Source organism: Pseudomonas sp. GP01-A4 (genome assembly GCF_058780865.1).
In genome coordinates this window covers 1-57,671 of the sequence record NZ_JBYSWF010000007.1, presented here as the reverse complement: position 1 = coordinate 57,671, position 57,671 = coordinate 1, and the positions used below count along the sequence as shown (strand labels likewise).

At 57.1% G+C, this 57,671-nt stretch carries 51 protein-coding genes and 1 pseudogene (1 of these 52 running past the window's edge); 37 read left to right on the top strand and 15 right to left on the bottom strand.

Annotated features, from left to right (window positions below):
• Positions 1-425: the 5' portion of a peptidoglycan-binding protein gene (locus tag AC3WKX_RS06980; protein ID WP_102604437.1), read on the bottom strand. 364 nt of this gene lie to the left of the window's left edge; the window shows 425 of its 789 coding nt (coding positions 1-425); it begins with the start codon at positions 423-425; its stop codon lies beyond the left edge, outside the window.
• 150 nt (positions 426-575) lie between these two features.
• Here AC3WKX_RS06980 and def point away from each other — a divergent pair, with 150 nt between their 5' ends.
• The 5 genes from def to AC3WKX_RS06955 are packed head-to-tail and all read left to right on the top strand — an operon-like array spanning position 576 to position 5,132.
• A complete protein-coding gene (gene def, locus AC3WKX_RS06975) occupies positions 576-1,082 on the top strand; it encodes a peptide deformylase (RefSeq protein WP_003213617.1) in 507 nt (168 codons plus the stop codon).
• A 57-nt stretch (positions 1,083-1,139) separates the two neighbouring features.
• Positions 1,140-2,099, top strand: a complete 960-nt coding sequence (gene fmt, locus AC3WKX_RS06970; protein WP_003213615.1) for a methionyl-tRNA formyltransferase — start codon at positions 1,140-1,142, stop codon at positions 2,097-2,099.
• Complete coding sequence (gene rsmB, locus AC3WKX_RS06965) at positions 2,096-3,406, top strand: 16S rRNA (cytosine(967)-C(5))-methyltransferase RsmB (protein WP_102604438.1); 1,311 nt, start codon at positions 2,096-2,098, stop codon at positions 3,404-3,406. The genes fmt and rsmB overlap by 4 nt, the downstream gene beginning before the upstream one ends.
• Positions 3,407-3,428: 22 nt before the next feature.
• Complete coding sequence (trkA, locus tag AC3WKX_RS06960; protein ID WP_003213611.1) at positions 3,429-4,802, top strand: Trk system potassium transporter TrkA; 1,374 nt, start codon at positions 3,429-3,431, stop codon at positions 4,800-4,802.
• Positions 4,803-4,820: 18 nt separating this feature from the next.
• Positions 4,821-5,132, top strand: a complete 312-nt coding sequence (locus AC3WKX_RS06955) for a tetratricopeptide repeat protein (RefSeq protein ID WP_003213608.1) — start codon at positions 4,821-4,823, stop codon at positions 5,130-5,132.
• Positions 5,133-5,266: 134 nt separating this feature from the next.
• On the opposite strand, the gene AC3WKX_RS06950 is transcribed toward AC3WKX_RS06955, so the two are convergent.
• Both AC3WKX_RS06950 and AC3WKX_RS06945 read right to left on the bottom strand, forming a co-directional pair.
• Positions 5,267-6,154, bottom strand: coding sequence for a lysophospholipid acyltransferase (locus AC3WKX_RS06950; RefSeq protein WP_003213605.1), 888 nt, complete (start codon positions 6,152-6,154; stop codon positions 5,267-5,269).
• A gap of 40 nt (positions 6,155-6,194) precedes the next feature.
• Entirely contained in the window at positions 6,195-6,752 is a 558-nt protein-coding gene (locus AC3WKX_RS06945) for a DNA-3-methyladenine glycosylase I (RefSeq protein WP_102604439.1), read from the bottom strand.
• Between the two features lie 81 nt (positions 6,753-6,833).
• Here AC3WKX_RS06945 and glyQ point away from each other — a divergent pair, with 81 nt between their 5' ends.
• From glyQ to AC3WKX_RS06925, 4 genes are all read left to right on the top strand, one after another.
• Positions 6,834-7,787: a glycine--tRNA ligase subunit alpha gene (glyQ, locus tag AC3WKX_RS06940; protein WP_003213601.1), complete on the top strand. Its 954-nt coding sequence runs from the start codon at positions 6,834-6,836 to the stop codon at positions 7,785-7,787.
• Complete coding sequence (gene glyS, locus AC3WKX_RS06935; RefSeq protein WP_003213599.1) at positions 7,784-9,838, top strand: glycine--tRNA ligase subunit beta; 2,055 nt, start codon at positions 7,784-7,786, stop codon at positions 9,836-9,838. The genes glyQ and glyS overlap by 4 nt, the downstream gene beginning before the upstream one ends.
• A gap of 2 nt (positions 9,839-9,840) precedes the next feature.
• The gene (gmhB, locus tag AC3WKX_RS06930) at positions 9,841-10,377 is read left to right on the top strand and encodes a D-glycero-beta-D-manno-heptose 1,7-bisphosphate 7-phosphatase (protein ID WP_166742131.1); all 537 of its coding nucleotides are present in this window, start codon (positions 9,841-9,843) and stop codon (positions 10,375-10,377) included.
• A gap of 84 nt (positions 10,378-10,461) precedes the next feature.
• On the top strand, positions 10,462-11,232 hold the full coding sequence (locus AC3WKX_RS06925; RefSeq protein WP_003213596.1) for a lysophospholipid acyltransferase family protein: 771 nt from the start codon (positions 10,462-10,464) through the stop codon (positions 11,230-11,232).
• Positions 11,233-11,411: 179 nt separating this feature from the next.
• On the opposite strand, the gene AC3WKX_RS06920 is transcribed toward AC3WKX_RS06925, so the two are convergent.
• From AC3WKX_RS06920 to AC3WKX_RS06910, 3 genes are all read right to left on the bottom strand, one after another.
• Positions 11,412-13,703, bottom strand: a complete 2,292-nt coding sequence (locus AC3WKX_RS06920) for a CHASE2 domain-containing protein (RefSeq protein ID WP_102604440.1) — start codon at positions 13,701-13,703, stop codon at positions 11,412-11,414.
• A gap of 18 nt (positions 13,704-13,721) precedes the next feature.
• Positions 13,722-14,717: a FecR family protein gene (locus AC3WKX_RS06915; RefSeq protein WP_023659285.1), complete on the bottom strand. Its 996-nt coding sequence runs from the start codon at positions 14,715-14,717 to the stop codon at positions 13,722-13,724.
• Between the two features lie 269 nt (positions 14,718-14,986).
• Entirely contained in the window at positions 14,987-15,238 is a 252-nt protein-coding gene (locus AC3WKX_RS06910; RefSeq protein ID WP_003213590.1) for a hypothetical protein, read from the bottom strand.
• A 173-nt stretch (positions 15,239-15,411) separates the two neighbouring features.
• On the opposite strand from AC3WKX_RS06910, the gene AC3WKX_RS06905 reads away from it, so the two are divergent.
• Entirely contained in the window at positions 15,412-16,134 is a 723-nt protein-coding gene (locus AC3WKX_RS06905) for a response regulator transcription factor (protein WP_003213588.1), read from the top strand.
• A 98-nt stretch (positions 16,135-16,232) separates the two neighbouring features.
• Here the strand turns inward: AC3WKX_RS06905 and gyrB are convergent, their stop codons facing one another.
• From gyrB to dnaA, 4 genes are read right to left on the bottom strand one after another with little or no spacing between them, the layout of a single operon-like run.
• Positions 16,233-18,656, bottom strand: a complete 2,424-nt coding sequence (gene gyrB / locus AC3WKX_RS06900) for a DNA topoisomerase (ATP-hydrolyzing) subunit B (RefSeq protein ID WP_003213587.1) — start codon at positions 18,654-18,656, stop codon at positions 16,233-16,235.
• Between the two features lie 4 nt (positions 18,657-18,660).
• A complete protein-coding gene (recF, locus tag AC3WKX_RS06895) occupies positions 18,661-19,764 on the bottom strand; it encodes a DNA replication/repair protein RecF (RefSeq protein ID WP_003213585.1) in 1,104 nt (367 codons plus the stop codon).
• Between the two features lie 20 nt (positions 19,765-19,784).
• Positions 19,785-20,888 (bottom strand): DNA polymerase III subunit beta, encoded by a 1,104-nt coding sequence (dnaN, locus tag AC3WKX_RS06890; protein WP_003213582.1) that lies wholly within the window; start codon positions 20,886-20,888, stop codon positions 19,785-19,787.
• Positions 20,889-20,927: 39 nt separating this feature from the next.
• Positions 20,928-22,448 (bottom strand): chromosomal replication initiator protein DnaA, encoded by a 1,521-nt coding sequence (gene dnaA / locus AC3WKX_RS06885; protein ID WP_032868695.1) that lies wholly within the window; start codon positions 22,446-22,448, stop codon positions 20,928-20,930.
• Between the two features lie 585 nt (positions 22,449-23,033).
• On the opposite strand from dnaA, the gene rpmH reads away from it, so the two are divergent.
• The 5 genes from rpmH to mnmE all read left to right on the top strand — a co-directional run bounded on the left by rpmH (position 23,034) and on the right by mnmE (position 26,963).
• Complete coding sequence (gene rpmH, locus AC3WKX_RS06880; protein ID WP_003213577.1) at positions 23,034-23,168, top strand: 50S ribosomal protein L34; 135 nt, start codon at positions 23,034-23,036, stop codon at positions 23,166-23,168.
• A gap of 16 nt (positions 23,169-23,184) precedes the next feature.
• On the top strand, positions 23,185-23,589 hold the full coding sequence (gene rnpA, locus AC3WKX_RS06875) for a ribonuclease P protein component (protein ID WP_010168490.1): 405 nt from the start codon (positions 23,185-23,187) through the stop codon (positions 23,587-23,589).
• A complete protein-coding gene (yidD, locus tag AC3WKX_RS06870) occupies positions 23,582-23,827 on the top strand; it encodes a membrane protein insertion efficiency factor YidD (protein ID WP_003213574.1) in 246 nt (81 codons plus the stop codon). Before rnpA ends, yidD begins: the two co-directional genes overlap by 8 nt.
• Before the next feature lie 2 nt (positions 23,828-23,829).
• The gene (gene yidC, locus AC3WKX_RS06865; protein ID WP_003213572.1) at positions 23,830-25,512 is read left to right on the top strand and encodes a membrane protein insertase YidC; all 1,683 of its coding nucleotides are present in this window, start codon (positions 23,830-23,832) and stop codon (positions 25,510-25,512) included.
• A gap of 80 nt (positions 25,513-25,592) precedes the next feature.
• Positions 25,593-26,963 (top strand): tRNA uridine-5-carboxymethylaminomethyl(34) synthesis GTPase MnmE, encoded by a 1,371-nt coding sequence (mnmE, locus tag AC3WKX_RS06860; RefSeq protein ID WP_008439550.1) that lies wholly within the window; start codon positions 25,593-25,595, stop codon positions 26,961-26,963.
• A gap of 22 nt (positions 26,964-26,985) precedes the next feature.
• Here the strand turns inward: mnmE and AC3WKX_RS06855 are convergent, their stop codons facing one another.
• From AC3WKX_RS06855 to AC3WKX_RS06845, 3 genes are all read right to left on the bottom strand, one after another.
• On the bottom strand, positions 26,986-29,427 hold the full coding sequence (locus AC3WKX_RS06855) for a TonB-dependent siderophore receptor (protein ID WP_102370204.1): 2,442 nt from the start codon (positions 29,425-29,427) through the stop codon (positions 26,986-26,988).
• Positions 29,428-29,520: 93 nt separating this feature from the next.
• Positions 29,521-30,465, bottom strand: coding sequence for a FecR domain-containing protein (locus tag AC3WKX_RS06850; protein WP_102604441.1), 945 nt, complete (start codon positions 30,463-30,465; stop codon positions 29,521-29,523).
• Entirely contained in the window at positions 30,465-30,971 is a 507-nt protein-coding gene (locus tag AC3WKX_RS06845) for a sigma-70 family RNA polymerase sigma factor (RefSeq protein WP_008439546.1), read from the bottom strand. Before AC3WKX_RS06845 ends, AC3WKX_RS06850 begins: the two co-directional genes overlap by 1 nt.
• Positions 30,972-31,557: 586 nt before the next feature.
• Here AC3WKX_RS06845 and mnmG point away from each other — a divergent pair.
• The 22 genes and pseudogenes from mnmG (at position 31,558) to AC3WKX_RS06735 (ending at position 55,830) form a co-directional block, all read left to right on the top strand.
• Positions 31,558-33,450, top strand: a complete 1,893-nt coding sequence (gene mnmG / locus AC3WKX_RS06840) for a tRNA uridine-5-carboxymethylaminomethyl(34) synthesis enzyme MnmG (RefSeq protein ID WP_087694608.1) — start codon at positions 31,558-31,560, stop codon at positions 33,448-33,450.
• Positions 33,447-34,091 carry a 16S rRNA (guanine(527)-N(7))-methyltransferase RsmG gene (gene rsmG / locus AC3WKX_RS06835; protein WP_003213561.1) on the top strand — a complete coding sequence of 215 codons (645 nt, stop codon included), beginning with the start codon at positions 33,447-33,449 and terminating at the stop codon, positions 34,089-34,091. Before mnmG ends, rsmG begins: the two co-directional genes overlap by 4 nt.
• 18 nt (positions 34,092-34,109) lie before the next feature.
• Positions 34,110-34,907 (top strand): ParA family protein, encoded by a 798-nt coding sequence (locus tag AC3WKX_RS06830; protein WP_003213559.1) that lies wholly within the window; start codon positions 34,110-34,112, stop codon positions 34,905-34,907.
• A 9-nt stretch (positions 34,908-34,916) separates the two neighbouring features.
• A complete protein-coding gene (locus AC3WKX_RS06825; RefSeq protein WP_003213558.1) occupies positions 34,917-35,789 on the top strand; it encodes a ParB/RepB/Spo0J family partition protein in 873 nt (290 codons plus the stop codon).
• Between the two features lie 148 nt (positions 35,790-35,937).
• Positions 35,938-36,345: a F0F1 ATP synthase subunit I gene (locus AC3WKX_RS06820; RefSeq protein ID WP_003213556.1), complete on the top strand. Its 408-nt coding sequence runs from the start codon at positions 35,938-35,940 to the stop codon at positions 36,343-36,345.
• 16 nt (positions 36,346-36,361) lie between these two features.
• Entirely contained in the window at positions 36,362-37,231 is an 870-nt protein-coding gene (gene atpB, locus AC3WKX_RS06815) for a F0F1 ATP synthase subunit A (protein ID WP_003213554.1), read from the top strand.
• A gap of 133 nt (positions 37,232-37,364) precedes the next feature.
• The gene (atpE, locus tag AC3WKX_RS06810; RefSeq protein ID WP_002555987.1) at positions 37,365-37,622 is read left to right on the top strand and encodes a F0F1 ATP synthase subunit C; all 258 of its coding nucleotides are present in this window, start codon (positions 37,365-37,367) and stop codon (positions 37,620-37,622) included.
• Between the two features lie 56 nt (positions 37,623-37,678).
• Positions 37,679-38,149 carry a F0F1 ATP synthase subunit B gene (locus AC3WKX_RS06805; protein WP_008439543.1) on the top strand — a complete coding sequence of 157 codons (471 nt, stop codon included), beginning with the start codon at positions 37,679-37,681 and terminating at the stop codon, positions 38,147-38,149.
• 12 nt (positions 38,150-38,161) lie between these two features.
• A complete protein-coding gene (locus AC3WKX_RS06800; protein WP_003213551.1) occupies positions 38,162-38,698 on the top strand; it encodes a F0F1 ATP synthase subunit delta in 537 nt (178 codons plus the stop codon).
• Positions 38,699-38,719: 21 nt separating this feature from the next.
• A complete protein-coding gene (gene atpA / locus AC3WKX_RS06795; protein WP_003213549.1) occupies positions 38,720-40,264 on the top strand; it encodes a F0F1 ATP synthase subunit alpha in 1,545 nt (514 codons plus the stop codon).
• Positions 40,265-40,314: 50 nt separating this feature from the next.
• The gene (atpG, locus tag AC3WKX_RS06790; RefSeq protein ID WP_003213547.1) at positions 40,315-41,175 is read left to right on the top strand and encodes a F0F1 ATP synthase subunit gamma; all 861 of its coding nucleotides are present in this window, start codon (positions 40,315-40,317) and stop codon (positions 41,173-41,175) included.
• Between the two features lie 27 nt (positions 41,176-41,202).
• Positions 41,203-42,582: a F0F1 ATP synthase subunit beta gene (gene atpD / locus AC3WKX_RS06785; RefSeq protein WP_003213545.1), complete on the top strand. Its 1,380-nt coding sequence runs from the start codon at positions 41,203-41,205 to the stop codon at positions 42,580-42,582.
• A gap of 44 nt (positions 42,583-42,626) precedes the next feature.
• Positions 42,627-43,052 carry a F0F1 ATP synthase subunit epsilon gene (locus AC3WKX_RS06780; RefSeq protein WP_008439541.1) on the top strand — a complete coding sequence of 142 codons (426 nt, stop codon included), beginning with the start codon at positions 42,627-42,629 and terminating at the stop codon, positions 43,050-43,052.
• A 115-nt stretch (positions 43,053-43,167) separates the two neighbouring features.
• The gene (gene glmU / locus AC3WKX_RS06775; RefSeq protein ID WP_003213541.1) at positions 43,168-44,535 is read left to right on the top strand and encodes a bifunctional UDP-N-acetylglucosamine diphosphorylase/glucosamine-1-phosphate N-acetyltransferase GlmU; all 1,368 of its coding nucleotides are present in this window, start codon (positions 43,168-43,170) and stop codon (positions 44,533-44,535) included.
• 228 nt (positions 44,536-44,763) lie between these two features.
• Positions 44,764-45,531: a DeoR/GlpR family DNA-binding transcription regulator gene (locus AC3WKX_RS06770; RefSeq protein ID WP_003213539.1), complete on the top strand. Its 768-nt coding sequence runs from the start codon at positions 44,764-44,766 to the stop codon at positions 45,529-45,531.
• Positions 45,532-45,541: 10 nt separating this feature from the next.
• Positions 45,542-47,374 (top strand): glutamine--fructose-6-phosphate transaminase (isomerizing), encoded by a 1,833-nt coding sequence (gene glmS, locus AC3WKX_RS06765; RefSeq protein WP_008439539.1) that lies wholly within the window; start codon positions 45,542-45,544, stop codon positions 47,372-47,374.
• Between the two features lie 280 nt (positions 47,375-47,654).
• Positions 47,655-48,512 carry a TnsA endonuclease N-terminal domain-containing protein gene (locus AC3WKX_RS06760; protein ID WP_061433812.1) on the top strand — a complete coding sequence of 286 codons (858 nt, stop codon included), beginning with the start codon at positions 47,655-47,657 and terminating at the stop codon, positions 48,510-48,512.
• Positions 48,509-50,677 carry a TnsB C-terminal domain-containing protein gene (locus AC3WKX_RS06755; protein WP_038444699.1) on the top strand — a complete coding sequence of 723 codons (2,169 nt, stop codon included), beginning with the start codon at positions 48,509-48,511 and terminating at the stop codon, positions 50,675-50,677. The genes AC3WKX_RS06760 and AC3WKX_RS06755 overlap by 4 nt, the downstream gene beginning before the upstream one ends.
• The gene (locus AC3WKX_RS06750; RefSeq protein ID WP_019334869.1) at positions 50,674-52,143 is read left to right on the top strand and encodes an ATP-binding protein; all 1,470 of its coding nucleotides are present in this window, start codon (positions 50,674-50,676) and stop codon (positions 52,141-52,143) included. The genes AC3WKX_RS06755 and AC3WKX_RS06750 overlap by 4 nt, the downstream gene beginning before the upstream one ends.
• A gap of 15 nt (positions 52,144-52,158) precedes the next feature.
• Positions 52,159-52,632, top strand: a pseudogene (locus AC3WKX_RS06745) (TniQ family protein); the annotation flags it as partial.
• Between the two features lie 54 nt (positions 52,633-52,686).
• Entirely contained in the window at positions 52,687-53,838 is a 1,152-nt protein-coding gene (locus tag AC3WKX_RS06740; protein WP_227496890.1) for a TnsD family Tn7-like transposition protein, read from the top strand.
• A 318-nt stretch (positions 53,839-54,156) separates the two neighbouring features.
• Complete coding sequence (locus tag AC3WKX_RS06735; protein WP_102606399.1) at positions 54,157-55,830, top strand: TniQ family protein; 1,674 nt, start codon at positions 54,157-54,159, stop codon at positions 55,828-55,830.
• A 386-nt stretch (positions 55,831-56,216) separates the two neighbouring features.
• Here the strand turns inward: AC3WKX_RS06735 and AC3WKX_RS06730 are convergent, their stop codons facing one another.
• Complete coding sequence (locus AC3WKX_RS06730) at positions 56,217-56,774, bottom strand: arsinothricin resistance N-acetyltransferase ArsN1 family A (RefSeq protein WP_019334872.1); 558 nt, start codon at positions 56,772-56,774, stop codon at positions 56,217-56,219.
• Positions 56,775-56,827: 53 nt separating this feature from the next.
• The gene (locus AC3WKX_RS06725) at positions 56,828-57,325 is read right to left on the bottom strand and encodes a MarR family winged helix-turn-helix transcriptional regulator (protein WP_025992770.1); all 498 of its coding nucleotides are present in this window, start codon (positions 57,323-57,325) and stop codon (positions 56,828-56,830) included.
• Positions 57,326-57,671 lie beyond the last annotated feature (346 nt).

The window sequence follows — 57,671 nt, the reverse complement described above, 5'->3', positions numbered from 1 at the left end:
CGGTCGCCGGGCCGCACTTCCTGGGTGACGCGCTGCACACCCAACGTGCTGACATCGCCCGCCGTCACAAAACGTGCGGTGCCAATGTCGTCGACGTTGATACCCAGCAATTCCTGGCTTTGCGGGTCGGTATAGGCCTTGCCGCGACGGAAGATCCCGTAGCTTTCGGCGGTAGGGTTCAGGGCACCTCGCGCATAAATACGCTCGCCATCGGCGCCCAATACTCGTCCGGCATCTGCTGCAACAATATAGGGAGCGTGCTCCAGTTCCTGGGGGGTATCGAGAATGCGGTTGTGCAGTAAAAAGCGCTGGATGGCCTGCTGCGTATGAAGCGGCAACGGTTGGCCGGGCTGTGGATAGCTCTCGGGAACCTGGGCAATAACGGCCTGGGCCCACAGCAGCAAGACGAGTAGCGATTTCCTCATGGGGTGAATCTCCTTTATTATGTGCATTCGCGTGAAACGCCTTGGCCTTCGCGGCTTTCGGACGTTTTCCCACGGCACTTATCCCGGCACATCAAGGGTCCATCCCCGGCGCCGACTTGCCTTTACCTCACATGTGCAGCAATTACGCTTATGGCTATTTTGAACATCCTCGAATTTCCGGACTCACGCCTGCGCACCATCGCCAAGCCAGTGGCCGTAGTGGACGCCAAGGTTCGTCAGTTGGTCGATGACATGTTTGAAACAATGTATGAAGCCCCGGGTATCGGCCTCGCCGCGACCCAGGTCGACGTGCATCAGCGCGTCGTGGTCATGGACCTGTCCGAAGACCGCAGCGAGCCCCTGGTGTTTATCAACCCTGAGTTCGAAACCCTGACCGACGAGATGGGCCAGTACCAGGAAGGCTGCCTGTCGGTGCCCGACTTCTACGAGAACGTCGACCGTCCCCAGCGCGTCAAGATCAAGGCCCTGGACCGTGACGGCAAGCCGTTCGAGATGATTGCCGAAGGCCTGCTGGCGGTTTGCATCCAACACGAGTGCGACCACCTCAACGGCAAGCTGTTTGTCGATTACCTGTCCACGCTTAAACGCGACCGGATCAAGAAGAAGCTGGAAAAGAAGCATCGCCAGCAAGCTTGATTCCCTTCTTTCAAAGGCTTGCTCCGGCAAGCCTTTTTCTTTTGTGAGACGTTTCCCATGACCGAGCCACTGCGCATCGTTTTTGCCGGCACCCCCGAATTCGCCGCCGAACACCTCAAGGCCCTGCTCGCCAGCCCTTATGAAATCGTGGCGGTCTACACCCAGCCCGATCGCCCGGCCGGTCGTGGGCAAAAACTGATGCCCAGTCCGGTCAAGCAGCTGGCACTGGAAAACAACATTGTGGTGCTGCAGCCGCCGACCCTGCGCAACGCCGATGCCCAGGCCGAACTGGCTGCGCTGAAGCCAGACCTGCTGGTGGTGGTGGCCTACGGCTTGATCCTGCCCCAGGCTGTGCTGGATATCCCGCGCCTGGGCTGCATCAACAGCCACGCCTCGCTGCTGCCTCGCTGGCGTGGCGCGGCACCGATCCAGCGTGCCGTCGAAGCCGGTGATGCGCAAAGCGGGGTGACCGTGATGCGCATGGAAGCAGGCCTGGACACCGGGCCGATGCTGCTGAAAGTCACCACCCCGATCACCGGGCAAGACACCGGCGGCAGCCTGCATGATCGCCTCGCCGAAATGGGCCCGCCGGCTGTCGTCCAGGCCATCGCAGGCCTGGCTGCCGGCACTCTGCAAGGTGAAGTGCAGGACGACAGCCTCGCCACCTACGCCCACAAATTGAACAAGGATGAAGCCCGCATCGACTGGAGCCGCCCGGCCGTTGAGCTGGAGCGTCTGGTGCGTGCCTTCAACCCGTGGCCGATCTGCCACAGCACGCTCAATGGCGAGGCCTTGAAAGTACTGGCCGCCACCCTGGCCGAAGGCAAGGGCGCCCCCGGCGAGATCATCGGCGCCAGCAAGGACGGCCTGTTGGTAGCGTGCGGTGAACAGGCGCTGTGTCTGACCCGTCTGCAATTGCCCGGCGGCAAGGCGCTGAACTTCAGCGATTTGTTCAACAGCCGCCGTGAGAAATTTGCCGTTGGCATCGTCCTCGGCCAAGCGGTGGACGCGCAATGAACCCACGTCTGGCCGCCGCCAAGGCCCTGGCCGCCGTGCTCAACGGCAAGGCTTCCCTCAATAGTTCGTTGCCGACCCAACTGGATAAAGTCGAAGACCGCGATCGCGGCTTTACCCAGGACCTGGCCTTCGGTACCGCCCGCTGGCAGCCACGTTTATCGGCGCTGGCGGCCAAGCTGCTGCAAAAGCCGTTCAAGGCGGCGGACGCCGATGTCGAGGCGCTGCTGCTGGTGGGCCTCTATCAACTGCTCTACACCCGCGTGCCGGCCCACGCGGCCATCGGCGAAACCGTCGGTTGCGCCGACAAGCTGAAAAAGCCTTGGGCCAAGGCCCTGCTCAACGCCGTGCTGCGCCGCGCCCAGCGCGAAAGCGAAGCGCTGCTGGCCGAGCTGGAACATGACCCGGTGGTGCGCACCGCCCACCCGCGCTGGCTGCAAAAATCCCTGAAGGCGTTCTGGCCCGAGCAGTGGGAAGCCATCTGCGCGGCCAACAACGCGCACCCGCCGATGATCCTGCGGGTCAATCGCCGTCATCACACCCGCGACGCTTATCTCACGTTGCTTGGCGAAGCCGGTGTAGCGGCCACGGCCTGCGTCTACAGCCAGGACGGCATCGTTCTTACAGAACCGGGCGATGTACGTAACCTGCCCGGGTTCGCCGAAGGCTGGATCAGCGTGCAGGACGAAGCCGCTCAACTGGCCGCCGACCTGCTGGACCTGGCCCCGGGCCAACGCGTACTGGACGCCTGTTGCGCCCCCGGCGGCAAGACCTGCCACATCATGGAAGTGCAAGCGGACCTGGCCGGTGTCGTCGCCGTCGACCTGGAAGCCAAGCGCCTGGTGCGTGTGCGGGAAAACCTCGCCCGTCTGGGCCTCAGCGCCGAGCTGATCGCCGCCGACGGCCGCGACACCGCCACCTGGTGGGACGGCAAGCCGTTCCAGCGCATCCTGCTGGACGCACCGTGCTCCGCCACCGGCGTGATCCGCCGCCACCCGGACATAAAGCTGACCCGCCAACCCGACGACATCGCCGCCCTGGCCGTGCTGCAAGGCGAGTTGCTGGACGCGTTGTGGCCGACCCTCGAAGTAGGCGGCATCCTGCTGTACGCCACCTGCTCGACGCTGCCTACCGAAAACACTGAAGTCATCGAAGCCTTCCTGGCTCGCACCAGCGGCGCACGGGAACTGGACCTCGACATCCAGGCCGGGATCAAGCAGCCTCATGGCCGGCAGTTGCTGGCCCAGGAAGGCGGCCACGACGGGTTCTATTACGCCAAGCTGATCAAGATTGCCGCCGCTCGCGGCTGAATGGTTTTAAGGGAGTGACCGGATGAAAATCATCATCCTCGGCGCAGGGCAGGTTGGCGGTACGCTGGCCGAGCATTTGGCCAGCGAAGCCAACGATATCACCGTGGTCGACACCGACGCGGAGCGCCTGCGGGATTTGGGCGACCGTTTGGACATCCGTACTGTACAAGGCCGCGCCTCGTTTCCTACAGTGCTGCGCCAGGCCGGTGCCGACGATGCCGACATGCTGGTGGCAGTCACCAACAGTGACGAAACCAACATGGTTGCCTGCCAGGTCGCCCACACCCTGTTTCACACTCCGACCAAGATCGCCCGAGTGCGTGAGGCCGCGTACCTGACCCGCGCCGGACTGTTCGACAACGACGCGATCCCGGTCGATGTGCTGATCAGCCCGGAACAGGTGGTGACCCATTACATCAAGCGCCTGATCGAACACCCGGGCGCCTTGCAGGTGATCGACTTCGCCGAAGGCAAGGCACAGCTGGTGGCGGTCAAGGCCTACTACGGCGGGCCGTTGGTGGGCCAGCAACTGCGCCAACTGCGCGAGCACATGCCCAACGTCGAGACGCGGGTGGCGGCGATCTTCCGTCGCGACCGGCCGATCCTGCCCCAGGGCGATACGGTGATCGAGGCTGACGACGAGGTGTTTTTCATCGCCGCCAAAGCGAACATTCGCGCGGTGATGAGCGAAATGCGCCGTCTGGATGAGACCTATAAACGCATCGTCATCGCCGGCGGCGGGCAGATCGGTGAGCGCTTGGCCGAGGCCATCGAAAGCCGCTACCAGGTGAAGATCATCGAGATGAATCCGGCACGCTGCCGGTATTTGTCCGACACCCTCGACAGCACCGTGGTCCTGCAGGGCAGCGCCTCGGATCGTGATCTGCTGCTGGAAGAAAACATCGCCGACGCCGACATCTTCCTGGCCCTGACCAACGATGACGAAGCCAACATCATGTCGTCGTTGCTGGCCAAGCGGCTGGGGGCGAAGAAGGTGATGACCATCATCAACAACCCGGCCTACGTCGACCTGATCCAGGGCGGCGATATCGACATCGCCATCAGCCCGCAACTGGCGACCATCGGCACCTTGCTGGCCCACGTGCGCCGCGGCGATATCGTCAGTGTGCACTCGTTGCGCCGGGGTGCGGCGGAAGCCATCGAGGCGATTGCCCACGGTGATTCAAAATCGAGCAAGGTGATTGGCAAGGCGATCCGCGATATCGGCCTGCCGCCGGGCACCACCATTGGTGCAATCATTCGCGATGAAGAAGTGATCATCGCCCACGACGACACGGTGATCGCCACGGGCGACCACGTGATTCTGTTCCTTGTGGATAAAAAACATATCCGCGATGTGGAGAAGCTGTTCCACGTGGGCCTGAGCTTTTTCTGATCAAACGGAGTGACCGACATGCTCGAATCCCTGGAAAAAATGCTCGCCAAGGGTGTGGATAACTCACTGCTGCGGTTTGGTTTGGGCAAGGGTTATCTTGATCTGAAGGACAACGCCAAGGCGGCCGAGCATTTGCAGAAATGCGTCGAGTTCGACCCGAAGTATTCGGCGGCGTGGAAGCTGTTGGGCAAGGCGCAGCTGGGGCAGGGTGATAACGCTGCAGCGCGGTTAGCTTGGGAGAAGGGTATTGAAGCGGCCCTGGCACATGGCGACAAGCAGGCCGAAAAGGAAATGACCGTATTCCTGAAGAAACTCGACCGCCAAGCTTAAGCAGAACCCAATGTGGGAGCGGGCTTGCTCGCGAAGGCGTCGTGTCAGTCACCGAATTTGTGTCTGATACACCGCCTTCGCGAGCAAGCCCGCTCCCACATTTTGTTTTGTGCCAACCTTGAGTCAGCCGTACATCAATACCACCGCGCCTCACCCGGCGGGCGTTTCTTGAAGCGTTTCATGCTCCACATGTACTGGCTCGGGTAAGCCCCCACATAGCGCTCCACCACCTTGCTCATCGCCGCACACGAAGTGGCGGTGTCGGTGCTGTACATGTCTTCCGGCGCCGCTTCCAGGATCACTTTGTAGCCCGAGCCATCCGGCAGCCGCAGGGCATGCAGGAACACCCCGACCGCCTTGTGCCCCGCCAGCATGTTCGGCACGAACTTGCTGGTCAGCGCCTGGGTGGCGAAGAACGGCACGAAGATCCCGGCCGATTCCGCCGGCTCCGGATCCGCAGGAATCCCCACCTGGCCGCCTTTGCGCACTTCCTTGATGACACTGAGGATGCCTTCCTTGGTGGACGCCGCCACGCGGTTACCCAGTTGCACCCGCTGTTTGCGCAGCAAGTCATCCACCGCCTTGAGCTTCGGCGGGCGGTAGAAAATGATCGGTTTGCACTGGCTGCAATAGAAGTGGTTCAACACTTCCCAGTTGCCCAGGTGGCTGGTGATACCGACCACGCCTTTGCCCGAGGCCAGGGCTTCGTGCAGCACTTCCAGGCCTTCGACCTCGCGCACCAGGTCGATGGAACGCTGGGCCGGCCAGATCCAGGCGCAGGCGCTTTCGGTCAGGGACTTGCCGATGTCCATCAGGCTGCGTCCAACGAGACGCTCGCGCTCGGCCGGATCCATGTCCGGGAAGCATTTGGACAGGTTGATCCGCACCGTCTCGCGGGAACGGTTGGGGGTTTTCCACATGATCCAGCCAATTGCCGAACCGACCGCTTGCACCGCGCGCCAGGGCAGCAGGGCAAACAACCGAAGAGCGCCTACCAGCAAGGCGCCTTTAAACTTTTCCACAGGTCACTCCTGATCGTGTGTGGTGCGCAAAGCCGCCATTCTAACCGGCGTTGGCGAGGTCCGCGTAACGGTCGCAGTCCTGAGTGTGGTCCATGACCATGCCCGAGGCCTGCATGAACGCGTAGCAGATGGTCGGCCCGACGAACGTGAAGCCGGCTTTTTTCAAGGCTTTGCTCATGGCCTCAGCCTCCGGCGTAATGGCCGGGACCTGGCTGCGGTCCTTGAAATGATTGACCTTGGGCACGCCGCCCACAAACGACCACAGAAACTCCACGGGGTCCTGCAGCGCCAACCAGGCGGCGGCATTGCGCCGGGTGGCATTGAGTTTCAGGCGGTTACGCACGATGCCCGGATCGAGCATCAGCGCTTCGATCTCGGCATCGCTCAGTTGGGCCAGACGCTGCGTATCAAAGCCGAACAAGACCTTTCGATAATGCTCGCGTTTGCGTAAAACGGTGATCCAGGACAGGCCCGCCTGGAACCCTTCGAGCAAAAGCAACTCGAACAGTCCCTGCGCATCGCGCAGCGGCGTTCCCCACTCCTGATCGTGATAAGCCATGTACAGCGGATCTTCAGAACACCAAAAGCAGCGTGGCATAAGGCTCCAGGGGATGGTGGCGCGGCCGAATCGGGTATACTCCCGCTCTTTAAATCGCAGCCCAAGTAACAGGTGAATTTCGTGAGCCAGCCTACGCCAGCCGTGCGTACCTTCCAAGACTTGATCCTCGCCCTCCAGCAATACTGGGCCGAGCAAGGTTGTGTGGTACTTCAGCCCTACGATATGGAAGTAGGCGCCGGCACTTTCCACACCGCTACCTTCCTGCGGGCCATCGGCCCGGAAACCTGGAACGCCGCTTATGTGCAGCCCAGTCGTCGCCCGACTGACGGCCGCTACGGCGAAAACCCGAACCGCCTGCAGCACTACTACCAGTTCCAGGTGGTTCTGAAGCCAAACCCGGACAACTTCCAGGAGCTGTACCTGGGCTCGTTGAAACATGTCGGCCTGGACCCGCTGGTCCACGACATCCGTTTCGTCGAAGACAACTGGGAATCGCCAACCCTGGGCGCCTGGGGCCTGGGCTGGGAAGTCTGGCTCAACGGCATGGAAGTGACGCAGTTCACTTACTTCCAGCAAGCCGGCGGCATCGAGTGCTACCCGGTGACCGGCGAGATCACCTACGGTCTCGAGCGCCTGGCCATGTACCTGCAAGGCGTGGACTCGGTCTACGATCTGGTGTGGGCTGACGGCCCGTTCGGCAAGGTGACCTACGGCGACGTGTTCCACCAGAACGAAGTGGAGCAGTCGACCTACAACTTCGAACACGCGAACGTCGAGAAGCTGTTCGAACTGTTCGACTTCTATGAAAGCGAAGCCAAGCGCCTGATCGAACTGGATCAGCCGTTGCCGTTGCCAAGCTATGAAATGGTTCTGAAGGCATCCCACACCTTCAACCTGCTGGACGCCCGTCGTGCCATCTCGGTAACTGCGCGCCAGCAATACATCCTGCGTGTACGCACCCTGGCGCGTTCCGTCGCCCAAGCCTACCTGTTGGCTCGCGCCAAGCTGGGCTTCCCGATGGCCACCCCGGACCTGCGTGATGAAGTGTTGGCTAAGCTGGAGGCTGCACAATGAGTGCTCAAGATTTCCTGGTTGAACTGGGCACCGAAGAGCTGCCACCCAAGGCACTGAATACCCTGGCCGACGCATTCCTGGCCGGTATCGAAAAAGGCCTGCAAACCGCTGGCCTGAAGTTCGCCGCAAAAAAGGTCTACGCCGCGCCGCGCCGACTGGCTGTGTTGCTCACCGCACTGGAAACCCAGCAGCCGGACCGCAGCATCAACCTCGACGGCCCGCCACGCCAGGCCGCCTTCGATGCTGAAGGCAACCCGACTCAAGCCGCCCTTGGTTTTGCCAAGAAGTGTGGCGTCGAGCTGAGCGAGATCGACCAGAGCGGCCCGAAGCTGCGTTTCAGCCAGGTCATCACCGGCAAGCCGACCGCCAGCCTGTTGCCGACCATCGTTGAAGACTCGCTGAACGACCTGCCGATTCCCAAGCGCATGCGCTGGGGTGCCCGCAAGGAAGAGTTCGTGCGCCCGACCCAATGGCTGGTGATGCTGCTCGGTGACCAGGTCATCGACTGCACCATCCTCGCCCAGAAGGCCGGCCGTGATTCACGTGGCCACCGCTTCCACCATCCGGAAGCCGTGCGCATCACCGCGCCCGCCAACTACCTCAATGACCTGCGTGCAGCCTATGTGCTGGCGGATGCCAATGAGCGCCGCGAGCTGATCAGCAAGCGTACCGAAGAGCTGGCCCGCCTGCAGGAAGGCACCGCCATCGTGCCGCCAAGCCTGCTGGACGAAGTGACCGCTTTGGTTGAATGGCCAGTGCCGCTGGTGTGCTCGTTCGAGGAGCGTTTCCTCGACGTGCCGCAGGAAGCGCTGATCACCACCATGCAGGACAACCAGAAGTATTTCTGCCTGCTGGACGTCGACGGCAAGCTGCTGCCGCGCTTCATCACCGTGGCCAACATCGAAAGCAAGGACCCGCAGCAGATCATCGCCGGTAACGAAAAAGTCGTTCGCCCGCGCCTGACTGACGCCGAGTTCTTCTTCAAGCAAGACAAGAAGCAGAAGCTCGAAGACTTCAACCTGCGCCTGCAGAACGTGGTGTTCCAGGAAAAACTCGGCAGCGTATACGACAAGGCCGTACGGGTTTCCAAGCTGGCGGCCTACATCGCGCCACGCATTGGTGGCGATGCTGCCTGGGCTGCGCGTGCCGGCCTGCTGTCCAAGTGCGACCTGGCCACCGAGATGGTCGGCGAGTTCCCGGAGATGCAAGGTGTTGCCGGTTACTACTACGCCCTGAATGATGGCGAGCCGCAGGACGTCGCCCTCGCGCTGAACGAGCAGTACATGCCGCGCGGTGCCGGCGCCGAGCTGCCGACCACCCTCACCGGTGCGGCCGTGGCCATCGCTGACAAGCTGGATACCCTCGTCGGTATCTTCGGTATCGGCATGTTGCCTACCGGCAGCAAAGACCCGTATGCGCTGCGCCGTGCGGCCCTGGGCGTGCTGCGCATCCTGATCGACAAGAAGCTCGACCTCGACCTGACCCAGGCCGTGGTGTTTGCGGTTGGCCAGTTCGGTGCCAAGGTCAAGCAAGCGGGCCTGGCCGAGCAAGTGCTGGAGTTCGTGTTCGACCGTCTGCGTGCGCGTTACGAAGACGAAGGTGTGGACGTTTCGGTGTACCTGTCGGTACGTGCCCTGCAACCAGGTTCGGCGCTGGACTTCGACCAGCGTGTGCAGGCCGTACAGGCCTTCCGCAAGCTGCCGGAAGCCGGTGCCCTGGCCGCCGTGAACAAGCGTGTGTCGAACCTGCTGAGCAAGGCCGACAACCTCGGCAATGCCGAAGTCGACCCGGGCCTGTTTGCCGATGCCAAGGAGTTCTCGCTGAACTCGGCCATCGCCAAGGCGGAAAACGCAGTGAAGCCGCTGATCGCCGAACGCAACTACGCCGAAGCCTTGGCGCGCCTGGCCACCTTGCGTGAGCCGGTGGATGCGTTCTTCGAAGCGGTGATGATCAATGCCGAAGACGCGGGCGTGCGGAAAAACCGCTACGCCATGCTGGCGCGCCTGCGCGGCCTGTTCATCAATATCGCTGACATTTCCGTACTGAGCTGACCATGTTGAAACTGCTGATTCTCGATCGGGACGGAGTGATCAATTACGACTCCGACGCTTACATCAAATCGGTGGCGGAATGGATTCCACTGCCCGGCTCGATCGAGGCCATCGCGCAGTTGAGCAAAGCGGGCTGGACAGTGGCCATCGCCACCAACCAGTCCGGCATCGCCCGCGGCTACTACGACATCGCCACCCTCGACGCCATGCACGCGCGCCTGCGCACGCTGGTGGCCGAGCAGGGCGGTGAAGTAGGGCTGGTGGTGTATTGCCCGCACGGCCCGGATGAAGGCTGCGATTGCCGCAAGCCCAAACCGGGTATGCTTAAAACTATTGCTGAACATTACAACGTGCCGTTGGCTGGGCTATGGTTTGTCGGGGACAGCCTCGGTGACCTGGAAGCCGCCAAAGCCGTCGACTCTCAGCCAGTTTTGGTAAAAACCGGGAAAGGCGAAAAGACCCAGGCTAAAACCCTGCCGGTAGGTACCTTGATTTTTGACGATCTGGCGGCGGTTGCCGCAGAACTTATCAACAACTAGCAGCCCTTCTGACTTCCTGACCAAGGACTGTTCGGGAGCGCGCTTTTAACAGGCGGGCGTTGTCCCGCAACGGTAAATGCCGCCATGTCGATTTTGCAGGCCATCAGAACCTTCTTCTTTTACCTGCTGTTGGGCACCAGCTCTTTTCTCTGGTGCACCCTGAGCTTTTTTATCGCGCCTTTCCTGCCGTTCAAGGCGCGCTATCGTTTCATCAACGTCTTTTGGTGCAACTGCGCGCTGTGGTTGACCAAGGTGTTCCTGAATATTCGTTTCGAGATCAAGGGCGCCGAAAACGTCCCGGACCAGCCTTGTGTGATTCTGTCGAACCACCAGAGCACCTGGGAAACCTTTTTCCTGTCTGCGTATTTCTCGCCCCTGAGCCAAGTGCTCAAGCGTGAGCTGCTGTACGTGCCATTCTTCGGCTGGGCCATGGCCATGCTGCGACCGATCGCCATCGACCGCGACAACCCCAAGGCCGCACTCAAGCATGTGGCCAAGAAGGGCGATGAGCTGTTGAAGGATGGGGTTTGGGTGCTGATCTTCCCTGAAGGCACACGCGTGCCCTACGGCACTGTGGGCAAGTTCTCACGTGGCGGTACGGCCCTGGCGGTGAACGCCGGGCTGCCGGTGCTGCCGATTGCCCACAACGCCGGCAAGTTCTGGCCAAAGACCGGCTGGGCCAAGCGTGAAGGCACCATCACTGTAATCATTGGCGAGCCCATGTATGCCGAGGGCGAAGGCCCACGTGCCATTGCAGCGCTGAACGACCGTGCCCAGGCATGGAATGAAGCGCAACAAAGAGCCATGGGTTCGTTGCCGCCGGAGCCGGTTGTGGTCGACACGCCGGTGATTTGAGTTTCTGTGGATAACCTGTGTACGGTTTGTTGGCGAATTGCGCTTTTTAGCTTATAGGCTGCTGATTTACTTACATATTTCCCAAGCTCATAAAACGGCGGAAAAGGTGCATAAGTTTTTCCGCATTAAAAAACCGGTCCTTGAGACCGGTTTTTTATGCACAGGTGAAAAGCCGCGATTCAGTCTCGCCACAATGGCAGTTGAAGGATGAAGGTCGTACCTTTATCCACCTCGCTCTCGCAGCGAATTCTCCCACCGTGACGATCCACGACGGCCTTGACCATGGTCAGCCCCAACCCCAATCCTTCACTGCCCTGAGCCGAGGCGAAGCGCCGGTATTGAGCGAAGAGTTCGGGCAAATCCTGCGGGGAGATTCCTCGCCCCTGGTCGCTGATACGGCACTGCAAAGCGTCTTCATGGCTGGTCAGGCTTAACGTAACGGTGGTGCCCGATGGGCTGTATTTCACCGCATTTTCCAACAGGTTGAACAAGGCTCGGGTCAGCAGCGATTGGTCTGCCCACACCGTTTCTTCGCCGTCTTCATCCAGGTGATGGACCAGGCGAATGCCTTTCAACTGGGCGTGCACTGCGACTTGATCAAATGCGTCGAGCACCAACATGGCGAACAGGCTGGGCTGGAATTGGTAGCCATCGGATTCGGCTTTCGCCAGCTGCACGAATGATTCGGTCAGGTTCAGGGCACGGCGGACTTGTTGTTCGATCTGCGCAAATATCGGCGCGGCGGTGTCCTGAACATCCAACAGGGCCAGGATCGCCGAATGCGGCGCACGCAAGTCATGGGACAGAAAGCGCAGCAGGGTCTCCCGTTGCTGCTGGGCATCACGCTCAATGCTCAGGTCTGTGAGGCTCAGCAGCCAGCCCAGGGCCACGTCACCGTCTGCGGGCAGCAGCGGCGCCAGGTCGAGGCGCAGGCTGCGGTCAAGGGTGTCGCGGAACTCGACAATCTCCAGCGTCGACAGGGCAGGGCGAACACCGTCCTGCAGTGGTGGATAACCTAATGTGGCGAGCTGATCCAAGAGGTTTTCGGCCACCAGTTCATTGCCGAACACATCGCGGGCAATTCGATTGGCCAGCAGGACGTTGCCCTTGGGATCGGTAATCAAGGTTGCTACAGGCAAACATTCCAGCCCATCGGCCATGAAGCGACGAGTGTCCCGGGTACGGCTGACCGCTTGTTCGAGGGCGAAGATTCGTCCCTGCAATACATCACCCTGGCTGGCGGGCGCTCGACGGCGCTCCGGGAGCACTTTGGGTTCGTTGTCCAGGCGTGCCAGTTCCCAGCCGAAGTAGGCCAGGATCACGCTCAGGCGCCGCCAGTTCCAGATCAGATAGCTGAGCAACATGCCAACCAGACTTGCTGCCGGCGACCACCAATGGCCCAGGCGCAACAGGCCCCAAGAACCCAGAAGCGCAGCCCCCATGCAACCGAGGGTCAGCCACAGTGCATAACGCGGTCGAAACAGCAGAAGGCCCAACAGCACCGCGACCATCGCGGTGGCCAGTAGCGTCGCCATCCACACGGGCAGATCGACAATACTGCGCCCTTGCAGCAAGCCATTGAGAATATTTGCCTGGATCTCCACGCCCGGGGTGGTGCCGACACTGGCCGAAAGCGGCGTGACATAACGGTCGCCCATGCCCGGTGCCGTAGCGCCAATAAGGATCAAGCGGTCGCGCAGCAACTCGGATGGCACCTCCCCGCGCAAGACACTGATATACGGCACGCTGGGAAAGCCGGCATGACTGGCAATAAAAGGAATTCGAATGGCATTTTCCCGCTGCCAGCTGGAGCTTTCCGACGGACCAGGTGCGCCCGGCATTCCGGATCGCTGGCCGCTCAGTTCAAACGCCAGCCAGGCTAACTGCGGTGTCAAATTACCGGGTGGACCTTCACGCAAATACAGGCTTCGAACGATGCCGTCGCTGTCCGCTTCCACGTTGATATGGCCGACGCTACGGGCGCAATCACGCAAGGGCAACACAGGCAGGATTTGCGCCACAGGCTGGCCGTAGCGTGGCGAACCTTCACGAATCAAAGGCAACAGGACGTTGCCAGCGCTGCACATAGCCTCGGCCAGGCGCAGGTCATTGGCTGGCTCCCGGGCGGGCTCGCTGAAGATCACATCAAACAGGATGCCGGCAGGCTTGGCGGCGCTCAGCCGATCAAGCAGGTCGGCATGCACACGTCGGGACCACGGCCATTGGCCGAGCTCCTTCAGGCTTCGGTCGTCGATCGTTACCAGCAGGATGCGTGGATCCACCGATAAAGGCGCCAGCCGGCGGAGGCTGTCATACAGCGGGTTATTGAGGGCCAGGCCAGGGCTCAGGGACAGGAAGGCCGTGATGGGTAATAGCAACAGGCTGACCCACAGCCATTCGCGCACCAGGCCATTGAACAGCCGCTGAGCCTGAGTCGGTTGGCGCTTTTCAGCCCTGTGCAACAGCCTCACCGGCTCGCGTCCAGGGCACTACTGCACGCGGTTCGCGGGTGGGTAATAGAAAATGTCATAAACCCCGGTTTCTCCCTCAAGCCCGTGTTCATCATATGCCGACAAGCGAACGTGATAGAACGATGCTTTCAGCCCAGTGAAGCGCATTTGCGGCTTGTCGGAGAAGTTTTCCTGCTTGATGTTCAGAAACTCCTTATCGGTCGCGACCTGGGCCCGGTAGCGCTGGGCCCCGGCCAATGGCCGCAGGAACAGGGTCCAGACAGGCGCATCGCCCTTTTGGCCGTCCTGGCCGACCAACCGTGGCGCATCAAGCAGTTCCACGGGTTTGAGTTCGCCTTGTTTCTTGAAGGCCAGGCCCTGCCGCGCACCAACCTTTACTTCACCAGAGACTGGACCGGTAATGGGCTTCTTCTTGATAGGGCGCGGGCTCGGTGGAGCGTCATCACGATTGACCGCCACTTGCCCGTTGAGTACTTCCACCAGCGATTGTTCGCCATCGTTACGTACACGGAAATGCGTGCCGCGTACCCCCAGAACGCCCACCGGGGTCATGATCTGGAAACGGTCATAGTCGCTGGCACGCTTGATCACGTAAGCCTCGACCTGACCTTCTTCAAGAATCACCTGGGGAATGGATTGCTCCTCGACCAGATGCAATCGGACCTGGGAGCTGGAGGGCAAGACAATCCGCGAGCCGTCCCCCAGCAACAGGCTGACAAATGCGCCCGATGAGGTTTTTACGCTTTCTTGTTCATCAATGAACATGCCTTCTTCCAGGGCCGTGGACACACCCTTGGCATCCAGTTTCCAGGCTTCACCCGTGAGGTGCTGCACCACTGCCGGAAGCGGTTGCGCGCGGCACATCCGGTTGTCGTCGATATAGGGTGCACGGGGAGGGGAAGGGCGTGCCAAGGCCGGAAGACTCACTACGCCAAGCGTAACGATCAGGCCCGAACTCAACAGCGTAGAAGCGGCAGAGCGGAATCGGCAAGGGAAAAAGGTCATGGCGCTCATCAAGATTCTAGTTCTAATGGGTCATCAGAAAGCACTTTCAGGCAGCGTCTTGCAGCGGGAAGACCTTGAGTACCGTCTACGATACTCGATGAGGTATCCAGTCGATAGCCGAAATATCTGGGAGCGTGAGATCCATTGCAGAAGATGACACGTCCCTGTGTCGGAGCACTTCCGTCGCTCCAATCCGTGCGTCATCCAGCGAGAGCGAATTTACCTACAACATAGGTGCATCGGACCGATTCGCAACATTTGTTCAGATTTGCGGGTACTTAAAATACCCAACGTTGGGTCTGCTGCTGTTCGCTGAGTTGCTGAAACGGTGAACGGGCGAAGCCCATGCCATTGCCGGGCTCACTCAAAGTCTGCCGTTCCTCGAACGGCATAGGTATCGCCGGCTTATTGGCCCCGACCGTTTCCGTGCCCAGCGTAGCAACCATCACCACCAATACCAGTCTTCCCCATACATCAACCTTCCCCAGAACGGCCATACGTCTCGAAACAGCATAAAACCAGATTGCCATTGATCCTTTTCCTGAAGGTCTCGAGCCGGTATCTTCCCAGCTTGGGTGTTGACGATTTCCAATGGCTTGCGGCCATTTGATATCAGCGTACCGAGAGATTCAGAGGGCCTGAGAATCTGGCCATAATTGTTCAGATTCGATGCCCGCATTCTTCAATAAGAAAGGACCCTGCCATGCGTGTCGCAATATTGGATGACGAACCTGCTGAACTGCGGCGGGTGGAACAGACACTGCGACAAATCCCCAGCGCTGCGGATCAGCCATGGACCCTGCACTGCTTCGAGCGTGGAGAAGACCTGCTGCGACAACTGCGCCGCGAGACCTTCGACTTGCTGATCCTTGACTGGCAACTGCCCGACCTCAGTGGCCTGGCATTGCTGCGCTGGACCCGCGAGCACATGGAAGCGCCGCCAGCCGCCATCATGCTTACCAGCCGCGATGCCGAGAGCGATATCGTCCAGGCGCTGAACAGTGGTGCAGATGATTACGTCAGCAAGCCGTTTCGTCCCAATGAGCTTAAGGCTCGGGTGAATGCCGTTCTGCGTCGCCACGGGTTGCAGAAGTCTGCAGCCAGTGAGGTGCATACCTTCAATGACCTGACCTTTGATGATGCTGAACTCACGGTGAGCAGGGCGGGAAAACCCATCAGCCTGACGGAGCGCGAATACCGCCTGGCGCGGTGCCTGTTTGAGAACCTGGCGCGGCCGCTGTCTCGAGAGTACCTGTATGAACGGTTCTGGACCCATGAGGAGATGGTGTCGTCGCGGCCGCTGGATACGCATATTTATCGGCTGCGGAATAAGCTCGGGCTGACGGCGGATCGGGGTTGGCAGTTGCTGACGATCTATGGGTACGGATATCGGTTGGAGAGTGTGACGGCGGCTTCCGAGGACTGAGATGTTCCACGTGGAGCATTTATAAAATGCTCATATCCAGCCCATAAAAAAGGCCAACGCTAAGCGTTGGCCTTTTTTGTTTTTGCGCTGCAACCTGATCAGAAGTCCAGGTTGGAAACCGCCAGGGCATTGCTCTCGATGAAGTCACGACGAGGCTCGACCGCATCACCCATCAGGGTGTTGAAGATCTGGTCCGCGCCAATGGCGTCTTCGATGGTCACGCGCAGCATGCGACGCTGGGCTGGGTCCATGGTGGTTTCCCACAGCTGATCCGGGTTCATTTCGCCCAGACCTTTGTATCGCTGAATGGTATGGCGCTTGGTGCTTTCCGCCATCAACCAGTCCAGGGCTTCCTTGAACTCTTTGACCGCTTTCTTGCGCTCGCCACGCTGAATGTAAGCACCGTCGTCCAGCAGGGTGCTCAGTTGCGCGCCGAGGGTAACAACCGTCTTGTAGTCGTTGCTGCCGAAGAAGTCGCGGTTGAAGGTGACGTAGTTCGACAGGCCGTGGGAGATCAGTTCGACCTCTGGCAGCCAGACGTTACGTTCACGGTCTTCACGCAGGCTGGCTTTGTAGACCAGGCCGGATTTTTCAACGGTACGCAGGCGGACTTCGTACTGGGCCAACCAAGCCTGCATGTGGGCATGATCACCCAACTGCTCCAGGCTGACGGATGGCAGGTAGATGAAGTGCTCGGTCAGCTCCTGGGGGTACAGGCGCGACAAACGCTTGAGGGTCTTCATCACCATGCGGAAGTCGTTTACCAGGCGCTCCAACGCTTCACCGGAGATGCCCGGGGCTTCGTCGTTCAAGTGCAGGCTCGCATCTTCCAGGGCCGACTGCGTCATGTACTCTTCCATGGCGTCGTCGTCTTTGATGTATTGCTCTTGCTTGCCTTTTTTCACTTTGTACAACGGCGGCTGGGCGATGTAGATGTAGCCACGCTCGATCAACTCCGGCAACTGACGGAAGAAGAACGTCAGCAGCAGGGTGCGGATGTGCGAACCGTCAACGTCAGCATCGGTCATGATGATGATGTTGTGGTAGCGCAGCTTGTCGATGTTGTACTCATCGCGGCCGATGCCACAGCCCAGGGCGGTGATCAAGGTGCCGACTTCCTGCGAGGAAATCATCTTGTCGAAACGCGCCTTCTCGACGTTGAGGATCTTACCCTTCAACGGCAGGATGGCCTGGGTGCGACGGTTGCGACCCTGCTTGGCGGAACCGCCAGCAGAGTCACCTTCCACCAGGTACAGTTCGGAGAGGGCAGGGTCTTTCTCCTGGCAGTCAGCCAGTTTGCCCGGCAGGCCGGCGATATCCAGCGCACCTTTACGACGCGTCATCTCACGGGCTTTACGCGCCGCTTCACGAGCCCGTGCTGCGTCGATCATCTTGCCGACAACCAGCTTGGCTTCGTTCGGGTTTTCCAGCAGGAAGTCGGAGAAGTACTTGCCCATTTCCTGTTCGACCGCTGTCTTCACTTCGGAGGACACCAGCTTGTCTTTGGTCTGGGAGCTGAACTTCGGATCCGGAACCTTGACCGAGATAATGGCGGTCAGGCCTTCGCGGGCATCGTCACCGGTGGTGGCGACTTTGTGTTTCTTCGCCAAGCCTTCCGCTTCGATGTAGGTGTTCAGGTTACGCGTCAGTGCAGAACGGAAACCCACCAGGTGAGTACCGCCATCGCGCTGAGGAATGTTGTTGGTGAAGCACAACAGGTTCTCGTTGAAGCTGTCGTTCCACTGCAGGGCGATTTCTACGCCGATGCCGTCTTCACGCTGGATGTTGAAGTGGAACACCTGATTGACCGCGGTCTTGTTGGTGTTCAGGTATTCAACGAACGCACGCAGACCGCCTTCGTACTTGAACAGCTCTTCCTTGCCGCTGCGTTCGTCCTTGAGGACGATACCCACACCGGAGTTCAGGAAAGACAGTTCACGAATCCGCTTGGCCAGAATGTCCCAGCTGAAGTGGATGTTCTTGAAGGTTTCAGCCGAAGGCTTGAAGTGAATCTGCGTACCAGTGCTTTCGCTGTCACCGACGATTTTCATCGGTTCCTGTGGAACACCATGAACGTAAGTCTGTTCCCAGATCTTGCCGCTACGACGTACAGTCAGGATCAGCTCTTCAGAAAGGGCGTTTACTACCGAAACACCTACACCGTGCAAACCGCCGGATACTTTATAGGAGTTATCGTCGAACTTACCGCCGGCGTGGAGCACGGTCATGATGACCTCTGCCGCCGAAACGCCTTCTTCTTTATGCACATCTACCGGAATGCCGCGACCGTTGTCGCGTACGGTGATGGATTCGTCCGGGTGGATGATGATGCTGATGTCGTCGCAGTGACCGGCCAAAGCTTCGTCGATCGAGTTATCGACCACCTCGAACACCATGTGGTGCAGACCGCTGCCATCATCGGTATCACCGATGTACATACCGGGACGTTTGCGTACGGCATCCAAACCTTTAAGCACTTTAATGCTGGTCGAGTCGTACGTATTCGTATTTTCTTCGCTCATGCCTTCACTCCCGATGGTCGTGGGTCTGGGTGATACGGCCTTGTTCCACGTGGAACAAAGCGACTGGCGTTTCCGTCTGCCAGCCTTCCCTCAATAATTCGTGGTCTACACAGGTGATAAACACCTGGCAGCGTAAGTCTTCCAACAAGCGGCATAACGCGCGGCGGTGCTGCTCGTCCAGTTCGGACGGCAAGTCATCCACCAGATAAATACATTGCCCGCGCCGGGCCTGGCTAACCAGATGCCCCTGGGCGATACGCAAAGCGCAGACCACCAACTTCTGCTGACCGCGGGACAAGATATCCGCAGCATTATGTGCGCCCAATCTAAGGCGCAAATCAGCCCGTTGTGGTCCGGCCTGGGTGTGACCAATTTGCTGATCCCGTTGCAAGGACGTCGCGAGCACTGCACTCAGTTCCCGGTCTTTGTCCCAACCACGGTAGTAGCTCAACGTCAGCCCCTCGAGTTCAAGTAACTCGCTCAAGGTCTGCTCAAAGACTGGTTTCAAGGCTTTGATATAGGCGCGGCGGTATTCATCTATTTCAGCGCTGGCCAGGCACAGTTCCCGGTCCCAAGCAGCTTGTGAAGCGGCGTCAAGTGTACCATGCCGCAGCCATGAGTTCCGCTGCCGCAGGGCCTTCTGCAGGCGCTGCCAAGTGGCCATGAAACGCGGTTCCACGTGGAACACTCCCCAATCGAGGAATTGCCTGCGGATTTTTGGCGCGCCTTCCAGCAAGCGGAAGCTGTCCGGGTTGATCAGTTGCAGTGGCAGGATTTCTGCCAGCTGCGCAGCACTGCGAGCATTCTGCCCATCGATGCGGATTTGAAACTCCCCCTGACGATCACGAGAAATCCCCAGGCTGCTATGACCGCCTTCGGCCAATTCGACTTGGCCAAATACTGTGCACGCCAGTTGTTCGTACTGAATCACCGGTAACAAGCGGGCACTGCGAAAGGAACGAGCGAGCCCCAGCAGGTGAATGGCTTCCAGCACGCTGGTTTTGCCACTGCCGTTGGCGCCGTGGAGGATATTGATGCGGGGGGAGGGGGAGAAGGTCACCGGGTGCAAATTGCGCACCGCGGTGACCGAGACGCGACTGAGGGACATCTAGCTTCTGCTGAACATGATTACAGGCGCATCGGCATGACAACGTAAGCCGAGTCATCGTTGTCGGATTCTTGTACCAGGGCGCTGCTGTTGGAGTCAGACAGAATCAGGCGAACCTGTTCAGTGGTCATCACGCCCAGCACGTCCAGCAGGTAGCTGACGTTGAAGCCGATTTCCAGGTTGCCGCCGTTGTAGTCGACGCCCACTTCTTCTTCCGCTTCTTCCTGCTCAGGGTTATTCGCCTGGATTTTCAGTTGGCCGTTGGCCAATTGCAGGCGGATACCACGGTATTTCTCGTTGGAAAGAATAGCGGTACGGCTGAACGCTTCACGCAGGGCCTGACGATCACCGATCACCAGCTTGTCGCCGCCTTTAGGCAGAACGCGCTCGTAATCCGGGAACTTGCCGTCAACCAGCTTGGAAGTGAAGGTGAACTCGCCAGTGGTCGCGCGGATGTGGTGCTGGCCCAGCACGATACTGACATTGCCATCCGGCTCAGTCAGCAGGCGCGCGAGTTCCAGAATACCTTTACGCGGCACGATCACCTGGTGGCGATCCGGCTGACCGATATCGGCTTTCATCGAGCACATGGCCAGTCGGTGACCGTCGGTGGCTACGGCGCGGATGATGCCTTCGGAGACTTCCAGCAGCATGCCGTTAAGGTAATAACGCACGTCCTGCTGGGCCATGGCGAAACTGGTGCGCTCGATCAAACGGCGCAGTCGGCTTTGTTCCAGGCTGCAGGTCAGCGAGCCTGGGCCTTCTTCCACGGTCGGGAAGTCGTTGGCCGGCAAGGTCGACAGGGTGAAACGGCTGCGACCGGCCTTGACCACCAGCTTTTGCTCATCAACCTTGATGTCGATCAGCGCGTCGTTGGGCAGGCTTTTGCAGATGTCCATCAGCTTGCGCGCCGGCACGGTGATCTCGCCGGGTTCGGCGGGCTCTTCGAGCTGGACGCGACCGACCAGCTCGACTTCGAGGTCGGTACCGGTCAAGGACAATTGCTGGCCTTCGACAACCAGCAATACGTTGGAAAGCACCGGCAAGGTCTGTCGGCGCTCGACGACGCCTGCGACCAGTTGCAGGGGTTTCAACAGGGCTTCGCGTTGAATGGTGAAATGCATGGTCTAGTCCCTTGCCTTAATAAGCTGCGCTGGTGTTCATCAAGTAGTCAGTGTACGCAGCAGGTTCTTGTAGTCCTCGCGAATATCCGCGTCGGATTCCTTAAGTTCGTTGATCTTGCGGCACGCGTGCAAGACCGTGGTGTGGTCGCGACCGCCAAACACATCACCAATTTCCGGCAGGCTGTGGTTGGTCAGCTCTTTGGAGAGCGCCATCGCTACCTGGCGGGGACGTGCCACCGAGCGCGAACGGCGCTTGGACAGCAGGTCGGAAATCTTGATCTTGTAATACTCGGCCACGGTGCGCTGGATGTTATCCACACTCACCAGCTTGTCTTGCAACGCCAGCAGGTCTTTCAGGGATTCGCGAATCAGCTCGATGGTGATGTCACGCCCCATGAAGTGCGAGTGAGCGATGACCCGCTTGAGTGCGCCTTCCAGTTCACGCACGTTGGAGCGAATGCGCTGGGCGATAAAGAACGCGGCGTCGTGCGGCAGGTCGACTTTGGCCTGGTCGGCCTTTTTCATCAGGATCGCGACGCGGGTTTCAAGCTCCGGCGGTTCTACCGCTACGGTCAGGCCCCAGCCGAAGCGCGACTTCAGGCGCTCTTCCAGGCCTTCGATTTCCTTCGGATAACGGTCACTGGTCAGGATGACCTGCTGGCCACCTTCGAGCAACGCGTTGAACGTGTGGAAAAACTCTTCCTGGGAACGTTCCTTGCGGGCGAAGAATTGAATGTCATCGATCAGCAAGGCATCAACGGAACGGTAGAACCGCTTGAACTCGTTGATGGCGTTGAGCTGCAACGCCTTGACCATATCGGCCACGAAGCGCTCCGAGTGCAGGTACACGACCTTGGCATTCGGGTTCTTCTTTAATAGGTGGTTACCCACGGCGTGCATCAAGTGAGTTTTACCCAAGCCAACGCCACCATAAAGGAAGAGCGGGTTGTAACCGTGCTTGGGATTGTCGGCGACCTGCCAGGCAGCCGCGCGGGCCAGCTGGTTGGATTTACCTTCGACAAAGTTCTCAAAGGTGAACGTGCGGTTCAGATAGCTGGTGTGCTTGAGCGCACCCTCTACCTGGACGGTGCGCTGTTCGGCACGAACCGGGGCCTGTTGTGAGCTGGCGCCGGCCATTGGGTCAAAGCTGTCGCGGGACGGCTCTTCATTTATAGGCGCGTTTTTCTGCGACGAGGATTTCGAAGGCGTCTGGGCGACCGGGGCTGGCGAGTTATTAACAGGTGCCGCAGCGGCCTGAGCCTGGGAGGCACTGGCTGCCAACGGTGCATTCGGCGCAGCACGAGGTGCCGAGCTACGTTTGCTGCCTATTAATAAGGAGAGCACCGGAGCAAGCCCGTTGCCATGTTCATCGAGCAATTCGAGAACGCGGCTCAGGTATTTCTCGTTGACCCAGTCGAGAACAAAACGATTGGGTGCGTAGACACGCAACTCGTCGCCTTCGGCTTCGACCTGTAGCGGACGGATCCAGGTGTTGAATTGCTGGGCAGGCAGCTCATCGCGCAAAAGCTCCACGCACTGCTGCCAAAGTTCCACTGACACGGATATCCCCTAAGTTGAAAGCCGGTGAGGCAAAAACAGCCGCCATTGTAGCGGCCAGCCGCCCACTTATCCACATGTAGGTTGCTCACAGGGCGCCAAGAATCAATGCCTTAACCGTAAAAAAGGCGACAAATGGTCTGTGCATAAGCTCTGTGGATAAGCGCCCCTAAGCTCGTTGTACAAGTGGGGTCGAAAGTCTGTGGGTAACTGGCCTGTGGATAACTAGCCATTCCACACACAGCTTATCCGATAGCGCAGCACAGGCAGAGCACCGTTTCTCCCCCGTGTTGTCATTCTCTGTACAGCCCGTAGAATATGGCCTCAAGGCAGTTATCCACAGAAGATGGGGTGCCTAGCTTTTATAAGCTTTACAGAAAAGCTTTAAATAACTTCCTTCTTTATTTTTATATCTATGGCATTGCTCGTCAAAGGCGAATCGCCCGGATTCGGTCCGCAGGCCTCCAGATATCTAATTAAAGGAAAAGCTGGTTGGAAATTGACCTAGAGGCTTGCTTTCTCTAGAATCGCCGGTCTCTTAAAACGGGGGCCATTCCGGCCCGTTGTGGACGAACCAGGTAACACGCCATGAAACGTACTTTCCAACCAAGCACCATCAAACGCGCCCGTACTCACGGCTTCCGTGCTCGCATGGCCACCAAGAACGGCCGTGCTGTCCTGTCGCGTCGCCGCGCCAAAGGTCGTGCGCGTCTGGCAGTTTGATAATCCGGTACTGGTGGTGAGTCAGGACTTCAGTCGGGAAAAGCGTCTGCTAACCCCCCGGCATTTCAAGGCAGTCTTTGACTCCCCCACCGGCAAGGTTCCGGGGAAAAATCTCCTGCTCCTTGCGCGTAACAACGATCTGGATCACCCCCGTCTCGGGTTGGTGATCGGCAAGAAGAGCGTAAAGCTCTCCGTTGAGCGCAATCGCCTCAAGCGTCTGATGCGCGAATCGTTTCGCCTCCACCAGGAGACTCTGGTTGGTTGGGATATTGTTATCGTCGCGCGCAAAGGCTTGGGGGACGTAGAAAACCCCGAATTGATTCAGCATTTCGGCAAGCTCTGGAAACGTTTGGCTCGTACCAACAAGCCAGCACCAGCTGTCAGCACCGAAACTGTAGGGGTAGACAGTACTGATGCGTAAACTGGCCCTCGTTCCGATCCAGTTTTACCGCTATGCCATTAGTCCCCTGATGGCAAACCACTGTCGTTTCTACCCCAGTTGTTCCTGCTACGCGTTGGAAGCCATAGAAAATCATGGCCTTCTGCGCGGTGGCTGGCTGACCTTTCGTCGTTTAGGTCGCTGTCATCCGTGGAATCCCGGTGGTTATGACCCGGTTCCGCCTATCCCTACCTCCCGTTCTTCTTCGATGGCCGAGTAATCATGGATATTAAACGCACGATCCTGATCGTCGCCCTGGCAATCGTGTCCTACTCTATGGTTCTTAAGTGGAACCAGGATTATGGCCAAGCTGCCCTGCCGACTCAGAATGTTGCTACCAATCAGTCGGCGCCGGCTATTCCGGATACGCCACTGGGTAACAATGCTGCCGCCAGTGCCGATGTACCCAGCGCGAATGCCGATACCAGTACCCCGGTAGAAACCCCGGTCGTCACCAATAAAGACCTCATCCATGTAAAAACGGATGTACTGGACCTGGCAATCGACCCACAGGGTGGTGATATCGCCCAGCTCAAGCTGCCGCTGTATCCACGTCGCCAAGACCATCCGGATGTTCCGTTCCAACTGTTCGATAACGGTGGCGAACGTGTATATCTGGCGCAAAGTGGCCTGACCGGTACTGACGGTCCGGATGCTCGTGCTACCGGTCGTCCGGTTTATTCGACCGAACAGAAGACTTATCAACTGGCCGATGGCCAGAACCAGTTGAACGTCGACCTGAAATTCAGTCACGACGGCGTCAACTACATCAAGCGTTTCAGCTTCACCCGCGGTTTGTACGATCTGAAAGTCACTTACCTGATCGACAACGAAAGCGCGAAGCCGTGGACGGGCAACCTGTTTGCCCAGCTCAAGCGTGACAACAGCGCCGATCCTTCTTCCAGCACTGCCACCGGCACCGCGACTTACCTGGGCGCAGCCCTGTGGACAAGTAGCGAGCCGTACAAAAAAGTGTCGATGAAAGATATCGACAAGGGCGCGCTGAAAGAAACCGTTCAAGGTGGCTGGGTTGCCTGGTTGCAACACTACTTCGTGACCGCATGGATCCCGAACAAAGGTGATGCCAACCTGGTTCAAACCCGCAAAGACAGCCAAGGCAACTACATCATTGGCTTTACTGGCCCGACGTTGACCGTCGCTCCGGGTGCCAAGGCTGAAGCCAGCGCCACGTTGTACGCCGGTCCGAAGAGCCAGGCAGTCCTCAAAGAGTTATCCCCAGGTCTGGAACTGACTGTGGATTACGGCATTCTGTGGTTCATTGCCCAGCCTATTTTCTGGCTGCTGCAACATATCCACAGCATTGTGGGTAACTGGGGCTTCTCGATTATCCTGCTGACCATGCTGATCAAGGGGATCTTCTTCCCACTGTCGGCCGCCAGCTACAAGTCGATGGCGCGTATGCGTGCCGTGGCCCCGAAACTGGCCGCGCTGAAAGAACAACATGGCGATGACCGGCAGAAAATGTCCCAGGCCATGATGGAGCTGTACAAGAAAGAGAAGATCAACCCGTTGGGTGGATGCTTGCCGATTCTGGTGCAGATGCCGGTATTCCTGTCGCTGTACTGGGTGCTCCTGGAAAGCGTGGAAATGCGCCAGGCGCCGTTCATGCTGTGGATAACTGACCTGTCGATCAAAGACCCGTTCTTTATCCTGCCGATCATCATGGGCGCGACCATGTTCATCCAGCAGCGTCTGAACCCGACTCCGCCGGACCCGATGCAGGCCAAGGTAATGAAAATGATGCCAATCATCTTCACCTTCTTCTTCCTGTGGTTCCCGGCTGGTCTGGTGCTGTACTGGGTGGTCAACAACTGCCTGTCGATCTCCCAACAGTGGTACATCACACGTAAAATCGAAGCGGCTACCAAAAAAGCCGAGGCGTAATTTACTCTGTGGATAACACCACTCAAGACGCCCCCTAGTGGGGCGTTTTGCTTTCTGTCACTTTTATCCGGGTACCCGCCATGAGCGCTCCTCGTGAAACCATCGCCGCTGTCGCCACCGCTCAAGGTCGTGGTGGTGTCGGTATCGTTCGTATTTCCGGGCCGCTCGCCGGCGTGGCGGCCCAGGCCATCAGCGGGCGGGAACTGAAGCCGAGGTATGCGCATTACGGGCCGTTTTTAGGTGCTGATGAAGAAGTGCTGGATGAAGGTATCGCCCTTTATTTCCCGGGGCCGAACTCCTTTACCGGCGAAGACGTCCTGGAGCTGCAAGGCCACGGCGGCCCGATCGTTCTGGACATGCTGCTGCAGCGTTGCCTGCAGTTGGGTTGCCGCCTGGCACGTCCGGGTGAATTCAGCGAACGCGCGTTCCTCAACGACAAACTCGACCTGGCCCAGGCCGAGGCGATTGCCGACCTGATCGAAGCCAGCTCTGCACAAGCTGCGCGCAATGCGTTGCGCTCGTTGCAGGGCGCGTTTTCCCTGCGTGTGCATAACCTCACCGAGCAATTGATCAGCTTGCGCATCTACGTGGAGGCCGCGATTGATTTCCCGGAGGAAGAAATCGACTTCCTTGCCGATGGCCATGTCCTGGCGATGCTGGATAAGGTTCGTGATGAGTTATCCACAGTGCTGCGCGAAGCCGGGCAAGGTGCCTTGCTGCGTGACGGTATGACCGTGGTGATTGCCGGCCGTCCCAACGCCGGCAAGTCGAGCCTGCTCAATGCCCTGGCCGGGCGAGAGGCCGCGATCGTCACCGAGATCGCCGGCACCACGCGGGATATCCTGCGCGAACATATCCACATCGATGGCATGCCCCTGCATGTGGTGGACACCGCTGGACTGCGTGACACCGATGACCAGGTGGAAAAGATCGGGGTGGAACGCGCGTTGAAGGCCATCACGGAAGCTGACCGCGTGTTGCTGGTGGTGGATGCCACCGCGCCAGAGGCTGCAGACCCGTTCGCACTGTGGCCGGAATTCCTCGAACAACGGCCGGACCCGGCCAAGGTCACGCTGATTCGCAACAAGGCTGACCTGACGGGCGAGGCAATTGCCCTGGAAGTCAGTGAAGATGGCCACGTGACAATCAGCTTGAGTGCCAAGGCTGCAGGAGAAGGGCTGGAACTGCTGCGCGATCATCTGAAAGCGTGCATGGGCTACGAGCAGACTTCGGAAAGCAGCTTCAGCGCTCGTCGCAGGCACCTGGAGGCACTGCGGCATGCCAGCGCCGCCCTCGAGCATGGCCGTGCGCAACTGACGCTGGCAGGAGCCGGTGAGCTGCTGGCTGAGGATTTACGCCAGGCGCAGCAGCTGTTGGGTGAGATCACCGGCGCATTCAGCTCCGATGATTTGTTGGGGCGGATCTTTTCAAGCTTCTGTATCGGGAAATAGGCGGTTATCCACAGCTGGCTGGTTACCAGTTGTAGGAAACAGTTCCGAGTAGCGTCCGGCTTTCACCCCAGTAGCAGCGGCCCGCATCGTTGCAGCCGGACACATACTCCTTGTCGAACAGGTTCTTCGCATTCACGTCTACCGACCAGTGCTGGTCAATCTGGTAACCAATGGCGGCATCCACCAACGTCACGCTTCCAGCATCCAGCTTCCCGTATAGAGAAGGCGCGGTGTAAGCGAAAGTGCTGTCGAAGTAGCGCACGCCGCCGCCGACGGACAAGCCCTTGAGCTGGCCGTCAAGAAAGCGGTATTTGCCCCAGACCGAAGCCTGATTACGCGGAACACCGGTCATCTGGTGACCTTCCACGAGCGACGTTGCCGAATCCTTGGTAATCCGAGCATCGGTGTAGGTGTAGGCCGCAGTCACGTTCAAATTAGGTGTGAGGTTGCTGTTGACCTCCACTTCCACACCCTTGGCCCGGCTTTCGCCGACCTGGCGGTAGGTATTGGTCGTGGCGTCGAGGTACGTGTCGTCCTGCTTGCGCAAGTCATAGACCGACAACGTCATCGCCGTGTCCCAGCCGATCGGCTCGTACTTGAGGCCTACTTCGTATTGACTGCTGGTGATCGGGTCCAGCGGTGTGCCGGCATTGGAGATCTGCTGTACCGGAACGAACGCGGTCGAGTAGCTGACATATGGCGTCAGGCCATTGTCGAACTGGTACATGATCCCGCCCTGATAGGTGAACTTGCGGTCTTCAGAGCTGATGTTGCCGGCCTTGGCCACCTTGTCGCGAAAATCACTGTCGACCCAGTCCTGCCGCCCGCCGAGCAAGAATAACCAGTGGTCATACTTGCTCTGAAGCTGTGCATAAACACCTTTCATCTGCTGTTCGAGCAACGTGTTTTGCACCGCGAGAGGCGTCAATGGATCCCTCAGGTACACCGGGTTATACACATTGATCGTGCCTGCAAATCCGGCATTCCAATCCTGGCTGAACGAGGTACGGTCATAGCTGGCACCGAACAGCACGGTATTTTCCAGCCCGCCTACCTGGAATTTGCCTTCCAACTGGTTATCCAGCGAGTAGACCATCGATTTGTTGTAGCGGTCGTAGGCATTCATGTTCAGCTGTGTGCCGAACCCCGCATTATTCAGGTTGCCCGGCCAGGTTTCATGGCGGGTGATTCGCGACTGCATGTAGCGCGAGTTCTGCCGAAACTGCCAGTCATCATTGAAGCTGTGGCTGAACTCGTAGCCGGTGCTCCAGGTTTCCCGTTCGAAGGTGTTCCAATCCGGGTCACCGAGCATGGTGTGCTTGGAGAGCTTTCCGTTGGGGTTGGTCAGTAACGTGCCTGCTGCAGGTAGGCCAAGTTCAAGATTGGTGTGGTCTTTCTGGTAGTTGGCCAGCAGCGTCAGGGTGTTGTAGTCGTCGAAATTGAGGGTCAGGGACGGTGCGATATACAGACGGTCATCGGGAACGTGATCGGTCTGGGTGTCGGACTTCCTGCCGAGCATCACCACCCGTCCAAGGATATTGCCGCTGTCGTCCAAGGGACCGGAGATATCCACACCCACCTGGCGCCGGTTATTAGAACCGTAGGTCAGCTGAACTTCGCCTTGTGGTGTAGCTGTCGGGTGTTTACTCACCAGGTTGACCAGGCCACCGGGTGCGTTTTCGCCGTAGAGCAGGGAAGAAGGGCCACGGAATATCTCCACCCTTTCCAGGCCATAAGGTTCGCTGGTGGTGTCATACCGGTTGCCTTGGACTCGCAAGCCATCGCGCAGCAGGCCGTAGCCATAATCCGTAGCGTTGAAACCGCGAATGAAGAACAAGTCACCGGCCAGCCCGTCGCCCGCAGCGAAGGGAGGGGCAAAGATTCCCGGCACATAGCCCAGCACTTCGGTGAGCGTCTGGGATTTTTGATCCTTGATGCGCTGGCCGGTCACCACCGACACCGAGCGCGGGGTTTCCGACAATGGTGTGCTGGTCTTGGTACCGATTCGGCTGTTTTGCGCCTTGTAACCTACGTCCCCGGCAATTTCCTGATTGAACCCAGTCTGTTGATACGTGCTGACAGTAGTGGGGGCCAGCATGAGCTGTTCCCCGCTCGCAGCCGGCTGCAGCGCGTAGCTGCCGGGGCCTTGAACCGCCGCCTGCAATCCCGAGTTTTGCAGCAATAACGCAAACCCTTGCTCCACCGAGTAGTCACCCTCCAGCCCAGGACTTTGCAGGCGCGCCGTCTGCTGCGGCGAGAAGGACAGAATCACATTGGCCTTCGACGCGAATTGGCTCAAGGCATTGTCGAGTGGCCCGGAGGCGATCACGTAATGTTGCACTGGGCTGGCAGCAATGGCCCGAGTGCATAGCAAGGTGCTGGCAGTCGCGGCCGTGGCCAGCAGCAAGCCATACGTGATGCCGTGATGGGAGAGACGCTGGCGAAGTTTTGTAGGAAGGCGCATGTGTGAGTAAGCCCTGAAGGTAGCATCGTGATTACCTGTAGGGCCGCGCCAGGTAAAAAAAAGATAACCCCCGTTGAGAGTATTTTTTCAGTATCAAGCTGTAAGCGTGACGGAGACCCAATAGCGCGTGAAATACTTCACGTGGATCGGCAGCGTGACCTGCAAGTTGGCCAATACGGCGTCGGTGGAATCAAGACGGAAAGTGCCGGACACCCGCAGCCGCGCTGATGCGGCATCGCACTGCATAACGCCCGGCCGATAGCGCGCCAGTTCGTCGATGACATCCCCCAGTCGCGCGTCCAGAACGATCAGTTGGCCGTCGACCCATGCGGCTTGGTTCCTACGATAAATATGGCTGGGGCCTACGTCTTGCGTGCCGAAGTCGACACTCTCACCAGGTCCAAGCACTCGGCTATGGGCCGGCTGGTCGACGGGTTGCACGCTGACCCGGTCTTCCAGCACACCAACCCGCGTCGACCCTTGCAGTTGGCGAACAGTGAACCGCGTACCCAAGGCTTGAACACGACCCTCATGGGTTTCGACATAAAACGGTGTTTGCCGGTCCGACTTTCCGGTGTGGATAAGTACTTCCCCCTCACGCAAACGGACCAGTCGCTTCTGCCCATCGAAAAGTACGTCGATAGCCGTGTTCGTATTGAGGTCAATTTGAGTGCCGTCGGCCAACCCGATTCGACGTCGTTCGCCGACCTTGGTCCGATAGTCAGCCCAGAGGTTGCCCAGGGACGTGTGTTGTTGAACGTTCCACCCCAAGTACCCGGCGGCACCGAGCATCAGCATCAGCTTGAGCACTTGCCGCCGTTGTTGACTGGCCGAGAGCGCACGACGGGTGAAGTCCTTGGGTAGCGCACCGAGGCCACGTTGCAACTGCTCCATCTGGTTCCAGGCCGCCTGATGGGAGGGGTCGCCGTTGAGCCATTGCTGCCAGGCACTTTGTTGCGCGGGTGTCGGTGGCTGCGATTGAAATTGCACGTACCAACTGGCGGCGGCTTCGAACGTCTTGCGATCCGGGGCAGCCATTACATGCCCGCCATGATCAAGGCGCATTCAGTCAGGGCCCGAACCATATGTTTCTTGACGGTGGTCAGCGAGACACGCAACTGATCGGCGATCTGTTGATAAGTCAGGCCTTCGACCTGGGACAGCATGAAAATTCGCCTGGCCCGCTCCCCCAGCCCACACAAGGCTTTATCCACAGCAACGAGGGTTTCAATGATGATGGCCTTGTCTTCTTCACTGATTGCGATCGCTTCGGGCCGGTCTGCCAGGGTTTGCAGATAGGCCTGCTCAATGGCGCGGCGACGATAGCGGTCAATCACCAGTCCCCGGGCAACTGTGGCCAGATAGTCCCTGGGCTCGAGGATCTGCGTCGCATTGCGGCCCCCCAGGATCCGCACGAACGTATCGTGTGCCACGTCAGCTGCATCGCAGGCGTTATGCAACTTTCCCTTGAGCCAGCTGTGCAACCACGAATGGTGCTGCTCATAGATGTGTTGGACTGCAACGGTATGCGAGGGAAGGGCCATGAGAGGTGACGAGGCAGGTTAATGATAATAACTATTATTAACTGCCGTGACGCTTTCTCACAATAGGCGTTCCATCAACCCGTTTCACAAATGCAAATGAACTGTTTCCTGCCTGACCGAGGATTTTCGGAGGCATCTGCCTGCCTGAAACTTATCGGGATCCGTATTTTCTGTGGATTAAGCCCTGTGAATAACCGCCCCTGTGCCCGGTTGATAACCAGGCTTGAAACCTGAGTAAAAACCCCTCTGTGGATAACCACCCGTTTAATCCACAGGCTTAAAGCACTTATCCAAGGGCCTCATTGGCATCTAACCACAGACTTTTGAATCTCTGTACATAATGTAAATAAAGGCCTGTAGAGATTTATCCACAGAAACATGCCTCAGTAGAAATAAACATAAAAACAAAGATTTAATAAATTTCTCTCTTTTAATTTCTATTGTTCGTGATTCATCCACAGCTGGTTAAATTTTGTGCAAAGGGTTCTTTAGGAAGGGCGAAGTCCCTATACTTGCCGACTCGTTCGAAAACCTGATCTCGAACGCTCATTCCTAATTACCTACAGAAGCAGGCACGAGGTGCGTGGTGGATTTCCCTTCCCGTTTTGAAGTGATCGTCATCGGCGGCGGTCATGCCGGTACCGAGGCAGCACTGGCGTCAGCACGCATGGGGGCAAAAACCCTGTTGCTGACGCATAACGTGGAAACCCTCGGCGCCATGAGCTGCAACCCCGCGATCGGCGGGATCGGCAAAAGCCACCTGGTCAAGGAAATCGATGCCCTGGGCGGCGCGATGGCCATGGCCACCGATAAGGGTGGTATTCAATTTCGCGTATTGAACAGTCGCAAAGGCCCGGCCGTACGAGCCACACGTGCTCAAGCCGACCGCATCCTGTACAAGGCCGCTGTCCGCGAAACCCTGGAAAACCAGCCGAACCTGTGGATATTTCAACAGGCAGCCGATGACCTGATCGTCGAACAAGACCAGGTACGCGGTGTTGTCACGCAAATGGGCCTGCGTTTCTTCGCAGAATCCGTGGTGTTGACCACCGGTACCTTCCTCGGCGGACTTATCCACATCGGTATGCAGAACTATTCCGGTGGCCGCGCCGGTGATCCACCGTCAATCGCCTTGGCTCAGCGCCTTCGCGAACTGCCACTGCGTGTTGGTCGCCTGAAAACCGGCACGCCGCCGCGAATTGATGGCCGGTCTGTGGATTTCTCGGTGATGACCGAGCAAGCCGGCGATACACCGATCCCGGTGATGTCGTTCATGGGCTCCAAGGAACAGCATCCGAAGCAGGTCAGTTGCTGGATTACCCATACCAACGCCCGCACCCACGAAATCATTGCTGCGAACCTCGACCGTTCGCCGATGTATTCCGGGGTGATCGAAGGTATTGGCCCGCGCTACTGCCCGTCGATCGAAGACAAGATCCACCGCTTTGCCGACAAGGAAAGCCACCAGGTTTTTATCGAACCGGAAGGTCTGACCACCCATGAGCTGTACCCGAACGGAATTTCCACGTCTCTGCCGTTCGACGTGCAAATCCAGATCGTGCAGTCGATTCGCGGTATGGAAAATGCGCACATCGTGCGTCCTGGCTACGCCATCGAGTACGACTACTTCGACCCGCGTGACCTGAAATACAGCCTGGAAACCAAGGTCATCGGCGGTTTGTTCTTTGCAGGGCAAATCAACGGCACCACCGGTTACGAAGAAGCTGGCGCCCAGGGTTTGCTGGCCGGAACCAACGCGGCACTGCGTGCACAGGGCAAAGACAGCTGGTGTCCGCGTCGCGATGAGGCGTACATCGGTGTGTTGGTCGACGACCTGATCACCCTCGGAACCCAGGAACCGTACCGGATGTTTACGTCCCGGGCCGAATACCGCCTGATCCTGCGGGAAGACAACGCCGACCTGCGCTTGACCGAAAAAGGTCGCGAATTGGGCCTGGTCGACGACGTGCGTTGGGCGGCCTTCTGCAAAAAACGCGAAAGTATCGAGTTGGAAGAGCAACGCCTGAAAAGTACCTGGGTTCGCCCGGGCACCGAGCAAGGCGATGCGATTGCCGAAAAATTCGGCACGCCGCTGACTCACGAATACAACTTGCTGAACCTGCTGTCCCGGCCGGAAATCGACTACGCTGGTCTGATCTCGGTCACCGGCGCTGGCGCAGAAGATCCACAGGTTGCCGAGCAGGTCGAAATCAAGACCAAATACGCCGGTTACATTGACCGTCAGCAGGATGAGATCGCTCGTCTGCGGGCCAGCGAAGACACCAAGCTGCCTGTGGATATCGATTACACAAACATTTCCGGGCTGTCGAAAGAGATCCAAGGCAAGCTGGGGATAACTCGACCGGAGACCCTGGGCCAGGCGTCCCGTATCCCGGGCGTCACGCCGGCAGCCATCTCGCTGTTGATGATTCATTTGAAAAAACGCGGCGCGGGCCGTCAGTTGGAGCAAAGCGCTTGAGTTCGTTGGTCACCTCGCAACACGCCGAAGAGTTATCCACAGGTGCTCGCCAGCTTGGCGTCAACCTGACCGAAGCCCAGCACGAGTTGCTGCTGGGTTATCTGGCCCTGTTGATCAAATGGAACAAGGCTTACAACCTCACTGCGGTGCGTGACCCGGACGAAATGGTCTCCCGCCATCTGCTCGACAGTCTCAGTGTGATGCCGTTTATCGAAAACGGCCGCTGGCTCGACGTTGGCAGCGGCGGCGGCATGCCCGGCATCCCGCTGGCGATCCTGTTTCCGGAGTCGCAAGTGACCTGCCTGGACAGCAACGGCAAGAAAACCCGCTTCCTGACCCAGGTCAAACTCGAACTCAAGCTGGATAACCTGCAAGTTATCCACAGTCGCGTCGAAGCCTTTACGCCTGAACAGCCTTTCAACGGAATTGTTTCCCGGGCGTTCAGCAGCATGGAGAACTTCAGCAACTGGACCCGCCACCTCGGCGACCGCGATACCCGTTGGCTGGCAATGAAGGGCGTTCATCCAAGCGACGAGCTGTTAGCATTGCCGGCAGACTTCCACCTCGATAGCGAACACGCCTTGGCCGTACCCGGTTGCCAAGGCCAACGCCATCTGCTGATACTGCGCCGCACGGCATGATTGGGAACACAAGCAAGAATGGCTAAGGTATTCGCGATAGCGAACCAGAAAGGTGGCGTGGGCAAAACCACCACCTGCATCAACCTCGCAGCATCCTTGGTCGCTACCAAGCGTCGGGTGCTGTTGATCGATCTCGATCCACAGGGCAACGCCACTATGGGTAGCGGTGTGGATAAACACGGCCTGGAAAACTCGGTCTACGACTTGCTGATTGGCGAGTGCGACCTGGCCCAGGCCATGCACTTCTCCGAGCACGGTGGTTATCAACTGCTGCCGGCCAACCGCGATTTGACCGCGGCGGAAGTGGTGCTGCTGGAAATGCAGATGAAAGAAAGCCGTCTGCGCAGCGCCCTGGCGCCGATCCGCGAGAATTACGACTACATTTTGATCGACTGCCCGCCGTCGCTGTCGATGCTGACGTTGAACGCACTGGTTGCGGCCGACGGGGTGATTATCCCCATGCAGTGCGAGTACTTCGCGCTCGAAGGCTTGAGCGACCTTGTGGATAACATCAAGCGTATCGCCGAGTTGCTCAACCCGAACCTGCAAATCGAAGGCCTGCTGCGGACCATGTATGACCCGCGCCTGAGCCTGATGAACGATGTGTCGGCACAGCTCAAGGAACACTTCGGCGATCAGCTCTACGACACCGTGATTCCACGCAACATCCGCCTGGCCGAAGCGCCAAGCTATGGCATGCCCGCGCTGGCGTACGACAAGTCTTCCCGCGGCGCCATTGCCTATCTGGCGCTGGCCGGCGAGATGGTTCGCCGTCAACGCCGCAATTCACGCACCGCTGCAGCCCAGCCAACTTAAGGAATCCCCATGGCCGTCAAGAAACGAGGTCTCGGACGTGGACTGGATGCACTGCTGAGTGGTCCGACTGTCACGACCCTTGAAGAGCAAGCGGTGCAGGCCGACGAGCGCGAGCTGCAGCACCTGCCGCTGGACCTGATCCAGCGCGGCAAATACCAGCCGCGCCGGGACATGGACCCGCAGGCGCTGGAGGAATTGGCGAATTCGATCAAGGCCCAGGGCGTGATGCAGCCGATCGTGGTGCGCCCGATTGGTGCAGGCCGCTTTGAAATCATCGCCGGCGAGCGCCGCTGGCGCGCCAGCCAGCAGGCCGGCAAGGAAACCATTCCGGCAATGGTGCGCGATGTGCCGGATGAAACCGCCATCGCCATGGCGTTGATCGAGAACATCCAGCGTGAAGACCTCAATCCGATCGAGGAAGCGATCGCCCTGCAGCGTTTGCAGCAGGAGTTCAAACTGACTCAGCAGGAAGTCGCGGATGCGGTGGGCAAGTCCCGGGTTACCGTGTCCAACCTGTTGCGCCTGATCGCGCTGCCGGAAGTCATCAAAACCATGCTTTCCCATGGCGACCTGGAAATGGGTCATGCCCGTGCTTTGCTCGGTTTGCCGGAAAATCAACAGGTTGAGGGGGCGCGACACGTTGTCGCACGAGGCCTCACCGTTCGTCAGACCGAGGCCCTGGTTCGCCAGTGGCTCAGTGGCAAACCTGCACCGGTCGAAACCGCCAAACCTGATCCGGATATTGCACGCCTGGAGCAGCGCCTGGCCGAACGCCTAGGCTCTGCGGTGCAAATTCGTCATGGCAAGAAAGGCAAAGGGCAATTGGTCATCGGATATAACTCATTGGATGAGCTTCAGGGCGTCCTTGCCCACATCCGCTGAAACAATTGCTTCTGTAGCGCGCAGTCGGAAATCACTACCCGGCAGTTGAATAGGGGCAGAACCGCCCCTATACTCTGCGCGCATTTTGTCGGCACAAATTATGCCAAGTTATTGATTTCCGGCAGCCGACCATTGAGGAGCAAGAGTGATGGAAACCCGCACGCCAAACACGTTGCCGTTCCATCGCTTGGCCGTTTTCCCGGTTTTAGTGGCTCAATTTGTCATTTTACTGATCGCCTCTTTGGCGCTCTGGTATTGGTATGGAGTCGTAGCCGGATACTCGGGACTCTGCGGAGGCCTGATAGCCTTGCTGCCCAATATGTATTTTGCTCACAGGGCCTTTCGGTTTTCCGGCGCCCGAGCAGCCCAGGCTATCGTCCGGTCTTTTTATGCCGGCGAGGCGGGGAAATTGATTTTGACGGCAGTGCTGTTTGCACTGACCTTTGCAGGTGTGAAGCCATTGGCGCCGCTGGCTGTATTCGGCGTCTTCGTGTTGACCCAACTGGTCAGCTGGTTCGCTCCCCTGCTAATGAAAACAAGACTTTCGAAACCTTAGGGCGTTTGAGGCAACCATGGCAGAAACAACCGCTTCGGGCTATATCCAGCACCACTTGCAGAACCTGACCTTCGGTCAGCTTCCCAACGGCGGCTGGGGCTTTGCCCACTCCGCAGCAGAAGCCAAAGAAATGGGCTTCTGGGCATTCCACCTGGATACTCTGGGCTGGTCTGTCGCATTGGGTCTGATCTTCGTCCTGATTTTCCGCATGGCGGCAAAGAAGGCGACTTCCGGTCAGCCAGGTGCTTTGCAGAACTTCGTTGAAGTATTGGTCGAATTCGTCGATGGCAGCGTGCGGGACAGCTTCCATGGTCGTAGCGCGGTGATTGCACCGTTGGCACTGACCATCTTCGTCTGGGTGTTCCTGATGAACGCCGTCGACCTGATCCCGGTCGACTGGATTCCTCAGCTGGCCATCCTGATCTCCGGCGATCACCACATTCCATTCCGTGCGGTTTCGACCACGGACCCTAACGCCACCCTGGGCATGGCCCTGTCGGTGTTCGCGTTGATCATTTTCTACAGCATCAAGATCAAGGGCATCGGCGGCTTCATCGGCGAACTGACCCTGCACCCGTTCGGCAGCAAGAACATCTTCGTTCAAGCGCTGCTGATCCCGGTGAACTTCCTGCTGGAGTTCGTGACCCTGGTCGCCAAGCCGATTTCCCTGGCCCTGCGACTGTTCGGCAACATGTATGCCGGCGAGCTGGTGTTCATTCTGATCGCTGTGATGTTCGGCAGTGGTCTGCTCTGGCTTAGCGGCCTGGGCATTGTTCTGCAGTGGGCGTGGGCTGTGTTCCACATCCTGATCATCACCCTGCAGGCGTTTATCTTCATGATGCTGACCATCGTCTACCTGTCGATGGCGCACGAAGAGAACCATTAAGACCAGTCTCGACTAGTCTGATGTCCCTCCCGGTCAAACGGGAGGGTAGCCCTGAAGGGCTATGAAACGATTTGTTTTACCGCTTTAAAATCTAAAAAACCTAAACCATACGACGTAAAAGTCGGGAGGAAAGATGGAAACTGTAGTTGGTCTAACCGCTATCGCTGTTGCACTGTTGATCGGCCTGGGCGCCCTGGGTACTGCCATTGGTTTCGGCCTGCTGGGCGGCAAGTTCCTGGAAGGCGCAGCGCGTCAGCCAGAAATGGTTCCAATGCTGCAAGTTAAAATGTTCATCGTCGCCGGCCTGCTCGACGCCGTGACCATGATCGGTGTTGGTATCGCTCTGTTCTTCACCTTCGCGAACCCCTTCGTTGGTCAACTCGCCGGTTAATCACTCGTTTTTTCGAGTGATTGGTGTGTTGTGCAACGAACGAGCGAGGTATTGGCGTGAACATTAATGCAACCATTATTGGTCAGTCCTTAGCGTTCTTGATTTTTGTAGTTTTCTGCATGAAGTTCGTATGGCCTCCGGTCATCGCGGCTTTGCACGAACGTCAGAAGAAGATCGCAGACGGACTGGACGCTGCCGCACGAGCAGCTCGCGACCTGGAGTTGGCCCAAGATAAAGCGGGTCAACAACTGCGCGAAGCGAAAGCTCAGGCAGCTGAAATCATTGAGCAAGCCAAGAAACGCGGTAACCAGATCGTTGAAGAGGCTGTTGAAAAAGCCCGTATCGACGCTGACCGTGTGAAGGTTCAGGCTCAAGCCGAGATCGAGCAGGAACTGAACGGTGTCAAAGATGCGCTGCGTGCCCAACTGGGTGCTCTGGCCGTCGGCGGTGCTGAGAAGATCCTGGGTGCCACAATCGATCAAAACGCGCACGCGGAGCTGGTAAACAAACTGGCTGCTGAAATTTAAGCGAGGGCGATCATGGCAGAATTGACCACGTTGGCCCGACCTTACGCTAAGGCAGCCTTCGAGCACGCCCAGGCCCACCAGCAGCTGGCCTCTTGGTCAGCCATGCTCGGCCTGGCTGCAGCAGTGTCGCAAGACGACACCATGCAGCGCGTGCTCAAGGCCCCGCGACTGACGAGCGCAGACAAGGCCGCCACGTTTATTGACGTGTGCGGCGACAAGTTTGATGTGAAAGTGCAGAACTTCATCCACGTCGTTGCCGAAAACGACCGTCTCCCGCTTCTGCCGGAGATCGCCGCTCTGTTTGACCTGTACAAGGCCGAACAAGAGAAATCGGTAGATGTTGAAGTGACCAGTGCTTTTGCATTGAACCAAGAACAGCAAGACAAACTCGCCAAGGTTCTCAGTGCACGACTCGACCGGGAAGTGCGCCTGCAAGTTGCGGAGGATGCCACCCTGATTGGTGGTGTCATCATTCGCGCCGGCGACCTGGTTATCGATGGCTCGATTCGCGGCAAACTCGCGAATCTTGCCGAAGCATTGAAATCTTGAGTTTGAAGGGGCAGCAGAGCAATGCAGCAACTCAATCCTTCCGAAATAAGTGAAATTATCAAGGGCCGCATCGACAAGCTCGATGTGACCTCCCAAGCCCGTAACGAAGGCACTGTCGTCAGCGTATCTGACGGCATCGTGCGGATTCACGGTCTGGCCGACGTAATGTACGGCGAGATGATCGAGTTTCCGGGCGGCGTCTACGGTATGGCCCTCAACCTGGAGCAAGACTCTGTAGGTGCCGTTGTATTGGGCTCCTACCAGACTCTGGCCGAAGGCATGAGCGCCAAGTGCACAGGCCGCATCCTGGAAGTTCCGGTTGGTAAGGAACTGCTGGGTCGCGTTGTCGACGCACTGGGTAACCCAGTTGACGGCAAAGGTCCGCTGAACAACACCGAGACCGATGCGGTCGAGAAAGTTGCTCCAGGCGTGATCTGGCGTAAGTCGGTAGACCAGCCTGTACAGACTGGCTACAAGGCTGTCGATGCCATGATTCCTGTCGGCCGTGGCCAGCGTGAGCTGATCATCGGTGACCGTCAGATCGGTAAAACCGCTCTGGCGATCGACGCGATCATCAACCAGAAAGACAGCGGGATTTTCTGCGTCTACGTAGCCATCGGTCAGAAACAATCGACCATCGCCAACGTGGTTCGCAAGCTGGAAGAAAACGGCGCCCTGGCTAACACCATCGTCGTGGCCGCCAGTGCTTCCGAATCCGCTGCACTTCAGTTCCTGGCACCGTACTCCGGTTGCACCATGGGCGAATACTTCCGCGACCGCGGTGAAGACGCGCTGATCGTTTATGACGATCTGTCCAAGCAAGCAGTGGCTTACCGCCAGATTTCCCTGCTGCTGCGCCGTCCACCAGGCCGTGAAGCTTACCCAGGCGACGTGTTCTATCTCCACTCCCGTCTGCTGGAGCGCGCATCCCGCGTTTCGGAAGAATACGTAGAGAAGTTCACCAACGGCGCAGTGACCGGCAAAACCGGTTCCCTGACCGCACTGCCGATCATCGAAACCCAGGCTGGCGACGTTTCCGCGTTCGTTCCGACCAACGTGATTTCCATCACCGACGGTCAGATCTTCCTGGAATCGGCCATGTTCAACTCCGGGATCCGTCCTGCAGTGAACGCCGGTGTTTCGGTATCCCGTGTGGGTGGTGCCGCTCAGACCAAGATCATCAAGAAGCTCTCCGGTGGTATCCGTACCGCTCTGGCTCAGTACCGTGAACTGGCGGCATTCGCCCAGTTCGCTTCTGACCTGGACGAAGCGACCCGTAAGCAACTTGAGCATGGTCAGCGCGTTACCGAGCTGATGAAGCAGAAGCAATACGCACCAATGTCGATCGCTGACATGGCGCTGTCGCTGTATGCCGCTGAGCGTGGGTTCCTGACCGACGTTGAAATCACCAAGGTCGGCAGCTTCGAACAAGCGCTGATTGCTTACTTCAACCGCGATCACGCCGAATTGATGGCGAAGATCAACGTGAAGGGTGACTTCAATGACGACATCGACGCTGGCATCAAAGCCGGTATCGAGAAGTTCAAGGCCACCCAAACCTGGTAAGCCGCAGCGGGGGCCGCGAGGCTCCCGCTTGCTAACCTGATAGGTGTTACATGGCAGGCGCAAAAGAGATTCGCAGTAAGATTGCGAGCATCAAAAGCACGCAAAAGATCACCAGCGCCATGGAAAAAGTGGCGGTCAGCAAAATGCGCAAGGCACAAATGCGCATGGCTGCTAGCCGTCCCTACGCGGAGCGTATCCGCCAGGTTATTGGTCATCTGGCCAACGCCAACCCGGAATATCGCCACCCGTTCATGATCGATCGCGAAGTAAAGCGCGTCGGTTATGTCGTGGTGAGCAGTGACCGTGGTTTGTGCGGTGGTTTGAATACCAACCTGTTCAAGGCCCTGGTCAAGGACATGGCGGTAAACCGCGAAAAAGGCGTCGAGATCGATCTGTGTGTGGTCGGTAGCAAGGGTGCGGCCTTTTTCCGCAACTTCGGCGGTAACGTCGTTGCAGCTATCAGCCACCTGGGTGAAGAACCGTCGATCAATGATTTGATCGGCAGCGTCAAGGTGATGCTGGATGCATACCTGGAAGGCCGGATTGACCGCCTCTCCGTGGTATCCAACAAGTTCATCAACACCATGACGCAACAGCCTACCGTGGAGCAGTTGATTCCATTGGTGGCCGCCCCGGAACAAGAACTCAAGCACCACTGGGACTACCTCTACGAACCAGACGCCAAAGAGCTGCTTGACGGCTTGATGGTGCGCTACGTGGAGTCGCAGGTGTACCAGGCGGTGGTCGAGAACAACGCGGCTGAACAAGCTGCGCGGATGATCGCGATGAAGAACGCTACCGACAACGCCGGTGATTTGATCAGCGATTTGCAGCTGATCTACAACAAGGCGCGTCAGGCTGCGATCACCCAAGAGATCTCGGAAATCGTCGGCGGCGCTGCCGCGGTTTAACGGTTCAAATATTCAGAGGATCCAGCTATGAGTAGCGGACGTATCGTTCAAATCATCGGCGCCGTTATCGACGTGGAATTCCCACGCGACAGCGTACCGAGCATCTACAACGCTTTGAAAGTCAAAAGCGATGCAGGCACCACCCTGGAAGTTCAGCAGCAGCTGGGCGACGGCGTGGTTCGTACCATTGCAATGGGTTCCACCGAAGGCTTGAAGCGCGGTCTGGAAGTCACTGACTCTGGCGCAGCCATCTCCGTACCGGTCGGTAAAGCGACCCTGGGCCGGATCATGGACGTCCTCGGTAACCCGATCGACGAAGCCGGTCCAATCGACACCGAAGAGCGCTGGGGCATTCACCGTCCTGCGCCTTCCTTCGCGGAACAAGCGGGCGGCAACGACCTGCTGGAAACCGGCATCAAGGTTATCGACCTGGTTTGCCCGTTCGCCAAGGGCGGTAAAGTCGGTCTGTTCGGTGGTGCCGGTGTAGGCAAAACCGTAAACATGATGGAACTGATCCGTAACATCGCCATCGAGCACAGCGGTTATTCCGTGTTCGCCGGTGTGGGTGAGCGTACTCGTGAGGGTAACGACTTCTACCACGAGATGAAGGATTCCAACGTTCTGGACAAAGTGGCACTGGTTTACGGTCAGATGAACGAGCCGCCGGGTAACCGTCTGCGCGTAGCACTGACCGGCCTGACCATGGCCGAGAAGTTCCGTGACGAAGGTAACGACGTTCTGCTGTTCGTCGACAACATCTATCGTTACACCCTGGCCGGTACTGAAGTATCCGCACTGCTGGGCCGTATGCCTTCCGCAGTAGGTTACCAGCCGACCCTGGCCGAAGAGATGGGTACTCTGCAAGAGCGTATCACTTCGACCAAAAACGGTTCGATCACCTCGATCCAAGCGGTATACGTACCTGCGGATGACTTGACTGACCCGTCGCCAGCGACCACGTTCGCCCACTTGGACGCCACCGTCGTACTGTCCCGTGACATCGCCTCCCTGGGTATCTACCCAGCGGTCGATCCACTGGACTCGACTTCGCGCCAACTGGACCCGAACGTCATCGGCCAGGAACACTACGACACCGCTCGCGGCGTCCAGTACGTTCTGCAGCGTTACAAAGAACTGAAGGACATCATTGCGATCCTGGGTATGGACGAGCTGTCGGAAACCGACAAGCAGTTGGTATCCCGCGCTCGTAAGATCCAGCGCTTCTTGTCGCAGCCGTTCTTCGTGGCTGAAGTCTTCACCGGTGCCTCGGGTAAATACGTTTCCCTGAAAGACACCATTGCTGGCTTCAAAGGCATCCTCAACGGTGACTACGACCACCTGCCAGAACAAGCGTTCTACATGGTCGGCGGCATCGAAGAAGCGATCGAGAAAGCCAAGAAACTGTAATTCCGGCGCCCGGTAACGGGCGCTAATCAGGTTGAGGCAAGCAGATGGCTATGACATTCCATTGCGATATCGTCAGCGCGGAAGGGGAAATCTTCTCCGGTCAGATCGAGAGTGTGATTGCACACGGCGAACTGGGCGACCTGGGTATTAACTTTGGCCACGCGCCATTGATTACATCCTTGAAGCCTGGTCCGATCACTCTGACCAAGCTGGGCGGGGAACGGGAGGTGTTTTACATCTCCGGTGGTTTCCTCGAGGTTCAGCCGAACATGGTCAAGGTACTTGCCGACACCGTGCAACGTGCTGCCGACCTGGATGAAGCCTCCGCTCAGGAAGCCGTCAAGGCTGCCGAGAAGGCCCTGAACGAAAAAGGCGCAGATTTCGACTACGGTTCTGCTGCTGCACGTCTGGCCGAGGCCGCAGCTCAGCTGCGCACCGTCCAGCAGATCCGCAAGAAGTTTGGCGGCTAAGCCGTCAAGCCTCATGCGTGATTGATTAAAAAGGGTAGCCTCGGCTACCCTTTTTCTTTTTTTGCAAAACACTTCTTTGGTCTGAAGTCTGACCGCCCAGGATTGGTAGCCATTCATGTCTCTCGAAATCGTAATTCTTGCCGCAGGCCAGGGCACCCGTATGCGTTCGGCCCTGCCCAAGGTGCTGCACCCGGTTGCCGGCAACTCCATGCTTGGCCATGTTATCCACAGCGCCCGGCAGCTGGATCCACAGCGCATTCATGTGGTGATCGGCCACGGTGCCGATGTGGTGCGTGAGCGGCTGGCGGCGGATGACCTGAATTTCGTATTGCAGGACAAGCAATTGGGTACCGGCCATGCCACCGCGCAGGCCGTGCCGTTCATCAAGGCCGACACCGTGCTGATCCTCTACGGTGACGTGCCGCTGATCGAAGTGGAAACCTTGCAGCGCCTGCTCAAGCACGTGGTGCCAGGCCAGATGGGCTTGCTCACTGTCGAGTTGGACGACCCGACCGGCTACGGTCGCATCGTGCGCAACGCTGACGGCAAGGTCGCCGCCATCGTCGAGCATAAAGACGCCAGCGAAGCCCAGCGCGCCATCACTGAAGGCAACACCGGCATCCTCGCTGTGCCGGCTGACCGCCTGGCTGACTGGATGAGCCGCTTGTCCAACAACAACGCCCAGGGCGAGTACTACCTGACCGACGTCATCGAGATGGCCGTCAGCGATGGCCTGGTGGTCGCCACCGAACAGCCCCACGACCCGATGGAAGTGCAGGGCGCCAACGACCGCAAGCAACTGGCGGAGCTGGAGCGTCACTACCAACTGCGTGAAGGCCGCCGCCTGATGGCGCTGGGCGTGACGCTGCGTGATCCGGCACGTTTCGATGTGCGGGGTGACGTCACCGTTGGCCGCGACGTGCTGATCGATATCAACGTGATCCTCGAAGGCCGCGTGGTCATTGAAGACGACGTGGTGATCGGGCCGAACTGCGTGATCAAGGACAGCACCCTGCGCAAGGGTGTGGTGATCAAGGCCAACAGCCATATCGACGGTGCGGTGATGGGCGAGGGCAGTGATGCCGGTCCGTTCGCGCGTTTGCGTCCGGGCAGCGTGCTGGGCGCTCGCGCCCATGTGGGTAACTTTGTAGAACTGAAAAACGCCCGGATGGGCGACGACGCCAAGGCCGGCCATCTGGCCTACCTCGGTGATGCAGTGATCGGTGCCCGCAGCAATATCGGCGCAGGCGCCATCACCTGCAATTACGACGGCGCCAACAAGTACCAGACGACCATTGGCGAAGACGTGTTTATCGGCTCCAACAACTCGCTGATCGCCCCCGTCACTATCGGTGATGGTTCAAACACCGCCGCAGGTTCCACCATCAACCAGGATGTGGATAAGTCCCAGTTGGCCGTCGCCCGCGCCCGCCAGCGCAACATCGACGGCTGGAAACGCCCGGTCAAAATCAAGAAGAGCTGAGTTATCCACAACCCTGAAACACTGCGGTACTTATGTGGGAGCGGGCTTGCTCGCGAAGGCGGTCTTTCGGTTGATACATGCGCCGACTGACACACCGCCTTCGCGAGCAAGCCCGCTCCCACATTTTTATCTGTGTTGATTCAAAAAACTCAGTCGCATGCTTGACCATTTTGAATGAATAGGTTTTGATTGCCTTCGTTATCTTTCGAAACGAAACTTATCATCACCATGTCGAAACGAAATACACCCCAACGTCGCCACAACATCCTTGCCATGCTCACCGAGCAAGGTGAAGTCAGCGTGGACGAATTGGCCAAGCGTTTCGAAACCTCGGAAGTCACCATCCGCAAGGACCTGGCGGCCCTCGAAAGTAACGGTCTGTTGCTGCGTCGCTACGGTGGCGCCATCACCATGCCTCAGGAACTGGTCGGTGATCCGGCACAGCCCATTTCGGCCTACAAGCGCGCCATCGCCCGTGCGGCCGTCCGGCGTTTGCGGGAACACGCGCGCATCATCATCGACAGCGGCAGCACCACCGCCGCCATGATCCCCGAATTGGGCCACCAGCCCGGCCTGGTGGTGATGACCAACTCCCTGCACGTTGCCAGCGCCTTGAGCGACCTGGAACACGAGCCGGTATTGTTGATGACCGGCGGCACCTGGGACCCGCATTCGGACTCGTTCCAGGGTCAGGTCGCCGAACAGGTACTGCGTTCCTACGATTTCGACCAGCTCTTTATTGGTGCCGATGGCATCGACCTGGAGCGCGGCACCACCACCTTCAACGAATTACTGGGGCTGAGCCGCGTCATGGCCGAAGTCGCCCGCGAAGTGGTGGTGATGGTCGAGTCCGACAAGATTGGCCGCAAGATCCCCAACCTGGAACTGCCCTGGAGCAGCGTCCATACCCTTATTACCGATGATCGCCTGCCACTTGAGGCCCGCGACCAGATTCAAGCCCGCGGCATCACGCTGATTTGCGCGGCAGTCATCTAGGAGAGAAACCATGTGTGGAATTGTTGGCGCAGTCGCTGAACGAAACGTCACTGCCATTTTGCTCGAAGGCCTCAAACGCCTGGAATACCGTGGCTACGACAGCGCCGGTGTGGCGCTCTTTACCAACGCCGGCAAGCTTGAGCGCATGCGTCGCCCGGGCAAGGTCAGCGAACTCGAACAAGCGTTGGCCGGTGAGCCGCTGGTAGGCCGCCTGGGTATCGCCCACACCCGTTGGGCCACCCACGGCGCGCCGTGCGAACGCAATGCTCACCCGCACTTCTCCGGTGACCTGGCGGTTGTGCACAACGGCATCATCGAAAATCACGAAGTGCTGCGTGAACAGCTCAAAGGCCAGGGTTATGTCTTCACCTCGGACACCGACACCGAAGTCATCGCCCACCTGCTGAACCACAAGCTCAAGGACATCGGCGACCTGACCAACGCTCTCAAGGCCACCGTCAAGGAACTGCATGGCGCCTATGGCCTGGCCGTGATCAGCGCCAGCCAGCCTGACCGCCTGGTCGCCGCCCGCAGTGGCAGCCCATTGGTGATCGGCCTGGGCCTGGGCGAGAACTTCCTCGCCTCCGACCAACTGGCCCTGCGCCAGGTGACTGACCGCTTCATGTACCTGGAAGAAGGCGACATCGCCGAGATCCGCCGTGAAAGCGTGTCCATCTGGGACGTCAACGGCCAGTCCGTGGAACGTGAAGCCGTGCAGTACCGTGACGGCGCCGAAGCCGCCGACAAGGGCGAGTTCCGCCACTTCATGCTCAAGGAAATCCACGAGCAACCGGCCGTGGTGCAACGCACCCTGGAAGGTCGCCTGAGCCAGAACCAGGTATTGGTGCAAGCCTTCGGCCCGCAAGCTGCCGAGCTGTTCGCCAAAGTGCGCAACGTGCAAATCGTCGCCTGCGGCACCAGCTACCACGCCGGCATGGTCGCCCGTTACTGGCTGGAAGAACTGGCCGGCATCCCGTGCCAGGTCGAAGTTGCCAGCGAATTCCGCTACCGCAAGGTGGTGGTGCAGCCCGACACTCTGTTCGTGACCATCTCCCAGTCCGGTGAAACCGCCGACACCCTGGCCGCCCTGCGCAACGCCAAGGAACTGGGCTTCCTCGGCAGCCTGGCGATCTGCAACGTCGGCATCAGCTCCCTGGTGCGCGAGTCCGACCTGACCCTGCTGACCCAGGCCGGTCGTGAAATCGGCGTGGCATCCACCAAGGCCTTCACCACCCAGTTGGTCGGCCTGTTGTTGCTGACCCTGTCCCTGGGCCAGGTTCGCGGCACGCTGGGCGAAGGCGTTGAGGCACACCTGGTCGAAGAACTGCGCCGCCTGCCGGCCCGCCTGGGTGAAGCCCTGGCCATGGACAGCACTGTGGAGAAAGTCGCTGAGCTGTTCGCCGACAAACACCACACCCTGTTCCTCGGCCGTGGTGCGCAATACCCGGTGGCAATGGAAGGTTCGCTCAAGCTCAAGGAAATCTCCTATATCCACGCCGAAGCCTACCCGGCCGGTGAGCTCAAGCACGGTCCGCTGGCCCTGGTGGATGACGACATGCCAGTCGTTACCGTCGCGCCGAACAACGAACTGCTGGAGAAGCTCAAGTCCAACCTGCAGGAAGTGCGCGCCCGTGGCGGGCAACTGATCGTGTTCGCGGACGAGAAGGCCGGCATGACCAATGGCGAAGGCACCCACGTCATCAACATGCCGCACATCCACGACACCCTGTCGCCGATCCTCTACACCATCCCGCTGCAGCTGCTGTCGTATTACGTCGCTGTGCTGAAGGGCACCGACGTTGACCAGCCGCGTAACCTGGCGAAGTCGGTGACGGTGGAATAAACCGCACCCGAACCACCAAAACCCCTGGCTTCTAACAATAAAGATTGACACTTAACAATAAAGATTGACACGCCGTAACATAGATTGACACAAGGCCGAAACCCCCGTATTTACGGGGGTTTCCATTTTTTGGCTGAGCCATCGGTCTAGATTCTCCGCTTCGCCACGCTCCGGGAGTAGGCTAAAGAGGGCTGTACCATGAACAGGTGGTGGGCGATTTTTTCCTATAACTATTTTTCAGGGCGAGGAGAGGCGGTCCCGGCGGACGAAGGAGGTAGCATTGCGCGGTCGTAGGTTTTCGTCTGAGACAGATATTCAGCGGCATATTTCGAATGGATTCGGTAGCGGAGCTGGTGCCAGTTATCTGCCGTGGCTGCGCGTCCAAGACGTGCCTTCCAGAGGACGCTCCCACAAGATCCAAGGTGTGAAGATCGATCGTCTCCACCACCTCTTTTCTGACCTCGAACGCGCTTATTTTTTGGTATGTGAATTTTCGGAAAATGTTGTGGATATACGCGAACAGTATCCACTGCTACCGCGAGAAAGTGCTCAAGCAATCGCGAGCTCTATGGGAGTGCGATACCCGAAGTATCCGAAGACAGTGCTTCCTTACGTTATGACCACGGATTTTTTATTAACGATAAAAAAGCCCGATGGCAGCTTTAAATCCGTAGCCAGAACAATCAAATACCGCAGTGACCTCGAAGGCAAAAAAGCCAGGAGGACGTTGGAAAAATTTGAGATCGAAAAGCGTTTCTGGACTGGCCAACACGTTGATTGGGCCATTGTCACCGAAGAAATGTTCAGCCCCGATTTGATCAAAAATTTAGGCTTACTCAGGAAGTTCGCTCAACTGCCGCGCGCCTTGGCAGAGCCATCATTACACACAGATTTTCTGGGGCACTTAGCGAGCTGTCGTCCCTACCCGTGGAGTACTGCTGAATCTCTGCGAAAGATTGCCGCACGTTTATTTATCTCCTATCAAGACTCTCGGGCTTTATATCATCACCTGATATGGGCTAAGTCGATCAAGGTAGATTTGGTTGGTACTCCCATTCAAATGACTGCACCACTACCAACATTTGAAATCATTGAGAAACCAATGAAAATTTCACTGACGGCGGAGGGCCTATCATGAAAGTCCAAGTCAATGATTGTTTCGAACCGCTTACTGAGTTTTCCGTCGTGCCGGGCTTCGTTAGGGTCTTGTACCTCAATGAGCGATACGATGCGGTCGTTTTGATCCAATTAACGGATCCGCCCCGCCAACCGATTGGTTTAGGCCTGGAGGAGCTTCGCGGATCCGTCATTGCAGGTGATACGAAGCTAGCCAAGGTCGTTACGCCTGAGTTTCTCTTAGTGTTAGAGGATGACTTGGATGAGAAAAAGAAGCGGGAAAGGGATGAAAAGTGGAACATCATCGCACCCCTGATCGACTCAGGTTATCCAGGTCAGATATTCGCTCCTGGTGAGATGGGTCAAATGGTCGGCGCTAGAGCTGTTGAGCTCGGTATACAGCGCAAGAGCATCTATCGGCTTCTGTACCGTTACTGGATCAACGGCCAAGTTCGAAATGCGCTCTTGAAAAACTATGCGGGCGTCGGAGTTCCTGAGCGCAAGTATGATCCCGCAAAGCCCCCGGGTAGGAAGCCAAGGTATCAAGGTATTGCCGTTTCACCGACCAAGGTTATCGATGCAGTGGATAAGCGCTGTATCCGTATCGGCTACTCGTTATTTGTCGGGGATAAGACTTCTACGATAACCAACGCCTATGTTGAGATGCTCAGGAGGTTCTATACCGCGAAAGACCTGTCGAAAAATCCAGAATCAGGCGGTCGTTTGCTACCCGAATCGGAAATTCCTTCCTTTAGACAGTTCGATTATTGGGGAAAGCAATATTTCGACGAGGTTGAAACTGAACGTGGCCGTAAGGGAATGCGTAAGTGGCTAAAAGATTGCCGCCCCCTTTCTGGAACCGTCCGTGACTGGCTTCGTGGCCCCTGCCATCAGTTTGAGATCGATGCCACCATTGCGGACATTTATCTCGTGAACGGATACTCCAGGCGAATGCTCATTGGACGGCCGGTTGTGTACGTCGTCATTGATAGCTTTTCCGGCATGATCGTCGGTCTCTATATCGGATTAGAGGGCCCGAGTTGGAACGGAGCCAGGCAAGCGCTTTTCAACGCTTTCACTTCGAAGGTTGAGTTTTGCGCTACCAATGGGGTCACAATCGATTCAGAGGAATGGGCCTGTCATCACCTCCCACATCACATCTACGCTGATCGAGGCGAGATGTTGGGGAAAGCAGCTGAGGGTCTTGCCACTGGCCTGAATATCGAGCTGGGAATCGCTCCGCCTTACCGCCCTGACTGGAAGTCGATGGTTGAGAGCCGGTTCGGTATCCTGAACAACCTGACAGGCATCAGGTGGCTTCCTGGTGGTGTAGCTGCTAGGGAGAAGGAACGTGGCGAGCGAGATTACCGACTCGATGCAACGCTGAGCATTAAAGAGTTCACCAAGATTATCATCCAGTGTGTCCTTCACTATAACCGCTTCAACAGGCAGCCCGACAGGCTCACTCAAGAGATGATGAACGACGGTGTCGATCCGACGCCGTCAGGTATCTGGACTTGGGCATTAGAAAATGGTCATGTCGAACCAAACAATCATCCCGACGAGATGGTCTATCTCCATTTGCTTCCGCGTGAGCAAGCGACGGTGCAAAAGGGTGGTGTGCTATTCCGAGGGATGCACTATGTCTGTGATGTAGCGATCGAGAACAACTGGTTTGCGAAGGCCCGTAGCCGCGGGGTTTGGTCGATAGAGTGTTGGTATGACCCAAATTCCTCAGCACATATTTGGATTCGGGGAGACAACAAACAGTTCATCCGTTGCGATTTGCGTAAGTCTGATAGCAAGTATGCTGGTTATCGATCCGATGAGATTTTCGATCTGCTCGAAGCTTACCGCCAGACTCCACCGACTCATAAACGTGCTGAGCTGGAGAGTCGGATTTCGTTGCTGGAGGAAGTTAATAAAGTCGTCAGCGGTGCGATCGCTGAGCGAAATGATGAGCCAGCGCCTGCGACCAAAGCTGAGATGATTGGAAATATTCGTGAGAATCGCGCCGTTGAGCGCCTCAAGGAGCGTGAGACCGCCCATGTGCCAGAGGGTGTGAGGATTGAATCGCCTGTGCTCAAGACAGAGATCTCCCAAGATCGCTCAGAAAACTTTGCCGGCCCTCGCAGCGCTCAGGTTATCGATATGCTCAAACGCCTCCGCCCAGGACAAAACTCATGAAAGGCGCCCAAGTTTTCGCAAGCTACACGAAGCAGGCGATAGCGGACTACGCGGGAAATCCACTCATCGAAGCGCTGCCACCGATCTTCTCAGAAGAGGTGGCAATGCAACTAATCTCGAACTTCCCCCGTCCTGTTGATCCAGAAGAGCTGACCCTCGACCGATCGACTCGGGTTCACTGCATCGACCGCTTGAGAACGGTGGTCCAGCCTTTGTTGGTCCACATGGATCTGGAGTCCGTATTTTCATTGCTGGTACGACGTGGGTACGTCGGACGCAACCCGACCTCTCCAGACACTGTCAGACATCTTCACTCACTTTCGGGCGCACAGCGCTACCACGATGGATTCAAGTCCACTGCCGAAACGTTCAGTCTGGTTGGCCTTAGTGGCATTGGAAAGTCCACCGCACTCGAAGCCATTTTGAGTCTCTACCCTCAAACGATTCGCCACGAGCGTTATGAAGGAAAGCAGTTCGTTCATACCCAGATCACCTGGCTCAAGCTTGACTGCCCCCGAGATGGTTCGCTGGCAGGCTTCTGTCAGCAATTTTTCTATGCGGTCGGGCGAGCTTTAGGTGATGAGGATTACTACAAGCGGTATAGGGCTCGGAACATCAATGACTCGTTGCAACAAATGGAACAGGTTGCGAGTACATTTTTCATCGGAGCTTTGCTGATCGACGAACTTCAGAACCTGCACCTTGCAAAAACTGGGGGCAAGGACAACATGCTCAATTTCTTCCTCCATCTAGTGAACAACATCGGCATTCCCGTGGTGTTCATCGGGACAAATTCGATGATCAGCCTATTTTCGGACGTCATGCGCAACGCAAGGCGTTGCTGCGGCGTCGGGGTACTCGAATTTAAACGTTTTGAGAAGGACGATGACGAGTGGCGCATGCTTGTTGAAAACCTCTGGAGCTATCAGTGGTACCAGCAGCCGGTCGAACTGACAGAGGATGTGTTTGATGCGCTGTATGAGCATACACAAGGGGTCACCGACTTTTTGGTGAAGCTTTTGGTGCTCAGTCAAAGGTACGCGATCCAGAGTGGTTCGGAATGCGTTACCGCCGAGACAATTGCGTTGGTGAGCAACACCAAGATGCAGATATTGAAGCCAGCTTTGTCCGCTCTGCGAAGCCGAGATCCGAAACGGATGCGGCAGTTCGATGATTTGCTTCCGATTGAAGACCAACTAAGCGACATGATGGCGTTCGATGGTGTGGCTCGGCCGGAGCGACTGGCATTGCTGCGCAGTGTCATCAGTCGCAGCGACAATAATGCTACCAAACCTAATGTGGCGGCCGTTAACCAAGTCAAATCGCAGTCACCTGCGGCGGTGGCGGTTGAGACCTCAGAGGCACAGGCGCTAAGTGAAAGTGAAGACTCCATTGAGGCGTTGAAGAGCGCCGGTTGGATAAGCAGTGATCTCTTTGAGTTTTCTCCGTTGTATCGGAAGGGGTGAATTAAGGGTGACGAAATGGGGCTCAAATTCCATTTCTTTCCGGCCGTTTTCCACGATGAGACGCTTCACAGCGTTCTCTCAAGATACGCCCGGCTCTGTGGCGTACGTAGTTGCGCAGCAGTTTTCGATGGAGCGCAGTCCGCGAAATGCTTTTCGCAGAACGTTGCTTTTCCATGTCGACTAGCTGAGCTTGTCGAGGCGCTGCCGTGTGATACAGGCTTATCGCTAGCCGCTGTTATAAAGCGCCATACGCAACTGCCCTACTACGAACCTTTTTTGACCCCGCAACAGGTGGGCGACGCCAATATCTTGATGGCGGGAAACGGCAAGGGGTTGATGCTAAGGTTGGGGTTAATCGCGAGCCGACTCCAGTTTGCTTCGAGAGTGCGATTTTGCTTCGACTGTGTCGAACAGGACATGGCCTGTGTGGGAGCAGCGTACTGGCACCGTGTGCATCAGCTTCCAGGCGTTTTGATCTGTCCCCACCATGGAACTCCGTTGAGGCTCCTTGATTACCGCTGGTTGAGCAGAAACTCTCGAAGAATGCATTTACCGGACGATGAGGACGTTCAGTCTCACTCCATTTCGCTAGAGATCCCTCAAAATCTACAAAGTGCTCTGCACGAAATAGCGCAGCGTTCGATGCAGGTGCTTGAGACCGATGTTCCGCCATTATGTCCTGATGCGATTCGCTCGGTGTTTCTGGATAGCGCTATTGCCTTGAAAATGGCTTCCGATACTGGTCGGCTGCACTTAGGCATTTTGGCGCGACACATGTCTGCATTCTTTGAGGGGCTCCCCTCCTCAGGGGAGTACTCGATACTGAGCAAGTCGTCTGCGGATATACCGGCGGCCTGGATTGTGAAGCTTTTACGTAAGCCGAGGGGCACCCATCATCCACTGAAATTCATCCTGCTGGCCTGTGCGCTCAAGGTCGACATGGAAAGGATACTGCGGCCAAACGGTCCTATTACCGAGTCGCTTAGTCGAACTGCCAATACCGAAACTCCCTGTGGACGAGCTGCCAACAGATCTCCAACCAATCGCTCAAGCACCAATGAGTATATGAGTGAGGCATCTGAAACGATCTGGACGCTGGCGCTCTCGGGGGCTAACGCTAAAACCATAGCGTCAGAAACAAGGAGCTCGGTTACATGCGTCTATCGAATGATACGCGCGATTTCGAATGGACCTGACCTATGGAAAGAGGCGAGGCTTTCGAAACTTCTGGTTGATAGGAGGAACCGATTTGACGGGGAATACAGAGCTCGCCTAGCTCATGAGTGTCGAGATTATGTGTGGCTTCATCGAAACGATCGGCAATGGCTGTCCGAGCTGACACAAGAGCCAGGTAAAGCCCACAGACCGCGCGGACAGCAGGCAGAAAGATTCAAAGACCTCGACCTTGCCAACGAAGTGGTTCAATGCGCTGAAATGTTACGAGCGCTTCCAGGTAAACCTGTCCGCATCTCACGGACAAAAATAGGCAGAGAGCTTCATGTGTTATCTAGGTTTGAAAAGCAGCTCAACAAGCTGCCGCACTGTGCGGCTGCACTGGCAGCCGAATGCGAAACCCTTGATGCATTTCATCGGCGGCGCCTGAGCTGGGCCGAGCGGAAGCTAAAACTTGACGGCAAGCCAATCACTCAATCAGCGCTGTATCGAACAGCGTGTCTCAGAAAACTCCAAATATGAGTGAATGCACCCTGATCCGCGTATGAATATTGCTCTGTAACGCCGTCGGCACAAGCCTCTATATATATGAGCTGTGCGTGGATTCGATGTGTGAATTTTGACGAGGCGTGCAGTGAAAGTATTTATATGTGTGGTGTATTGTATTTTGACTCTGGCGTAAAAACTGCTGTTTTCTAATAAAATAATTGCTGGCTGTTCGCTACTGTATGGCGTTCATTTTTAAAAATCCTTACCCGGGTACACGGTGATATGTGATAAAAGAACACCATCCACAGGACTCGCGTCCTACCAGAACCCACGTTAGAAAGTCGGCTACTCATGTCCAGTATTCTGTTTTTCCCAATGTCTATGCCAGACGAGACACTATTATCTCGTATTACGAGATACCATTTTTTGTCCGGAAACAAAACCGAGGCAGAAACCTTTCGTGATCTTTTTGGCGTTGCGCCATTTCAGCTATCTATCATACCGAAGCAATTAGAAAACCTTGCTTCTCGATTGCCGGGAGTTAAAGAAAGCAACTTGGCTGAGTTGCTTGAGATTAACACTACGTTCCCAGCCTACAAACCTTTTATAGGATTATCAAAAGAACCCTCTAAGGAGTTTGACAAGGTTTTATCTGATGTCGCTCGAGTGCCTAGGAGAGAAGGTACGAGGAATAGCAGAGCTAAAATTTGCTTGGCCTGTGTGCAGGCCGACCTCATAGAGTGTGGCTACGCATATTGGCACCGAGCTCATCATGTACCGGGCGTTACAGCGTGCTGGCGACATGGTGAAGAACTTCTTCAATCTTGCCCTAATTGCTCTCATCCTTTTTATCGTAAAAACCGATTGTTACCGGGGTTGACCGATGATTGTGCTTGCGGGTGGAACGCTGTTAAACCTGCGAACCGCTCACTCGCCTCAAATGAAGAGAGCGAGTTTGCAGTTTTTGTAAATGATATTCTGCAACGCAATCTGCCATCGATAGATTATACGGTTTTGGCTGCTTGTTATCGGCGTCAAGCAAAGAAGCAAGGGTTTGTTCATGGGAACCTAATTGGCACAGCTAAATTATTTAGCAGTATTCGTGATAAGTTCAGCGATAAAATTATTTCAAAAATTGATTTGGCATACGCAGCTGGAATTCGAAGTCAATGGATTAGGCTATCGACAACAAGAGGTCAAATTGATATGCCGTTGGCAAGGCATCTTTTAATATCTCTCCATCTTTTTGGATGTGCAGAAAAGTTTGAGAAATGCTTGGCAGAAGAGTCTCTACTTGCTAGCTCGGCAAACCCGACGGTCCGTCTTAAAGAGAAAACTTTGCCAGAACATAAGAAAAAGGCTTATCGAGAAAAAATCTCAATGCTACTTGAAGTGAAGCCAGGCATTGGTATGGACTATCTTTGGGTAAGTGCTTATCAAGTAACCCGTTGGCTCAACGAAAACGATAAGGACTGGTTGTTGAGTAAAATTACAGGGAACGTAATGCAGAAGAGTAGTGCCGAGCCGGCGGTGAACGATGAGGACGAAAAATACGCAACTATTCTTATAGAGGGCGTTGAGAACTTGTACCGCATCACCCAAAAACAGGTGCGAGTAAATATCAGTAACATGCTTGCACTTTTGCCGCGAAAAGTAAGTAGGCAGCGTGCGACTCGTAAGTCTTTCCCGTTGTTGTCAGCTCAACTTGAACTTCAATTTGAGTCTCTTTGGCATTTTAGGTTGCGGAGATTTATATGGACGATGTCGGAGATCGCGAGGCTTAAGTTACCGCCAAACAACTCCAGCTTGAGATTATTGACAACAGTACCTCATGTGGCCTGCCAGGCTCTCATAAATCACTTCGAGTGGAATTTAGACAGCATGGTTAAGGACGGCATTAAGGTTGAGGTTATGCTTAGAAATACCGGCGTCTCGCGGCAATGGGAAGGGCCACCAGGTTATGATATTCCCATGGGTGGCAATGCATACATGGAGATGATCGCGTCCAATTCAAAGCCCCAGTAGATATTTTTATGGCGTGGCGCAGTTGCTCTGGATCCGGTGATTTCTGTGGCTTATTGCTGGGCGTTGGATGTCATTGTTAATACCGACGCCTATTGCGTATTGATCGGGCATTGGATGTGCACCGATAGCAGCGGTTTACGCATATACGGGATTTATGCCGCATACGTCGATTTCGCGTATTCAATGTCCGCAGACATCGGTATCTATCTCAACGTCGATTCAAGCATGAGCAGGGGAATTACGTCGCTGGCGCAATCCACTCCAGTGGGCTGCGTAATTACATAGGCTTGACCACCTATTTGCATTCGACTTGACCAGTTAGGCCGTGATTGATTGTTTCGCTGTACGTAGCCTGACTGACAAGATTTTAAGTGTGATAGAGAACCCTAACAGCCGCTTAATCCATTTGATTCAGTCTTGGTTGCAGCCATTGGTGTTAGCCACGGCATTTGATTCGTAGGAATGAGTCGCTCGACAATTGCGCAGTCGATCCAACGACCGTCAAGGCATGCATGTTTCTCGTAAACCCCGACTTGGCGGAATCCGCAAGCTTCGCACAGGGCGAGACTGGCGCGGTTAGATGTGAACACGCGAGAAAGGACTTTCCAAAATCCACGAGCTTCTGCCTCTTTAAGCAGCGCCTGAAGGAGATTCTTACCCAGCCCCTGGCCTCGCACCTCACGGCTCATGTAAATCGAAAAGTCAGCGATGCCGTCATAGCACGCGCGATTGCGGTAGTCACTAAGGCTCGCCCATCCGATGACCTTATCGTGCTCATCAAGCATCACCAGAACGGGATAACGATCATGAGCCTCAAGTCGCTCTAGCATGTCATCAGGGTTACGCGGAGTGGTCTCGAACGTGGAACTTCGTTCCGCAATCCCTTGGTTATAAATAGTGGCTATCGAGGTTGCATCAACTGGCTCAGCAGGACGGATACGCATGATCGGGTTCCATTATGTTGGTAGTAACAACATTTGAATCAAAAAATGGAGATTCAATAGGCTTGCGTTGGATCTGAGCCACGCTCATTTGTGAGGCCGCAGCGTTTTTCGGTAGCTCGTGTAATCTGCCTGAGCAAGGTTAATGCTCCTTGCCTGGCTTCGGCTGAAAGGTTCTCGATCATTGTTATCTCTTCGGCAATGAGATCGCCCCTGATTTTTTCGTAGAGTTCCCTGCCCGCGTCCGTGGCCTGGATCTTCACGGCACGGCGGTCTTCGTTATCCTCAGCGCGTGACACATACCCCTTGCGTTCGAGCGCATCGATTACGCGGCTTGCCGTGCTTTTGTCTAAAAACATCTTTTCAGCCAAGACCTGAAGCCGCATGGCTCCTTTCTTGACCAGCGTTTCGACCGCGTAGCACTGGGTGACTGAAACGTCGTAGCAGCAAATCCGATCTCTATCTCGAAACTGGTAGACACGGACGAGCTGATTCAACGCCTCGTACAGATCCTCGGCATCCTGGGACAACTGGTCTTTTTTCCGCTTCGGCATAATCGTCACAAATTCGTTGTTAGCCGCAACAATAATCTGGGGGATGCAGATCGTCAACAAGCCTCCGCTGGCTGATGACAGGAAATCTGTCGCACTAGCATGTTGTGCCCAACAGCCAAAAAAGAATTCAGCAAGTGAGCTTTGTGGCCCAATCCTGGCACCTCTTAGTGTTGGAAAAATTCGGCCCAATGCTGCTGTTGAACTTGCTGTACTGGTTACAGCTGATTTGCGTTGTGATCAGCTCGTCTTCCGACGAAAAGTCGTCCGACTGCGGATTCCACGCCATTCGGACACTCAGCCCACGCTGATCCGGACACCTGTTCCACGCTCATTCGGACAGGCAGTC

Bases quoted from the DNA above. Each gene is read 5' to 3' on its own strand.
- def (WP_003213617.1), top strand. From the start codon at position 576: ATGGCTATTTTGAACATCCTCGAATTTCCGGACTCACGCCTGCGCACC.
- fmt (WP_003213615.1), top strand. From the start codon at position 1,140: ATGACCGAGCCACTGCGCATCGTTTTTGCCGGCACCCCCGAATTCGCC.
- rsmB (WP_102604438.1), top strand. From the start codon at position 2,096: ATGAACCCACGTCTGGCCGCCGCCAAGGCCCTGGCCGCCGTGCTCAAC.
- trkA (WP_003213611.1), top strand. From the start codon at position 3,429: ATGAAAATCATCATCCTCGGCGCAGGGCAGGTTGGCGGTACGCTGGCC.
- AC3WKX_RS06955 (WP_003213608.1), top strand. From the start codon at position 4,821: ATGCTCGAATCCCTGGAAAAAATGCTCGCCAAGGGTGTGGATAACTCA.
- AC3WKX_RS06945 (WP_102604439.1), bottom strand. From the start codon at position 6,752: ATGCCACGCTGCTTTTGGTGTTCTGAAGATCCGCTGTACATGGCTTAT.
- glyS (WP_003213599.1), top strand. From the start codon at position 7,784: ATGAGTGCTCAAGATTTCCTGGTTGAACTGGGCACCGAAGAGCTGCCA.
- gmhB (WP_166742131.1), top strand. From the start codon at position 9,841: ATGTTGAAACTGCTGATTCTCGATCGGGACGGAGTGATCAATTACGAC.
- AC3WKX_RS06925 (WP_003213596.1), top strand. From the start codon at position 10,462: ATGTCGATTTTGCAGGCCATCAGAACCTTCTTCTTTTACCTGCTGTTG.
- AC3WKX_RS06915 (WP_023659285.1), bottom strand. From the start codon at position 14,717: ATGAGCGCCATGACCTTTTTCCCTTGCCGATTCCGCTCTGCCGCTTCT.
- AC3WKX_RS06910 (WP_003213590.1), bottom strand. From the start codon at position 15,238: ATGGCAATCTGGTTTTATGCTGTTTCGAGACGTATGGCCGTTCTGGGG.
- AC3WKX_RS06905 (WP_003213588.1), top strand. From the start codon at position 15,412: ATGCGTGTCGCAATATTGGATGACGAACCTGCTGAACTGCGGCGGGTG.
- gyrB (WP_003213587.1), bottom strand. From the start codon at position 18,656: ATGAGCGAAGAAAATACGAATACGTACGACTCGACCAGCATTAAAGTG.
- recF (WP_003213585.1), bottom strand. From the start codon at position 19,764: ATGTCCCTCAGTCGCGTCTCGGTCACCGCGGTGCGCAATTTGCACCCG.
- dnaN (WP_003213582.1), bottom strand. From the start codon at position 20,888: ATGCATTTCACCATTCAACGCGAAGCCCTGTTGAAACCCCTGCAACTG.
- rpmH (WP_003213577.1), top strand. From the start codon at position 23,034: ATGAAACGTACTTTCCAACCAAGCACCATCAAACGCGCCCGTACTCAC.
- yidD (WP_003213574.1), top strand. From the start codon at position 23,582: ATGCGTAAACTGGCCCTCGTTCCGATCCAGTTTTACCGCTATGCCATT.
- yidC (WP_003213572.1), top strand. From the start codon at position 23,830: ATGGATATTAAACGCACGATCCTGATCGTCGCCCTGGCAATCGTGTCC.
- mnmE (WP_008439550.1), top strand. From the start codon at position 25,593: ATGAGCGCTCCTCGTGAAACCATCGCCGCTGTCGCCACCGCTCAAGGT.
- AC3WKX_RS06855 (WP_102370204.1), bottom strand. From the start codon at position 29,427: ATGCGCCTTCCTACAAAACTTCGCCAGCGTCTCTCCCATCACGGCATC.
- AC3WKX_RS06850 (WP_102604441.1), bottom strand. From the start codon at position 30,465: ATGGCTGCCCCGGATCGCAAGACGTTCGAAGCCGCCGCCAGTTGGTAC.
- AC3WKX_RS06845 (WP_008439546.1), bottom strand. From the start codon at position 30,971: ATGGCCCTTCCCTCGCATACCGTTGCAGTCCAACACATCTATGAGCAG.
- AC3WKX_RS06830 (WP_003213559.1), top strand. From the start codon at position 34,110: ATGGCTAAGGTATTCGCGATAGCGAACCAGAAAGGTGGCGTGGGCAAA.
- AC3WKX_RS06825 (WP_003213558.1), top strand. From the start codon at position 34,917: ATGGCCGTCAAGAAACGAGGTCTCGGACGTGGACTGGATGCACTGCTG.
- AC3WKX_RS06820 (WP_003213556.1), top strand. From the start codon at position 35,938: ATGGAAACCCGCACGCCAAACACGTTGCCGTTCCATCGCTTGGCCGTT.
- atpB (WP_003213554.1), top strand. From the start codon at position 36,362: ATGGCAGAAACAACCGCTTCGGGCTATATCCAGCACCACTTGCAGAAC.
- atpE (WP_002555987.1), top strand. From the start codon at position 37,365: ATGGAAACTGTAGTTGGTCTAACCGCTATCGCTGTTGCACTGTTGATC.
- AC3WKX_RS06800 (WP_003213551.1), top strand. From the start codon at position 38,162: ATGGCAGAATTGACCACGTTGGCCCGACCTTACGCTAAGGCAGCCTTC.
- atpA (WP_003213549.1), top strand. From the start codon at position 38,720: ATGCAGCAACTCAATCCTTCCGAAATAAGTGAAATTATCAAGGGCCGC.
- atpG (WP_003213547.1), top strand. From the start codon at position 40,315: ATGGCAGGCGCAAAAGAGATTCGCAGTAAGATTGCGAGCATCAAAAGC.
- atpD (WP_003213545.1), top strand. From the start codon at position 41,203: ATGAGTAGCGGACGTATCGTTCAAATCATCGGCGCCGTTATCGACGTG.
- AC3WKX_RS06780 (WP_008439541.1), top strand. From the start codon at position 42,627: ATGGCTATGACATTCCATTGCGATATCGTCAGCGCGGAAGGGGAAATC.
- glmU (WP_003213541.1), top strand. From the start codon at position 43,168: ATGTCTCTCGAAATCGTAATTCTTGCCGCAGGCCAGGGCACCCGTATG.
- AC3WKX_RS06770 (WP_003213539.1), top strand. From the start codon at position 44,764: ATGTCGAAACGAAATACACCCCAACGTCGCCACAACATCCTTGCCATG.
- glmS (WP_008439539.1), top strand. From the start codon at position 45,542: ATGTGTGGAATTGTTGGCGCAGTCGCTGAACGAAACGTCACTGCCATT.
- AC3WKX_RS06755 (WP_038444699.1), top strand. From the start codon at position 48,509: ATGAAAGTCCAAGTCAATGATTGTTTCGAACCGCTTACTGAGTTTTCC.
- AC3WKX_RS06750 (WP_019334869.1), top strand. From the start codon at position 50,674: ATGAAAGGCGCCCAAGTTTTCGCAAGCTACACGAAGCAGGCGATAGCG.
- AC3WKX_RS06740 (WP_227496890.1), top strand. From the start codon at position 52,687: ATGCATTTACCGGACGATGAGGACGTTCAGTCTCACTCCATTTCGCTA.
- AC3WKX_RS06735 (WP_102606399.1), top strand. From the start codon at position 54,157: ATGTCCAGTATTCTGTTTTTCCCAATGTCTATGCCAGACGAGACACTA.
- AC3WKX_RS06730 (WP_019334872.1), bottom strand. From the start codon at position 56,774: ATGCGTATCCGTCCTGCTGAGCCAGTTGATGCAACCTCGATAGCCACT.
- AC3WKX_RS06725 (WP_025992770.1), bottom strand. From the start codon at position 57,325: ATGCCGAAGCGGAAAAAAGACCAGTTGTCCCAGGATGCCGAGGATCTG.